This window comes from Sphingomonas sp. Leaf231 (assembly GCF_001421995.1).
In the GTDB taxonomy this organism is placed as follows: Bacteria; Pseudomonadota; Alphaproteobacteria; order Sphingomonadales; family Sphingomonadaceae; genus Sphingomonas.
This window is the reverse complement of record NZ_LMLS01000002.1, coordinates 55,005-110,562: the sequence shown is the minus strand read 5'-3', so window position 1 is coordinate 110,562 and position 55,558 is coordinate 55,005. Positions and strand designations below refer to the sequence as shown.

Annotated in this window: 57 protein-coding genes and 1 riboswitch (2 of these 58 only partly in view); of the genes, 25 read left to right on the top strand and 32 right to left on the bottom strand. The window is 68.8% G+C overall.

Annotated elements, in window-relative coordinates:
* Positions 1-110, top strand: partial view of a lycopene beta-cyclase CrtY gene (gene crtY / locus ASE95_RS06745; protein ID WP_056633656.1) — the 3' end only. It extends 1,048 nt beyond the left edge of the window; only the last 110 of its 1,158 coding nucleotides appear in the window; the start codon falls outside the window, past its left edge; it ends in the stop codon at positions 108-110.
* Positions 107-1,579 carry a phytoene desaturase gene (locus ASE95_RS06740; protein ID WP_056633653.1) on the top strand — a complete coding sequence of 491 codons (1,473 nt, stop codon included), beginning with the start codon at positions 107-109 and terminating at the stop codon, positions 1,577-1,579. Before crtY ends, ASE95_RS06740 begins: the two co-directional genes overlap by 4 nt.
* A gap of 52 nt (positions 1,580-1,631) precedes the next feature.
* On the opposite strand, the gene ASE95_RS18240 is transcribed toward ASE95_RS06740, so the two are convergent.
* A complete protein-coding gene (locus tag ASE95_RS18240; protein ID WP_056633651.1) occupies positions 1,632-2,642 on the bottom strand; it encodes a hypothetical protein in 1,011 nt (336 codons plus the stop codon).
* Between the two features lie 78 nt (positions 2,643-2,720).
* Between ASE95_RS18240 and ASE95_RS06730 the strand changes: the two genes are divergently transcribed.
* The 4 genes from ASE95_RS06730 to ASE95_RS06715 are packed head-to-tail and all read left to right on the top strand — an operon-like array spanning position 2,721 to position 3,739.
* Positions 2,721-3,020 (top strand): type II toxin-antitoxin system Phd/YefM family antitoxin, encoded by a 300-nt coding sequence (locus tag ASE95_RS06730; RefSeq protein ID WP_056633648.1) that lies wholly within the window; start codon positions 2,721-2,723, stop codon positions 3,018-3,020.
* Positions 2,968-3,228 (top strand): Txe/YoeB family addiction module toxin, encoded by a 261-nt coding sequence (locus ASE95_RS06725; protein ID WP_056633642.1) that lies wholly within the window; start codon positions 2,968-2,970, stop codon positions 3,226-3,228. The genes ASE95_RS06730 and ASE95_RS06725 overlap by 53 nt, the downstream gene beginning before the upstream one ends.
* A gap of 42 nt (positions 3,229-3,270) precedes the next feature.
* A complete protein-coding gene (gene relB, locus ASE95_RS06720) occupies positions 3,271-3,489 on the top strand; it encodes a type II toxin-antitoxin system RelB family antitoxin (RefSeq protein WP_056633639.1) in 219 nt (72 codons plus the stop codon).
* A complete protein-coding gene (locus ASE95_RS06715; RefSeq protein ID WP_082449991.1) occupies positions 3,482-3,739 on the top strand; it encodes a type II toxin-antitoxin system RelE family toxin in 258 nt (85 codons plus the stop codon). The genes relB and ASE95_RS06715 overlap by 8 nt, the downstream gene beginning before the upstream one ends.
* A 199-nt stretch (positions 3,740-3,938) precedes the next feature.
* On the opposite strand, the gene thiC is transcribed toward ASE95_RS06715, so the two are convergent.
* The 3 genes from thiC to ASE95_RS06700 all read right to left on the bottom strand — a co-directional run bounded on the left by thiC (position 3,939) and on the right by ASE95_RS06700 (position 8,176).
* Entirely contained in the window at positions 3,939-5,786 is a 1,848-nt protein-coding gene (gene thiC, locus ASE95_RS06710; protein ID WP_056633633.1) for a phosphomethylpyrimidine synthase ThiC, read from the bottom strand.
* A gap of 36 nt (positions 5,787-5,822) precedes the next feature.
* A riboswitch (TPP riboswitch) is annotated at positions 5,823-5,933 on the bottom strand.
* A gap of 91 nt (positions 5,934-6,024) precedes the next feature.
* Positions 6,025-7,083, bottom strand: a complete 1,059-nt coding sequence (locus tag ASE95_RS06705) for a ferritin-like domain-containing protein (protein WP_056633630.1) — start codon at positions 7,081-7,083, stop codon at positions 6,025-6,027.
* 73 nt (positions 7,084-7,156) lie between these two features.
* On the bottom strand, positions 7,157-8,176 hold the full coding sequence (locus ASE95_RS06700) for a ferritin-like domain-containing protein (RefSeq protein ID WP_056633627.1): 1,020 nt from the start codon (positions 8,174-8,176) through the stop codon (positions 7,157-7,159).
* Positions 8,177-8,303: 127 nt separating this feature from the next.
* Between ASE95_RS06700 and ASE95_RS06695 the strand changes: the two genes are divergently transcribed.
* Both ASE95_RS06695 and ASE95_RS06690 read left to right on the top strand, forming a co-directional pair.
* Positions 8,304-8,879 carry a sigma-70 family RNA polymerase sigma factor gene (locus ASE95_RS06695; RefSeq protein ID WP_056635791.1) on the top strand — a complete coding sequence of 192 codons (576 nt, stop codon included), beginning with the start codon at positions 8,304-8,306 and terminating at the stop codon, positions 8,877-8,879.
* Positions 8,869-9,582, top strand: a complete 714-nt coding sequence (locus ASE95_RS06690) for an anti-sigma factor (RefSeq protein ID WP_056633624.1) — start codon at positions 8,869-8,871, stop codon at positions 9,580-9,582. Before ASE95_RS06695 ends, ASE95_RS06690 begins: the two co-directional genes overlap by 11 nt.
* Before the next feature lie 290 nt (positions 9,583-9,872).
* Here ASE95_RS06690 and ASE95_RS06685 read toward each other — a convergent pair whose 3' ends face one another.
* From ASE95_RS06685 to ASE95_RS06675, 3 genes are all read right to left on the bottom strand, one after another.
* The gene (locus tag ASE95_RS06685) at positions 9,873-10,754 is read right to left on the bottom strand and encodes a MipA/OmpV family protein (protein WP_056633622.1); all 882 of its coding nucleotides are present in this window, start codon (positions 10,752-10,754) and stop codon (positions 9,873-9,875) included.
* Between the two features lie 64 nt (positions 10,755-10,818).
* Positions 10,819-11,172, bottom strand: a complete 354-nt coding sequence (locus ASE95_RS06680) for a DUF2141 domain-containing protein (protein WP_235528223.1) — start codon at positions 11,170-11,172, stop codon at positions 10,819-10,821.
* Complete coding sequence (locus tag ASE95_RS06675) at positions 11,114-11,980, bottom strand: sterol desaturase family protein (RefSeq protein WP_056633618.1); 867 nt, start codon at positions 11,978-11,980, stop codon at positions 11,114-11,116. The genes ASE95_RS06680 and ASE95_RS06675 overlap by 59 nt, the downstream gene beginning before the upstream one ends.
* 45 nt (positions 11,981-12,025) lie before the next feature.
* Here ASE95_RS06675 and ASE95_RS06670 point away from each other — a divergent pair, with 45 nt between their 5' ends.
* Positions 12,026-12,835, top strand: a complete 810-nt coding sequence (locus tag ASE95_RS06670) for an inositol monophosphatase family protein (protein ID WP_056633615.1) — start codon at positions 12,026-12,028, stop codon at positions 12,833-12,835.
* On the opposite strand, the gene ASE95_RS06665 is transcribed toward ASE95_RS06670, so the two are convergent.
* Complete coding sequence (locus tag ASE95_RS06665; protein ID WP_056633612.1) at positions 12,829-14,436, bottom strand: glycoside hydrolase family 43 protein; 1,608 nt, start codon at positions 14,434-14,436, stop codon at positions 12,829-12,831. The two genes, ASE95_RS06670 and ASE95_RS06665, sit on opposite strands and share 7 nt — an antisense overlap.
* A gap of 258 nt (positions 14,437-14,694) precedes the next feature.
* Here ASE95_RS06665 and ASE95_RS06660 point away from each other — a divergent pair, with 258 nt between their 5' ends.
* The 4 genes from ASE95_RS06660 to ASE95_RS06645 all read left to right on the top strand — a co-directional run bounded on the left by ASE95_RS06660 (position 14,695) and on the right by ASE95_RS06645 (position 21,122).
* Positions 14,695-17,868 carry a TonB-dependent receptor gene (locus ASE95_RS06660; protein ID WP_082449990.1) on the top strand — a complete coding sequence of 1,058 codons (3,174 nt, stop codon included), beginning with the start codon at positions 14,695-14,697 and terminating at the stop codon, positions 17,866-17,868.
* Between the two features lie 73 nt (positions 17,869-17,941).
* Complete coding sequence (locus tag ASE95_RS06655; RefSeq protein WP_056633606.1) at positions 17,942-18,640, top strand: SapC family protein; 699 nt, start codon at positions 17,942-17,944, stop codon at positions 18,638-18,640.
* A gap of 8 nt (positions 18,641-18,648) precedes the next feature.
* Positions 18,649-19,662 carry a cupin-like domain-containing protein gene (locus ASE95_RS06650; protein WP_056635784.1) on the top strand — a complete coding sequence of 338 codons (1,014 nt, stop codon included), beginning with the start codon at positions 18,649-18,651 and terminating at the stop codon, positions 19,660-19,662.
* Positions 19,659-21,122: a tryptophan halogenase family protein gene (locus tag ASE95_RS06645; RefSeq protein ID WP_056633603.1), complete on the top strand. Its 1,464-nt coding sequence runs from the start codon at positions 19,659-19,661 to the stop codon at positions 21,120-21,122. Before ASE95_RS06650 ends, ASE95_RS06645 begins: the two co-directional genes overlap by 4 nt.
* 59 nt (positions 21,123-21,181) lie before the next feature.
* Here the strand turns inward: ASE95_RS06645 and ASE95_RS06640 are convergent, their stop codons facing one another.
* Positions 21,182-22,117, bottom strand: coding sequence for a phytoene/squalene synthase family protein (locus tag ASE95_RS06640; RefSeq protein ID WP_056633601.1), 936 nt, complete (start codon positions 22,115-22,117; stop codon positions 21,182-21,184).
* 42 nt (positions 22,118-22,159) lie between these two features.
* Positions 22,160-22,741 carry a TIGR00730 family Rossman fold protein gene (locus ASE95_RS06635; RefSeq protein ID WP_056633598.1) on the bottom strand — a complete coding sequence of 194 codons (582 nt, stop codon included), beginning with the start codon at positions 22,739-22,741 and terminating at the stop codon, positions 22,160-22,162.
* A 144-nt stretch (positions 22,742-22,885) separates the two neighbouring features.
* On the opposite strand from ASE95_RS06635, the gene ASE95_RS06630 reads away from it, so the two are divergent.
* Positions 22,886-23,296, top strand: coding sequence for a hypothetical protein (locus ASE95_RS06630; protein WP_082450064.1), 411 nt, complete (start codon positions 22,886-22,888; stop codon positions 23,294-23,296).
* Positions 23,297-23,298: 2 nt separating this feature from the next.
* Here ASE95_RS06630 and ung read toward each other — a convergent pair whose 3' ends face one another.
* From ung to sucC, 6 genes are all read right to left on the bottom strand, one after another.
* On the bottom strand, positions 23,299-24,009 hold the full coding sequence (gene ung, locus ASE95_RS06625) for a uracil-DNA glycosylase (RefSeq protein WP_056633592.1): 711 nt from the start codon (positions 24,007-24,009) through the stop codon (positions 23,299-23,301).
* Between the two features lie 35 nt (positions 24,010-24,044).
* Positions 24,045-24,329, bottom strand: coding sequence for an acylphosphatase (locus ASE95_RS06620; protein WP_056633589.1), 285 nt, complete (start codon positions 24,327-24,329; stop codon positions 24,045-24,047).
* The gene (locus tag ASE95_RS06615) at positions 24,329-24,982 is read right to left on the bottom strand and encodes a peptidylprolyl isomerase (protein ID WP_056635782.1); all 654 of its coding nucleotides are present in this window, start codon (positions 24,980-24,982) and stop codon (positions 24,329-24,331) included. The genes ASE95_RS06620 and ASE95_RS06615 overlap by 1 nt, the downstream gene beginning before the upstream one ends.
* A 319-nt stretch (positions 24,983-25,301) precedes the next feature.
* A complete protein-coding gene (locus tag ASE95_RS06610; RefSeq protein ID WP_056633585.1) occupies positions 25,302-26,231 on the bottom strand; it encodes an electron transfer flavoprotein subunit alpha/FixB family protein in 930 nt (309 codons plus the stop codon).
* A complete protein-coding gene (locus ASE95_RS06605) occupies positions 26,228-26,977 on the bottom strand; it encodes an electron transfer flavoprotein subunit beta/FixA family protein (RefSeq protein ID WP_056633582.1) in 750 nt (249 codons plus the stop codon). Before ASE95_RS06605 ends, ASE95_RS06610 begins: the two co-directional genes overlap by 4 nt.
* A 182-nt stretch (positions 26,978-27,159) precedes the next feature.
* The gene (sucC, locus tag ASE95_RS06600) at positions 27,160-28,359 is read right to left on the bottom strand and encodes an ADP-forming succinate--CoA ligase subunit beta (RefSeq protein ID WP_056633579.1); all 1,200 of its coding nucleotides are present in this window, start codon (positions 28,357-28,359) and stop codon (positions 27,160-27,162) included.
* A 152-nt stretch (positions 28,360-28,511) separates the two neighbouring features.
* On the opposite strand from sucC, the gene ASE95_RS06595 reads away from it, so the two are divergent.
* Positions 28,512-31,217, top strand: coding sequence for an ATP-dependent DNA helicase (locus ASE95_RS06595; protein ID WP_443025454.1), 2,706 nt, complete (start codon positions 28,512-28,514; stop codon positions 31,215-31,217).
* A 15-nt stretch (positions 31,218-31,232) separates the two neighbouring features.
* Positions 31,233-31,772, top strand: a complete 540-nt coding sequence (locus tag ASE95_RS06590; protein ID WP_056633576.1) for a SixA phosphatase family protein — start codon at positions 31,233-31,235, stop codon at positions 31,770-31,772.
* Positions 31,773-31,976: 204 nt separating this feature from the next.
* On the opposite strand, the gene ASE95_RS06585 is transcribed toward ASE95_RS06590, so the two are convergent.
* From ASE95_RS06585 to ASE95_RS06555, 7 genes are all read right to left on the bottom strand, one after another.
* A complete protein-coding gene (locus tag ASE95_RS06585; RefSeq protein WP_162234672.1) occupies positions 31,977-32,633 on the bottom strand; it encodes a GIN domain-containing protein in 657 nt (218 codons plus the stop codon).
* On the bottom strand, positions 32,621-33,331 hold the full coding sequence (locus ASE95_RS06580; RefSeq protein WP_082449988.1) for a head GIN domain-containing protein: 711 nt from the start codon (positions 33,329-33,331) through the stop codon (positions 32,621-32,623). The genes ASE95_RS06585 and ASE95_RS06580 overlap by 13 nt, the downstream gene beginning before the upstream one ends.
* Positions 33,332-33,443: 112 nt before the next feature.
* Positions 33,444-33,977 (bottom strand): CarD family transcriptional regulator, encoded by a 534-nt coding sequence (locus ASE95_RS06575; RefSeq protein WP_022684772.1) that lies wholly within the window; start codon positions 33,975-33,977, stop codon positions 33,444-33,446.
* A 196-nt stretch (positions 33,978-34,173) separates the two neighbouring features.
* Positions 34,174-35,163 carry a proline iminopeptidase-family hydrolase gene (locus tag ASE95_RS06570; RefSeq protein ID WP_235528222.1) on the bottom strand — a complete coding sequence of 330 codons (990 nt, stop codon included), beginning with the start codon at positions 35,161-35,163 and terminating at the stop codon, positions 34,174-34,176.
* Positions 35,164-35,168: 5 nt separating this feature from the next.
* On the bottom strand, positions 35,169-35,510 hold the full coding sequence (gene fdxA / locus ASE95_RS06565) for a ferredoxin FdxA (RefSeq protein WP_056633569.1): 342 nt from the start codon (positions 35,508-35,510) through the stop codon (positions 35,169-35,171).
* Positions 35,511-35,523: 13 nt separating this feature from the next.
* Positions 35,524-35,865, bottom strand: a complete 342-nt coding sequence (locus tag ASE95_RS06560) for an RNA-binding S4 domain-containing protein (RefSeq protein ID WP_443025439.1) — start codon at positions 35,863-35,865, stop codon at positions 35,524-35,526.
* Positions 35,862-38,342, bottom strand: coding sequence for a helicase-related protein (locus ASE95_RS06555; protein ID WP_056633564.1), 2,481 nt, complete (start codon positions 38,340-38,342; stop codon positions 35,862-35,864). The genes ASE95_RS06560 and ASE95_RS06555 overlap by 4 nt, the downstream gene beginning before the upstream one ends.
* Positions 38,343-38,548: 206 nt before the next feature.
* Here ASE95_RS06555 and ASE95_RS06550 point away from each other — a divergent pair, with 206 nt between their 5' ends.
* Positions 38,549-40,006 (top strand): M23 family metallopeptidase, encoded by a 1,458-nt coding sequence (locus ASE95_RS06550; protein WP_156347921.1) that lies wholly within the window; start codon positions 38,549-38,551, stop codon positions 40,004-40,006.
* A gap of 40 nt (positions 40,007-40,046) precedes the next feature.
* On the top strand, positions 40,047-40,454 hold the full coding sequence (locus ASE95_RS06545) for a DUF1489 family protein (RefSeq protein WP_056633558.1): 408 nt from the start codon (positions 40,047-40,049) through the stop codon (positions 40,452-40,454).
* 71 nt (positions 40,455-40,525) lie between these two features.
* On the opposite strand, the gene ASE95_RS06540 is transcribed toward ASE95_RS06545, so the two are convergent.
* Positions 40,526-41,467: a prephenate/arogenate dehydrogenase family protein gene (locus ASE95_RS06540; protein WP_056633555.1), complete on the bottom strand. Its 942-nt coding sequence runs from the start codon at positions 41,465-41,467 to the stop codon at positions 40,526-40,528.
* Entirely contained in the window at positions 41,467-42,564 is a 1,098-nt protein-coding gene (gene hisC, locus ASE95_RS06535; protein WP_056633552.1) for a histidinol-phosphate transaminase, read from the bottom strand. Before hisC ends, ASE95_RS06540 begins: the two co-directional genes overlap by 1 nt.
* 257 nt (positions 42,565-42,821) lie before the next feature.
* On the opposite strand from hisC, the gene ASE95_RS06530 reads away from it, so the two are divergent.
* The 6 genes from ASE95_RS06530 to ASE95_RS06505 all read left to right on the top strand — a co-directional run bounded on the left by ASE95_RS06530 (position 42,822) and on the right by ASE95_RS06505 (position 47,731).
* Positions 42,822-43,349 (top strand): TadE/TadG family type IV pilus assembly protein, encoded by a 528-nt coding sequence (locus ASE95_RS06530; RefSeq protein WP_056635767.1) that lies wholly within the window; start codon positions 42,822-42,824, stop codon positions 43,347-43,349.
* Entirely contained in the window at positions 43,346-43,957 is a 612-nt protein-coding gene (locus ASE95_RS06525) for a TadE/TadG family type IV pilus assembly protein (RefSeq protein ID WP_056633549.1), read from the top strand. The genes ASE95_RS06530 and ASE95_RS06525 overlap by 4 nt, the downstream gene beginning before the upstream one ends.
* A 1-nt stretch (position 43,958) precedes the next feature.
* Complete coding sequence (locus tag ASE95_RS06520; protein ID WP_056633546.1) at positions 43,959-45,497, top strand: TadE/TadG family type IV pilus assembly protein; 1,539 nt, start codon at positions 43,959-43,961, stop codon at positions 45,495-45,497.
* 73 nt (positions 45,498-45,570) lie between these two features.
* Positions 45,571-46,701 (top strand): homoserine O-acetyltransferase MetX, encoded by a 1,131-nt coding sequence (metX, locus tag ASE95_RS06515; RefSeq protein ID WP_056633543.1) that lies wholly within the window; start codon positions 45,571-45,573, stop codon positions 46,699-46,701.
* Positions 46,698-47,291: a methionine biosynthesis protein MetW gene (gene metW / locus ASE95_RS06510; RefSeq protein WP_056633540.1), complete on the top strand. Its 594-nt coding sequence runs from the start codon at positions 46,698-46,700 to the stop codon at positions 47,289-47,291. Before metX ends, metW begins: the two co-directional genes overlap by 4 nt.
* Positions 47,292-47,332: 41 nt before the next feature.
* The gene (locus ASE95_RS06505) at positions 47,333-47,731 is read left to right on the top strand and encodes a response regulator (RefSeq protein WP_056633538.1); all 399 of its coding nucleotides are present in this window, start codon (positions 47,333-47,335) and stop codon (positions 47,729-47,731) included.
* On the opposite strand, the gene ASE95_RS06500 is transcribed toward ASE95_RS06505, so the two are convergent.
* The 7 genes from ASE95_RS06500 to ASE95_RS06470 form a co-directional block, all read right to left on the bottom strand.
* Positions 47,709-49,265, bottom strand: a complete 1,557-nt coding sequence (locus ASE95_RS06500; protein WP_056633536.1) for a PAS domain-containing protein — start codon at positions 49,263-49,265, stop codon at positions 47,709-47,711. The two genes, ASE95_RS06505 and ASE95_RS06500, sit on opposite strands and share 23 nt — an antisense overlap.
* Positions 49,266-49,859 carry a single-stranded DNA-binding protein gene (gene ssb / locus ASE95_RS06495; RefSeq protein ID WP_056633533.1) on the bottom strand — a complete coding sequence of 198 codons (594 nt, stop codon included), beginning with the start codon at positions 49,857-49,859 and terminating at the stop codon, positions 49,266-49,268. It abuts the gene before it with no gap.
* Between the two features lie 99 nt (positions 49,860-49,958).
* Complete coding sequence (gene feoB, locus ASE95_RS06490; RefSeq protein ID WP_056633530.1) at positions 49,959-51,809, bottom strand: ferrous iron transporter B; 1,851 nt, start codon at positions 51,807-51,809, stop codon at positions 49,959-49,961.
* A gap of 22 nt (positions 51,810-51,831) precedes the next feature.
* A complete protein-coding gene (locus tag ASE95_RS06485) occupies positions 51,832-52,095 on the bottom strand; it encodes a FeoA family protein (RefSeq protein WP_022684791.1) in 264 nt (87 codons plus the stop codon).
* Positions 52,096-52,144: 49 nt separating this feature from the next.
* Positions 52,145-52,798, bottom strand: a complete 654-nt coding sequence (locus tag ASE95_RS06480) for a COQ9 family protein (RefSeq protein ID WP_056633527.1) — start codon at positions 52,796-52,798, stop codon at positions 52,145-52,147.
* Positions 52,795-53,718 (bottom strand): DMT family transporter, encoded by a 924-nt coding sequence (locus ASE95_RS06475; RefSeq protein WP_056633524.1) that lies wholly within the window; start codon positions 53,716-53,718, stop codon positions 52,795-52,797. The genes ASE95_RS06480 and ASE95_RS06475 overlap by 4 nt, the downstream gene beginning before the upstream one ends.
* 60 nt (positions 53,719-53,778) lie before the next feature.
* On the bottom strand, positions 53,779-54,351 hold the full coding sequence (locus tag ASE95_RS06470) for a TlpA family protein disulfide reductase (RefSeq protein WP_056633521.1): 573 nt from the start codon (positions 54,349-54,351) through the stop codon (positions 53,779-53,781).
* 16 nt (positions 54,352-54,367) lie between these two features.
* Here ASE95_RS06470 and argH point away from each other — a divergent pair, with 16 nt between their 5' ends.
* A protein-coding gene (argH, locus tag ASE95_RS06465; RefSeq protein ID WP_056635765.1) for an argininosuccinate lyase crosses the window boundary here: on the top strand, positions 54,368-55,558 show its 5' portion. Its footprint extends 168 nt past the window's final position; only the first 1,191 of its 1,359 coding nucleotides appear in the window; the start codon lies at positions 54,368-54,370; its stop codon lies off the right edge, out of view.

The window sequence follows — 55,558 nt, the reverse complement described above, 5'->3', positions numbered from 1 at the left end:
CGCGCTTCTATGCCGCGCATTCGACGACGCTCGACAAATTGCGGGTGCTGAGCGGCAAACCGCCGGTGCCGGTCGGTCGGGCGATCGCCGCGCTGGGCGGCCGCGCATGACCCGGCGCGCAGTGGTCGTCGGTGCCGGGTTCGGCGGGCTGGCGCTGGCGATCCGGCTGCAATCGGCGGGCGTGGCGACGACGATCGTCGAGTCGCGCGACAAGCCCGGCGGCCGCGCCTATTTCTGGCAGCAAGACGGCTTCACCTTCGATGCCGGGCCGACCGTCATCACCGATCCGGCGTGCCTGGAGGAATTGTGGTCGCTGTCCGGCCAGCGGATGGCGGACGACGTCACGCTGGACCCGGTCCAGCCGTTCTATCGCCTGAACTGGCCGGACGGGACGAATTTCGACTATACCAACGACGACGCGCTGCTCCGGTCGGAGATCAACAAGCTGAACCCCGCCGACGTCGCGGGCTATGGCAAGTTCCTGGAATATGCCGCCGGCGTCTACCACGAGGGCTATGAGAAGCTGGGCACGGTCGCCTTCCTCGACTTCGCGTCGATGATCAAGGCGGCGCCGGCGCTGGCCAAATACCAGGCGTGGCGGTCGGTGTATTCGATCGTGTCGAAGTTCGTGACCGACGAGCGGCTGCGGCAGGCATTGTCGTTCCACACCCTGCTGGTCGGTGGCAACCCGATGACGACCAGCGCGATCTATGCCCTGATCCACAAGCTGGAGCGCGATGGCGGCGTGTGGTTCGCGCGCGGCGGGACCAACCGGCTGGTGGCCGGGATGGTCGCGCTGTTCGAACGGCTGGGCGGTACGCTGCGGCTGTCGGACCCGGTGACACGGATCGAGACGCTGGGCGACCGGGTGACCGCGGTGGAGACCGCCAGCGGGTGGCGCGAGCCGGTCGACATGGTCGCGGCCAACGCCGACATCATGCACGTATACCGCGACCTGCTGCCCGAATCGGGCGCGGCGCGGCGCACCGCGGCGCGGCTGGAGCGGAAGCGATACTCGCCGTCGCTGTTCGTCGTTCACTTCGGCGTGAAGGGCACGTGGCCGGGCATCCCGCATCACATGATCCTGTTCGGACCGCGCTATAAGGGCCTGCTCGACGACATCTACGAACACGGCGTGCTGAGCGAGGATTTCTCGCTGTACCTCCATCATCCGACCGTCACCGACCCCAGCCTGGCGCCGGAGGGAGATTCGACCTTCTACGTGCTCGCCCCCGTGCCGCACACGGGCAAGTTCACCGGCGACTGGGACACGGTGCGCCCGATCCTGGAGAAGCGCATCCTCGACGAGGTCGGGCGGCGGCTGATCCCGGACATCCACGACCGGATCGTCACCAAGTTCAGCTATGCGCCGACCGATTTCGCGCATGACCTGAACGCGCATCTGGGCAGCGCCTTCTCGCTGGAGCCGATCCTGACGCAGAGCGCCTATTTCCGCGTCCACAATCGCGACGATGCCATCCCGAACCTGTTCTTCGTCGGCGCGGGCACCCACCCCGGCGCGGGCATCCCGGGCGTGGTGGGCAGCGCGAAGGCGACGGCGGCGCTGATGCTGAGCTGAACCCGCCGACCCGCGCGTGGGCGGGGGAGCGCCGCAGAAGCGCGACCCCGACTCACGCGGAGGCCGGTGGTTCGATCGGAGGCATCCGGCGCGTCGACCCGTCCGCTGCGTGAGCGGCGGCGGCGGTGTCGCAGTGCCGACCGGGTATCCGCGCTCGATCGGGAGCGTGGACGGGGGTGTAGACTTGGGCTTGGGCGGGGCCGGGGGCGTGGAAGTTGACAAACTTCACGCCACACCCGCCGTGGCCATCGCGTCGGACCGGCTGCTCGGCGGGCGGACAGGCGGCGGGATCGAAGGGCTGGTCGCCATGTTGCCGATCGTCATCGCCCGAGCCGTCGTCGCCACGGCCATCGTCGGCAGCGTCCAGTTCGTGGTCATCCCGGTCGCTGTCGTCGCGGCCTTCGTCGTCGCGGTCTTCGTCGTCCCGGTCACCGTCGTCCGCATCGTCGTCGTCCGGATCGTCGTCGTCTTGTTCGAAGCCGTACTCCCCGGCGACGGCATCCGCTTCGAACGCGTCATCGTTGTCGAGCCAGTCGGCATCGCGTTGTGGCGGAACCTCGCCGCTGGCCAGCCATGCCGCATCCTCCATCACGCCGCGTAGCGCACGCCCGAGCCGCTGCGCCTTATCGCCGCCGGCGTGGTGCGGCGTGCGGTCGCGCCAGGCACCATAGCGGCAGGGATCGCGGTAGCGGAGCAGGAACATGGTGAGCTTCTCGTCATAGCGACGGCGCTCGCCGATCTGTTCGCCCTTGTAGAAGATCGGGGTGGCGGTGCCATGCAGCGCCCGGCCGAGCGCCGCGTCGGCGAGCCGCGAGATGCCGTGATCGAGCGCGAGATCCCATGCCTGACGGAAGCTGTATGCGCCGGGATGGCGGCGCAGCGCATAGGCCGCCTCACGCGACATGCCGACGTGCCGCGCCGCCTCCTCGACGCAGGCGGTGGCGGCGAGCGCCTCGATAAAGGCGACCTGCCGTGTCGGTGTCCAGCCATCGTGGCGCGGCCGAAGCCGGGCGGGGGTGAAAACGGGGGCGGAGCCGGCGGGCCTGGGTGTGCGGTCGGTCATGCCGGGGAGGGAGGCATAAGTTGGAGGATGTAGGACAGCGGCGTCGACATGTGACAACCTTCTGTCCATCTTCAGGCCATGGAAGCCGTCAGCTGTTCCGAAGCGCGCGAGAACCTGAAATCGATGATCGACGAGGTCGTCGCCGACCGTGCGCCGCTGGCGATCACGCGCCAGCGTGGCGAGGGTGCGGTGCTGGTTTCCGCAAGCGAATGGGCGTCGATCGAGGAAACGCTGTACCTGCTGCGCCCGCCGAAGAATGCCGAACGGCTGCTGGAGGTCGTGCGCGGGTTCGGGGCGGGCGAAGAGGGCTGCCCTTTCCGTCAAGGTGACGTTCTGGCCGGCGGCGTGGGAAGATTATCGTCGCTGGCAGGAACATGACGCAAAGCTGACCGACAAGGCCGATGCGTTGATCGACGGATGGCGGCGACATCCTTTCAAGGGGACCGGCAAGCCCGAGCCACCGGGCGGGAACCCGACCGGCTGGTGGTCGCGGCGGATCAGTTATGAGCACCGGTTGGTCTATCGGATCGCCGGAAGTGGTGCCGGGCAGGTGTTGCAGGTCGCCCAATGCCGCTATCATTATTGAGCAGCATGGCGCGGTGCTATATTGATATAGCAGGAGGTGACGATGCTGGCACTTAGACTAAGCGGTGAAGCAGAACGACGGTTGCAGGCGCTTGCCGAGCGCACCGGGCGAACCAAGACTTTCTACGCGTGCGCGGCGATTGATGCCTATCTTGACGATATAGAGGATTTCTATCTCGCCGAGGAGCGGAACAAGCAAATCCTGGCAGAAGATGCTATTCCTCTCAATGCGTTGAAGGCCAAGCTTGGCCTGGATGATTGAGCTTGTCCCTGCCGCAGCGAGCGAGGTGACCGCGCTTGGGCCGCAGGTCGCTACGCAGATCGTGCGAGCGCTCGAAGAACGGATCGCTGCCAGCGACGATCCGCGCAGCCGGGGCGCCATGCTGGCCGGCGAGCATGAAGGCTATCGGCAATGGCGCATCGGCGACCATCGCGTGGTCGGACGGATCGAGGAGGAGCGGGTGACCGTGCTGATCGTGCGCATGGCGCATCGGCGCGAGGTCTACCGGTAAGCGGCTCCCGACCTGCGCCGCCACCGATTCACGAAGCCCGGGCGATTCTCGCCGTGTCCCCGGGATAGTCGATGCCCGAGCGCTGCGCCGGCCCTTGCGGCGATAAAGGTTCCGATCCCCGACCGGGCGGGCGGATGCCCATGTGGCGGCCCGGCGATCCCGTGGCCGGCGAAGGGCCACCGGGATCGCCGGAATCACCTCACTCCGCGGCCGGCAGATATACCTCGCCGCCCTTTTCGCGGAACCGCTCGCTCATCCGCGCCATGCCCGCCTCTGCCTCTTCGGCCGCGACGAACGTTTCCACCGGCGCGTTCTGCTTCGCCGCGAAGTCGCGGACTTCCTGCGTGATCTTCATCGAGCAGAACTTCGGCCCGCACATCGAGCAGAAATGCGCGGTCTTGGCGCCTTCTGCAGGAAGCGTCTGGTCGTGATACGATTCTGCCGTGTCGGGATCGAGCGACAGGTTGAACTGGTCGCGCCAGCGGAATTCGAAGCGGGCGCGGCTGAGCGCGTCGTCGCGCATCTTCGCCGCCGGGTGACCCTTGGCGAGATCGGCGGCGTGGGCGGCCAGCTTGTAGGTGACGACGCCGACCTTCACGTCGTCACGGTCGGGCAGGCCCAGATGCTCCTTGGGGGTGACGTAGCAGAGCATCGCGGTGCCGTACCAACCGATCATCGCCGCGCCGATGCCGCTGGTGATGTGGTCGTAACCGGGCGCGATGTCGGTGGTGAGCGGCCCGAGCGTGTAGAACGGCGCTTCGCCGCACGCCTCCAGCTGCTTTTCCATGTTCTGCTTGATCTTGTGCATCGGCACGTGGCCGGGGCCTTCGATCATGACCTGCACGTCCTGCGCCCAGGCGCGGTGGGTCAGCTCGCCCAGCGTATAAAGTTCGGCGAACTGCGCCTCGTCATTGGCGTCGGCGATGCTGCCGGGCCGCAAGCCGTCGCCGAGCGAATAGGCGATGTCATATGCCTTCATGATCTCTGTGATTTCGTCGAAACGTTCGTAGAGGAACGATTCCCGGTGATGGCTGAGGCACCATTTGGCCATGATGCTGCCGCCGCGCGAGACGATGCCGGTGACGCGCCTGGCGGTCATCGGGATATAGGGCAGGCGGACGCCGGCGTGGATCGTGAAGTAATCGACGCCCTGTTCGGCCTGTTCGATCAACGTGTCGCGGAAGATCTCCCACGTCAGTTCCTCGGCGATGCCGCCGACCTTTTCCAGCGCCTGATAGATCGGCACCGTGCCGATCGGCACCGGGGAGTTGCGGATGATCCATTCGCGGGTGTCGTGGATGTTGCGGCCGGTCGAGAGGTCCATGACCGTATCCGCGCCCCAACGGATCGACCAGACCAGCTTGTCGACCTCCGCCGCGACGTTGCTGGCGACCGCGCTGTTGCCGATGTTGGCGTTGATCTTCACCAGGAAGTTGCGGCCGATCGCCATCGGTTCGGATTCGGGATGGTTGATGTTGTTGGGGATGATCGCGCGGCCGCGCGCGATTTCGTCGCGGACGAACTCCGGCGTGACGAAATCCGGGATCTCCGCGCCGAAGCTCTCGCCGTCGCGGACGTATTCGCGGAGCATTTCGCGTCCGAGATTCTCGCGCGTGGCGACATATTCCATCTCCGGCGTGATGATGCCGCGCCGGGCGTAATGCATCTGGCTGACGTTCGCGCCGGCCTTTGCGCGCAATGGGCGGCGGTTGACGTTGGGGAACGGCTGCACGCCGCCGGAACGGTCTGGCCCGAGCTGTCCATTGTCCTCCGGCCGAAGCTCGCGCGCATCATACGCCTCGACATCGCCGCGCGCCATGATCCAGTCGCGACGCAGTGGCGACAGGCCGGCCATGATGTCGATCCGCGCCGTGGGATCGGTGTAGGGGCCGGACGTGTCGTAGACGTTGAGCGGCGGTTCCCCGCACGACGGATCGAGGTCGATCGCGCGCATCGCCACGCCCAGCGGACCGACGTGGATCTTGCGGGAGCCGCGGATCGCGCCGGTGGTGACGCCGATTTCGGTACGGGCGGGAACGTCGGCCATGGGTCTTCTCTCCTTTACGGGAGGAAGACGGATGTCCAGGGACGCCGCTCCACTCCCTACGCCGGTGTCAACCGGATCAGGTTCTGCGGGTCGAGAGCTGCGGCCCTCCTCTCAACCGCGGCATCGGCGGTCCCCCGGGGAAGCCGTCGGTATAGGCGCATGCCGCGGTGCCACCAACAGAAAAAGGGCGCCGCGCCCGATCGTGCGCGACGCCCCTTTCGGCCGAATGTCGGCCCGGTTAGATCGGGGTGGAGAACGCGCCGCTGGTGCGCAGCGCCGCGATCGAATTGTTGGTGCCCGCCGGGAAGAACCCGCCGCTGAGCCCGGCGGTGTTGCGGAGGTAGACGATGTTATGGACCTGCGCCGACGTACGGCTGAACGCGATGCCGTTGGCGTCGGTGGGGACGAGGTTGGCGTCGCCCGTGCCATCGGCATTGGCCGAGATGCCCTGATCCAGATCCTGACGGTTGGTCGCGGTGGCGGTGGGCGTACCGTCCAGCGAGTCGCGCGCGTCGGAGATCTTGTTGGCCGCCACGCGTGCGGTGGTGCCGCGACGGTAGAGCTCGGTACGGATCAGGCCGGCGTGATATGCCTCCGCCGCCAGAATGCCGGCCGCCGCCTCCAGATACACCGCGCTGGTGATGAGCGGCGATGCGCCCTTGTAGGCGTTCACGCCGACATCCTCGAACAGGAAGGCGGCGAGCAGGAAGCTGTCGTCGTTCTCATACGGATCGAACGTGCCGGTGGTGGCGTCGACCAGCCCGGCCGCGCGTGCCGCCGCGGTGAAGGCGCCAGTGGCCCCGCCGTCGATGTTGAGCGCGGGCTGCGCGATCACCAGCGACGGGTTGGCGGCGGTGATGACCGCGCGCAACGCGTTGACGTGCGCGATCTCGTCCGCCGCGATTTCGCGTGCGTAGCTGGCGATGATCGGGTCGCGGAATTCGACGCGCCGCCCGCCGGAGACGTCGCCGCGCGTGCCGACCGCACCGGTCAGGCTGGCATCGGGAAGGCGACGCCCGAACGCCGCCATCGAGTAGAATTGCGCTTCGAGATATTCGAGGTTCAGCGCCAGTTGCAGCACGCCGATGTCGGTCGCCACCCCGGTGGCGGTCGGCGTGGGCGTGGGAGACGGCGTCGGCGCGGGATCGTCGTCGTCATCGTCGCCGCCGCACGCGGAAAGCAGCGCGAGGCCGCCGACCGCGGCGGTGCCGGCACCGGCGAGCTTGAGGAAGCGGCGACGCTCGGCACGGCGTGCATCCGCCAGTTCGAGCGCGGCGAAAATCGAGTCCTTGATCATGGCATCATTCCCTTATGCGGGGCTGTTGGAACGCAGGCGGTGACGGGCGAGGGGCGATGTGCCCCCGCACGCGTCAGGCGGATGCCGCGCTCGTCTTGATGTTGCCGTTGACCCCGGCCGGGAAGAAGCCACCGCTGCTGACCGCCGCCGCGTTGAGGTAGACGATGTTGAGCACCTGCCCCGGCGAACGGCTGAAGGCGATGCCGTTCTCGTTCAGGGGCACGATGTTCGAAGCGTTGCCGTCGGCCGTGCTGGTCGCCGCGACGCCCTGATCGTCGTTCGGGGCGATGCCGCGAACCGCATCGACCGTCGGACGGCCATCGAGCGCATCGCGCGCGCGGGAGATCGCGGCGGTCGCCTCGATCAGCTGCGATGCCGGCGTCTCGATACCCTTGCGATACAGCACGCTGCGGACGATCGCGGCGTGATAGGCCTCGACCGCCAGGATGCCGGCTGCGGCTTCGAGGTAGATCTTGTTGTTGATGAGCGCGGGGGCCGCGCCCTTGTAGGCGGTGACGCCCACGTCCTCGAAGATGTACGCCCCGAGCAGGAACGATTCGGCCGACGCATAGGGATCGAAGCTCTCCCCATCCTTGACCAGCCCCGCGGCGCGCGCCGCGGTGCTGAACGCGCCGCCCGGCGCGATGCCCAGATCCATCGCGGGCTGCGCCAGCCGCGTATTGTCGGTGAACTGGCTGCGCAGGAAGCGGACGTGCGCCAGTTCGTCCTGGTAGATTTCCTTGGCATAGGCCGCGACGAGCGGATCCCTGAAGTCCACCGCGCGCCCGCCGGTGGCCGCACCCGCGGTGCCGATCGCGCCGCTGGTGTCCGCGGTGGCGAGCGCCGAACCGGTCACCGCGAAGGCGTAGAAATTGGCTTCGAGATATTCCAGGTTCAGCGCGAAGTTCAGCACGTCCGCCTCGGTGAAGACCGCGGTCGGCGTGGGGGAAGGCGTGGTTTGCGCGCGCGCGGTGCCCGCCAGTGCGGCGGCTCCGGCGGCGGCGCCCAATGCCCCGGTGAAGAAGGCGCGGCGTGAATCGCGGCGACGCACACGTGCATCGAGCGTTTCGATCAGCTGCTCGCTATCCGTCATGGCAGGCTCATCCCTCATGTTTGTTTTCGCGCCGACCACTGGCATAACCCGGCAGCAAGCGTGGCAGATACGGCGGTATAACGAGAAGGATGCGCGGATTGGCGAATATTCTTTGCGGCATGAACGGATGACCGTCGCCGATACAGATCGCGACGAGGCGCGGGCGGCGCTGGTCCGGGCATTGCTCCACACCGCGCTGGAGGATCGCGCCGCGTTCCGGCAACTTTATGCGATGACCTCCGCGAAGCTGTTCGGCATCTGCCTGCGTATCTGCGGCGAGCGGCAGGCGGCGGAGGATGTGTTGCAGGACGTCTATGTCCAGGTGTGGCGGCGCGCGGGCGCGTTCGAGCCGGGGCGGGCCAGCCCGATCACCTGGCTGGCGACGATCGCGCGCAACCGGGCGCTCGACTGGCGGCGCGCGCACGCTCGCGCACCGTTCGCGGGCGGGGCGGCGATGCCCGAGATCGCCGATCCCGCGACCGGTGCGGAACAGGGATTGCTGGACGCGGACGAGGGAGCGCGGCTGCGCGCCTGTCTGGAACAGCTGGAGGTGCGGCAGCGCCACGCGATCCGCACCGCTTTCTATGAGGGCGTGACCTATGCCGAACTGGCGCTGCGCGAGGCGGTGCCGCTGGCGACGATGAAGAGCATGGTGCGCCGCGCCCTGATCCGCTTGCGGGGGTGCCTGTCCGATGACGCCTGACGATCGTGCGCTCGCCGCCGAGCTGGTGCTCGGGTTGCTCGACGACAGCGAGCATGCCGCCGCCCGCGCACGGCTGCTTTCCGATCGCGGCTTCGCGGTGGAGGTCGCTTACTGGCAGGCGTGGCTGATGCCGCTGGCGCACGACGTGCGCGACGAAGCGCCGCCCGCGTCGCTGGAGCCGAAAATCATGGCCGCGATCGACGGCGGCGTGCCGGGCGCTGCACGGCGCGGGCGCTGGCGCGCGCTGGCGTTCGCGGCGGCGGCGCTGGCGGCGGCGGTGGTCGCGTTGCTGCTGGGGCCGCTGCACGCGCCTTCACCCGTGCCGCCGCCCACGCCGGCGACGATGACGAGCGCGCCGTTGCTGGCGGCGCTGGCGGTACCGGACGGTCAGCAGGCGGCGGGACGTATCGCGTTGGCGGCGGTGGTCGAACCGGAGGCGGGGGTGGTGCGCGTGTCGGCGATCGGCGCGCTGCCGTCGCGGCGCGATGCCGAGCTATGGGCGATCGGCGCCGATAGCGTCGCTCCGGTATCGCTGGGGCTGCTGGCCGCGAACGGATCGACGCGCGTCGTGGTGCCGGCGGCGGCGCGGCGCCTGTTGCGTGCGGGCACGACGCTGGCGGTGTCGGTCGAGCCGGTCGGGGGATCGCGCACCGGCGCGCCGACCGGGCCGGTGGTGGCGGCAGGGGCGATCGCCGCCGGGTGAGTGGCAGGCCGCTGACGGAGGGAAGCGGCCGGCGATGGTGTGCCCGCGATGCCGTTGGGGCAGGCGGGTCCATGGCGCGTCGGGGTCGGGCGGTACGCGTCTTTTCAAGGTGTGATGCCGGGACGTTCGAGCGACCGGCGCGCTTCGGCTCTCGCCCGGGTGGATATACGGCCGGGTCGCCGTTGTCCGTTATCGACCCGTCGCCGCAGAGACGCGGCGTCGGACGGGGCGGTGCCCCGCCGGCCGGTCCCGGAGGCGTCCCCGCCCGTTTGCGGGACCGCCTGCTGCGACTAGAACGTGTAACCGACGCCCAGGGCGGCCAGCCACTGGTTGCGCGAACCGGCAAGCGATACGACGGGCGTGTCGCCGAAATCGTTCAGCATCTTCTTGTAGGTGATGCCGCCGATCGCCTTCCAGCCCTTCAGCAGGTTGCCGGTCAGCGAGTAGGTGCCGGCGATGCCCGCGGTCCAATGCTTCCACCCGCCGCGCGTGCGGAACTGCGGCAGGCCGCTGGCCAGCGACTGTGCGGCATCGACATCGAAATAGGTGCGCGCGAAGCCGCGATCGACGCGCTCCGCAGACGCGAACAGCCCGACACCCGCCTTCAGGCTGAGCGGCGTGAAGTAATTGACCGATGGCGACCAGATGCCGCTCTTGTGCACGCCGCCGATGTCGTGGCGGTAGCTGAGCGAGGCGGAAAGCTTGTCATACGGGCTGGTGAGGACGCCGGTCTTGCCGAGGCCGACATAGCCGCCCAGTTCGAACGCGGTGTCGCGCTCGCCCAGCGCGCGGACGCGACGATCGTCGATCGCCTTGTTGTTGGTGCGGTTGAAGTTGATGACGCCGACCGGACCGGCCTGCACGTCCCAGGTCGGGCCGCCGGCGTTCGGGATCAGGTCCACGGAAGCGCGGTTGCCGATGATCTGGAACGCGAAATTGTGGAACGATCCGATCGCCGCCGGGCCGGGAACGAGGCGGTAATCGTCCGACCCCTCGTAATCCGGGAGGTAGGCGGCGGCGATCGCGACGGTGGCGGTGTCGCCGACCAGCGCCGGATCGGGAGTCGGATTGGGCTCCGCAGGCACCGACGCGGTCTGCGCCAAAGCCGGAAGAGCAACGAGAGTGAGCGCGGCAACGACGGTCGAACGAAGCGCGGTGCGGGTGACGGACACGTAGATTCCCCTTTGATACGGGCGTGCAACCGTCTGGCGGCTGTTTCGCTCCGTCTCCGGGGGATCAGAGCATGTAACGCATCTTCACCTGTTGCTCTTCGGCATCACTGGCGAGCGTGAAGCGCGCCGAGTCGAAACGCGGCGGGCCGAACCGGATCGCGGGATTGCGCGAGAAGCCGAATCCTTCCTTGGGGATGCCGGCGAACGTGTCCAGTTTGGCATTGCCGTTCTCGTCGTGGATCACCGCCACGGCATAGGCACCGCGCGGCAGGGCGGCGAACCGCACGCTGTGCTGCCCGGCGGGCACCGACCGCTTCACCGCGTCGCCATCGTCGACGCAGCGGGGGAAATTGGCCGGATCAGCGGTGAGGCAGATGCGGATCATCCCCTTGGCCGAGCGCAGGTTGGCGATGTCCACGTCCAGCGACCCCACCGGCGCCGCGCCGATCAACGGCACCGCCAGCAACGCCAGCGCCACCGCGCCCAGCCGCTTGCGCATGGGCGCGCGCGAAGTCGCCGAGCCCGGCGTCGGTGCCGCACAGACGGTCCCAGAAACGAAAGTAGAGGCCATAGTTACATCCATAGCGTTCGTGGTGCCGCTGGTGATGGCTGGCCGTTATCAACCAGTTGCCCAACTTTCCGCCCCACATGAACCGCGGGAAGATCTCCCAGCCCATGTGGTTGGTGACCCCCATAACCGTCATGATCGTCAGCACCATCCCCAGTGCGGCGACATGGATCGGAATCACGAGCACCAGTAGCGGAATGGCCACAGCACCGGTCAGTGCCTCGATCGGGTGGAAGGCCATCGCCGCCCATGCCGTCGGCGGGCGGCTGGCATGATGGACGGCATGCGCCATGCGGAACACGCGCGGGCGGTGCATCCAGCGATGCGTCCAATAGAACCACGTATCGTGCGCGACGAGGTACAGCAGCACCGACGCCGGCAGGTACCACAGCGGAAAAGCGTGGACGTCCGAGTAGATGCGCGTCCAGCCGCGGTTCTGCCAGCCCCATGCGAGGATGCCGGCGGGCACGCCGTAGATGAAGGCGGAGGCGAGGCTCCACATGATCTCGCGGCGGATCTGCGGGTCCAGCCCGGCGTAAAGCTGCGGATGGCGCAGCCGGGTGGCGAGCGCGAACCCGCCGCTGGCGGCGAGGTAGCGGACCCCGACGATGACGCTCATCGCCAGCGCGGACAACAGGATAGCGATCGCGACGGACATATAATGCCTTCTAGCGCACCGGCGCGGCGGGCGATAGGCAGGGGCATGCCCGTCCGACCCGCCGACATCGCGCTCGCCCACCGCCTCGCCGACGCCGCCGGCGCGGTGATCCGCCCGTATTTCCGCCAGCCCGCCGGTTTGGAAATGAAGGCCGACCGCTCCCCCGTGACCCGCGCCGACCGCGAGGCGGAGGCGGCGATGCGCCGGCTGCTCGATGCCGAATGCCCCGGCGACGGCGTGGTCGGCGAGGAACATGGCGTGAAGGACGGCGTGACCGGGCGGCAATGGGTGCTGGACCCGATCGACGGCACGCGCAGCTTCACCGCCGGCCGCGCGATCTTCGGCACGCTGATCGCGCTGGTCGAGGATGGCTGGCCGGTGCTGGGGATCATCGACCAGCCGGTGCAGCGCGAACGCTGGACCGGGGTGGCGGGACGCCCGACGCTGCTGAACGACGTGCCCGCGCGGACACGGACCTGCGCCGCGCTGGACGGGGCGATCATCGCCACGACCAGCCCGCATCTGTTCGAGGACGCGGACGTGCCGCACTTCATGGCGCTGGTCACCGCGGCCAGCGGCGGTGCGCCACGGCAGGGGCCGGTCTATGGCGGCGATTGCTACAATTACGGGCTGCTGGCGAGCGGCCACCTGGATATCGTCTGCGAATCGGGGCTGCAATTGTATGATTTCGCGGCACTCGCGCCGATCGTCGAGGGTGCTGGCGGGCGGATGTGCGACTGGAACGGCGATCCGCTGACCGCCGCCAGCGCCGGCCACGTGCTGGCGATCGGCGACCCGGCGCGCACCGACGACGTGCTGGAGGCGCTACGCAACGCCCACGCGCACGATCACTGAGGAGCGGAGTTCGCGGCGGGGGGCGGGGCGAAGGCGGACAGCGTAAAGCGATCGATGTCGATCCAGCCGCCGGCCCGTGTCGCGGGATTGTAGCAGGACAGGGCGAATTGCACGCCCTGGAACGTGCCCGTCCGCCAGTCGAACACCAGCGGCACATCGCCGCCGAGCGGCGTGAAGCGACGGCCGTCCTCGCTATAGGACAACGTGGCGAACCCGGCGGGGAAGTCCATGTCGGTGCGCAGCCACAATCGATGCGCCTTTACCGGTCGCCCCGGCTCCCGCACCTCGACGTGCGGACCGTCGGCGCGATCCTCCGTCACGCGCATCGTCAGGGTGCGGCGGCCGGCTTGTCCCCCGACCACCGACAGTTGCGCGGCGAACTTCCCGAACGTGCCGAAGCCGCAGACGTCGCCGGGGCGCAGGCCGCGCGTGTCGACCACCACCTCCCCGCGGGCGCGCGGTGCCTGGCCCTTCTGCAACAAGGTGTTGCGTGCCCACCATAATTGATCGCCCGGCGCGGCGTGGAGGCGCAGCCAGCCGGGACGCCGGGTCAGCGACCAGCGGCGATCGAGCGGATCGTGGTTCCACTGCCATTGGCGGCCCAGCACCGGCGTGCCGAACTCGTCCGACGCAGGCGGCGCGCGCAGAGCCGCACCCGGGATCGGCTTTCGCGCGACATCCGGAACCCGCCCGGGTGCGTCGGGGGTGCCCCACACCGGCCAGTCGTCCCGCCAGAACACCGGGCTGATGTTGGTCACGCGCCCGATCGCGCCGGCATCGCGCATGACGAATCCGTACCAGCCGCCGCCCGGCAGATCGACCAGCGCCCCCTGATGCCCGCCGGTGGTATCGTCGATCTGCGCCCGCGTTTCCCACGGCCCGGCCAGTGCGCGCGCCCGCGAGACGGTGAGCGCGAGCCGGCCGGGGATGGCATTGAAGAGATAGTAGAAACCGGCGCGCTTGATGATCTTCGATCCCTCCGCGCCCTTGTTGTAATGGATGACGCGCGACGCGGTGATCCGCGCGACGCCGCGATCGAGGGTGTGGAGCGTGATCGTCCCGTCGCTGCCGATCGACGTGGCCAGATAGGCGGTGCCGTCGTCGTCGAAGAACAGCGCCGGATCGAAGGCGGCACGATCCAGCGTGACGTACGTCCACGGGCCCTTCGGATCGCGCGCGCGGTAGACGCGGGTGTGCTGCCCGACCGGCGTCACAGCGACGTAGAAGGTTCCGTCGCGATACCGCAGGCTGGGGGCGTAGATGCCGTGGCGGTACGATCCGCCGTGCCGGGCGTCGAACGGCGGCTCTCCGTCGAGCCGCGGGATCAGATGCGACACGATGTCCCAATTCACCAGATCGCGCGAGTGAAGCAGCGTGAGTCCGGGAACGTTGGCGAAGGTGGTGCTGGCGAAATAGAAGTCCGCGCCGACGCGGATGATGTCCGGATCCGGGTAGTCCGCGTTGAGCGGGGGATTGGCGTAAGTGCCGTCGCCCCGGTCGCTTTGCCATACCTGCGCCGACGCGGCGGCGGTCACGCCCGTGAGCGCCGTGACGGCGATGTGGACCAGGCGTCGCAGCGGCGGGATCGTCAAAGGCTGCATCGGTGAATTCCCCACAAACGATTTCACGTAACGTCGTGAATTGACTGGCTCCGCGCGCCCGTGAAACAACATGGCACCCCTGAAAGATACTGTGGCCGTACTGCCACACCGTCGCGCAACAAGATGTAAAATCGCGGGAAAGCGCCGGGATATGCGACCATGACGCGATTGACAGTGCCGATGCCGCCGGTAGCGATAACAGCAATAAAGTCAGAAACTTGAAGACAACGGCGACATGCCGTGCCGCAGGAGGGGTTGATGAAGGGAAGTCAAGTCATGGGCGTGCTCGCACGCTCGTCGTCGGTCTGGGCGCTGGCGGTTGCCGCAGCGGTACCGGGCCTTGCCGCCGCGCAGACGGGAGGCGCCACCGCCACCGAAAGCCCGACCAACGCGCAGCCGGCCGATGCCGGCGCACCGCAGGCCGATACGGCGAGCGCGGACGACATCGTCGTCACCGGCGTTCGCGCCAGCCTTGACCGTGCGATCGCGATCAAGCGCGAATCCGCGGGCGTCGTCGACGCGATCAGCGCCGAGGACATCGGCAAGTTCCCCGACACCAACCTCGCGGAATCGTTGCAGCGCATCACCGGCGTGTCGATCAACCGCGTGAACGGCGAAGGTTCGCAGGTGTCGGTGCGCGGCTTCTCCGGCGGGTTCAATCTCGTCACGATCAACGGCCGGCAGCTGCCCGCCACCAACATCGATACCAGCGGCGGCAATTTGTTCGCGCGCGGCGCGGGGCGTTCGTTCGATTTCCAGAACATCGCGTCGGAAGGCGTCAGCGGGCTGGAGGTCTACAAGACCGGGCGCGCGGCGGTGCCGTCGGGTGGCATCGGCGCAGCGATCAACATCAGCACGCGCAAGCCGCTGGATTCGCGTGAAGGCGGCGTGACCGGATCGATCGGCGGCAAGGCGCTGTACGACACGTCGGTGGAAAAGTCGGAGGACTCCAAGCACCGTGTCACTCCCGAACTGTCGGGGCTGCTGAACTATGCCAACGAAGCCGGCACGTTCGGTGCCGCAGTGTTCGGCAGCTACCAGCTGCGGTATTCGGCGTCGGCGCAGTCGAACCCGAATTACTGGAACGTCATCCCGACCGCGGACTTCTTCAATCCCGGCACCTTCATCAACACGCAGACGGTGATCCAGAACCGCCCGACCGCGCCATACGTGCTGGTGCCCAACGACAGCCGCTACCAATTCTCCGAAAACCGTCGTGAGCGCATCAACTTCCAGGGCGTGTTGCAATTCAAGCCGACCGACACGCTGGAATTCACCGTCGACAGCCTGTTCGCGCAGAACCGCCTGCGCGAGCAGCGCAGCGAGCAGACGAACTGGTTCAACCGGCCGTTCAGCGAAGTCCGTTTCGACGACAACCCCAACATGGCGACCGCGACGTTCCTGCGCGATTACCTGCCGACCAGCCCGAAGGACGAAGGCTTCGAGCAGCAGCAGGCCGCCACCAAGGCACGGCTGGGGTCGGTCGGCCTGAATGCGAAGTGGGAGTTCATCCCCAACGTCACGTTGACGGTCGACGGGCATCACTCGGTGTCGACGTCGTCGCCCGACAATCCCAACGGCAGCACCGCGACGACGGTGGCGCTGGGCGCGCCGGTGATCCAGGGTCATTCGCTCGATTTCAGCACCGGCTTCCCGCAGCAGGCGCAGTCGATCAACGATTGCTATCGGGCCGATCCGACCGCTGCGCCCAAGGGCAATTGCAACGGCGTGCTGGATATCGGCGATCTGGGTTCGGCCCCGGCGCGCACGATCATCTCGCGCCAGACGCAGCGGATCGACCAGATCCAGGCGCGACTGGGCTGGGACCTGGGCGGCGGCAGCCGCGTCGACGCCGGCTTCAACTATACCGATTCCAAGATGCGGTCGACGCAGACCCAGACCCAGCAGACGCTGGGCGACTGGGGCCTGCAGAACCCAGGGATCATCCAGCAACTGGCGCCCGAGCTGGTCCAGCAATATTGCCTGACCTGCAAGTTCGACCATTTCGACCCGGCTTCGACGGGATCGTCGCTGATCGCGTTCCGCGGCAATGCGATCGACCTCTACAATGTGCTGAGCCCCTATTACTCCGGGCTGGGTTCGCCCCCCGCCCCGTCGGCCCCGGCGGACGATACCGTGCGCGAGAATATCTGGGCGGTGTTCGGCCAGTTCACGTGGAACGGCGAGGTTGCCGGCAAGCCCGCGAACCTGGTGATCGGCGCGCGCTACGAGCAGACGCGCGTCCGGTCGGACGCGTTGCAGACCTATAACAACATCGTCTGGACCGCCGACAACGACTTCCGCGGCGATTCGAGCGGCATCTTCGAAGCGCGACGGCAGCGCGGCAATTACGAGAACCTGCTGCCGGCGGTCGATTTCAGCATCGAGCCGATCACCAACGTAAAGGCGCGCGTGTCGTTCAGCCGCACGCTGGCCCGCCCCGATTACGGCAATCTGTTCGCGACCGAATCCGCAGGGGCACCGGGCCGTCCAACCGCGCTTGGCGGGATTCCGACCGGCAGCAAGGGCAACGCGAACCTGTTGCCGCTGCTGTCGGACAATTTCGACGTGTCGCTGGAATGGTATTACAAGCCGTCCAGCTTCGTTTCGATCGGCTTCTTCGACAAGCGCGTCGCCAACTTCCTGGGCACCGGCATCGTCAACCAGAACCTGTTCGGGTTGCGCGATCCCAGCTCGGGCGCGGCGGGTTCGCGATCGGGCACCGCGGCGGCGTTCCTGCGCACCAACGGCTACGACCAGAGCGACGTCAACCTGTTCACCTATACCGCGTTGCTGGTGCAGAACGGCGGCAATCAGGCCGCGGCGACGACGCAGTTCAACGCCAATTACGTCGCCGGGCGCGGGCTTCAGCAGACGTTCGTCGACACCATCCTGTCGCAGGTCGACGTGTCCGCCGACCCGAACGACCCGCTGTTCAACTTCTCCGTCTCGCAGCCGATCAACAATCGCGAGGGGAAGATCCACGGCTTCGAACTGGCGTGGACGAACTTCTTCGGGAACACCGGTTTCGGCTTCGCCGGGTCGTTCACCAAGGTCAGCGGGGACGTGAACGTCGATCCCTATGCCGATCCGACGGTGAACATCTTCGCGCTGACCGGGCTGGGCAACAGCGCGAATGCCACCGCGATCTACGACAAGAACGGCATTTCGGCCCGCGTGGCGTACAATTGGCGCGACAAATACCTGGCGGCGACCAACCAGGGCGGCAACCGCAACCCGTTGTTCGTGGCCCCGTTCGGAACGCTGGACGTCAACGTCAGCTATGACGTGAACGACCGGATCGCGGTGACGCTGGAAGGAATCAACCTGACCAGCGAGAGCGTGCAGACCTATGGCCGCACGAAGCGGAACCTGGTGTTCGCACAGGAGCTGAAGCCGCGCATCCTGCTGGGCGCGCGCTACCGCTTCTGACCGGCGCGACGATCCGGTAGACAGTGGAGGGCCATCGCTTGCGGTGGCCCTTTGCGTTTGGAAGAATGATCCGATGACCTTCGTCCCGCTCGACAATGTCGATCATGCCGCGCTGACCGTCGTCGTCCGCGCCGGTGCCGCGTTCGGCGATCATGCCAATCTGCTGCCGATCATGCCCGCCGAGTTCGAGGAGGCGCAACGCGACCTGCCGATCGTGTTCCGGCGCGGCGACGCCGGCATTCGCGCCTTCGTGCTGCTGGGGCTGGACCGCGGCGAGAACCTGTTCGTCGAGGGCGATCGCTGGACGACCCGCTACGTACCGGCGGTGCAGCGGCGTGGACCGTTCGCGCTGGCGATGTCGGCGCGTGGCGAGGAGGTGGTGCAGGTCGACCTGGACGATCCGCGGGTCGGTGCGGCGGGCGGGTTGCCGCTGTTCCGCGACCATGGCGGCGATGCGCCGTATCTGGAGCATGTCACCGCCGCGTTGCGCGTGCTGCGCGACGGGGAGGCGAGCGCGGGAGCGATCCACGCCGATCTGGCGGCGGCGGGGCTGCTGCGGGACGTGACGCTGCGCATCGATCTGGGCGATGCCGGCGGGTATGAGATCAGCGACGTGATGACGATCGATCAGGCGGCGCTGGCCGCGCTGTCGGGTGAGGTGCTGGGGCGGCTGCACGGCAACGGGCTGCTGCGCGCCGCGACGATGGCGGCGGCATCGCTGGGCAATATCGAGCGGCTGATCGAACTGAAATCGCTGCGGGTGGCAGGGTGAGCGCCGCGATCACCGACGTGCGGGTGCGCGAGATCGCCGCGGACGATCCGACGGCGCGCGATCTTGCCGCGCTGGTCGCGGGCGGGCAGCCGGTGGTGGTGCGCGGACTGGTCGCCGGCTGGCCGCTGGTGGCGGCGGGGCAAGCGGGGCCGCAGGCGGCTGTGGATTACCTGCTGCGCTTCTATAACGGGCGGCCGGGCGCAGGATATACGGCGGCGGCGGATCGTGGCGGGCGCTATTTCTACGACGAGACGCTGACCCGGCTCGACTTCGATGCCGAGCGCGTGGCGCTGGACGATTATCTGGCGCGGATGCTCGCCGCGACCGGGGAGGATGGCGCGCCGTCCTTCTATATCGGCTCGACCGACCTCGACCAGTTCTTCCCCGGCCTCACCACGGCGAACCCGCTGGCGCGCGCCGATGCTGCGCGCGTGTTGCGCAGCATCTGGATCGGCACGCGCACGACCGCGCAGGCGCATTACGACATGGCGAACAACATCGCCTGCTGCGCGGTCGGCCGGCGGCGGTTCACGTTGTTCCCGCCCGATCAGGTCGCGCATCTCTATCCCGGCCCCCTGGAGCCGACGCCCGGCGGGCAAGTGGTGTCGCTGGTCGATTTCCGTGCGCCCGACCTGGCGCGCTTCCCCGATTTCGTAAAGGCGGTGGCGGCGGCGCAGGTGGCCGAACTGGGGCCGGGGGATGCGGTGGTCTATCCCGCGCTGTGGTGGCACCATGTCGAGGCGCTGGACGCGTTCAACGTGCTGGTGAATTACTGGTGGAACGACGCGCCGGCCTTCATGGACACGCCGATGAACACACTGCTCCACGCGCTGCTGAGCCTGCGCGACCGGCCGGCGGCGGAGAAGGACGCCTGGCGCGCGATGTTCGATTATTACGTGTTCGGTGAGGCCGGGCGGGCGGCGGCGCATCTGCCGGTTGCGGCGCGCGGCCCGCTCGCCCCGCTGGATGAGGTGGCCGCGCGGCGGTTGCGCGCCGAATTGTTGAGGAAGCTGAACCGATGACGGCTGTGCGGCGGGTGGTGATCGCGGGCGGTGGCACCGCGGGGTGGCTGGCGGCGGCGATGCTGACCAAGCAACTCGGCGCGATGGTGGCGGTGACGCTGGTCGAATCGGAGGAGATCGGCACGGTCGGCGTCGGCGAATCGACCATTCCCACGGTACGCGCCTTCCACGAGCTGATCGGGGTGGACGAGCGCGACTTCGTGCGGGCGACCGGGGCCAGTTACAAGCTGGGCATTTCGTTCGAGGGATGGACGCGCCCGGACGAACATTATCTCCATTCGTTCGGGAAGCTGGGGCAATCGACGTGGATGGCCGACTTCCACCATTTCTGGCTGGAGGCGCGCGCGCAGGGGCGGGCGGGCGAACTGGGCACCTATTGCGTCGAGCATGAAGCGGCGCGCGCGGAGCGGTTCGCGGGCGGCGCGGAGGCGGGGCTGAACTACGCCTATCACTTCGATGCGGCGCGTTATGCCCGATATCTCCGTGAGCGGTGCGAGGCGGACGGGCTGCGCCGTATCGAGGGGAAGATCGCGCGCGTCGAACGCGATGGCGATAGCGGCGGCATCGCCGCGCTGGTGATGGAGGACGGGACGCGCGTCGAGGGCGACCTGTTCCTCGATTGCACCGGGTTCCGGGCGCTGTTGATCGGGGAGACGCTGGACGTCGGTTATGAGGATTGGGGGCAGTGGCTGGCCACCGACCGCGCGATCGCGGTGCAGACCACCGCCACCGCGCCGGCGGTGCCGTACACGCGCGCGATCGCGCATGAAGCGGGATGGCAGTGGCGCATCCCGCTGCAACACCGCGTCGGCAACGGCATCGTCTATGCCAGCGCCTATCTGTCCGACGACGAGGCGCGCGCGCGCTTGCTGGGCAACGTGGCGGGCGAGACGTTGATCGAGCCGCGCGTGATCCGGTTCCGCACCGGGCGGCGGGTGAAGGCGTGGGAGCGGAACTGCATCGCATTGTCGCTGGCGGGCGGATTCGTCGAGCCGCTGGAATCGACCAGCATCCACCTGATCATGATCGCGCTGACGCGGCTGTTGCAGCTATTCCCGTTCGACGGGGTGAGCGCGGCGGCGGCGGCGCGCTTCAACGACATGGCACGGCGCGAGATCGAGGGCGTGCGCGACTTCATCATCCTGCACTACACGCTGAACCAACGCGACGAGCCGTTCTGGCAACGGATGCGCGACATGCCGCTGCCCGACACGCTGGTCGAACGGATCGCGCTGTTCCGGGAGAGCGCGCAGGCGTTTCAGGCGAGCGACGAATTGTTCACCGTCACATCGTGGGTGCAGGTGATGCTGGGGCAGAAGCTGGAACCGGCCGGGCATAACCGGGTGGCGCGGATGATGCCGCCGGGACGATTGGAACAGACGCTGGCGCATCTCGCGGGGCAGGTGACCGGCGCGGTGCGCGGGTTGCCGCTGCATCAGGCGTATCTCGACCAGGTGTGACGCCGCCGCGCGCCGCTACGTGCGGGGTGCCAGCGCGGGATGTGCCAGCACGGGAGGGGTCAGCGCGGGCGGGTCCAGAGGCGGGTGTCGCGCGGGGTGTCGGGTAGCAGGTGACGCCGCGCCGCCTGTATGCCCGCCCGTGCGATCCAGCCGAGCTTCGCCGACTTCGATGTGGTGACCCGGTTATCCCAGGCGTGGATGCCGCGCGCCGCCACGGCGCGGGCGATGTCGCCGTAGATCCCCGCCGCCGCCAGCACCGCCCAGGCGGAGCGGAACGACAGCGCCTTCGTGCCGATCCGCGCGCTATCCTCGTGCGATTGCGCGCGCGTCGCCAGCCGGCGGGCGAGCACCGCCAGCCGTTCGCGGAACGGCGGCTTCATGTGCTGGCCGGGCGGCATGTCCATTTCGACCAGCCAGTCGTCGGGCAGGTAACAGCGCGCGACCCGATCATCCTCCTCGATGTCGCGGGCGATATTGGCGAGCTGGAAAGCGAGACCGAGATCGCAGGCGCGGTCGAGCGTCGCGTCGTCGTCGGGCGACACCCCCATCACCACCGCCATCAGGCAGCCGACAGCACCCGCGACATGGTAGCAGTAACGATACAGATCGTTCTCGCTGCGGGGATGCCAGTCGTCGGCGTCGAGCTGAAAGCCGTCGATCACGTCATGGACGAAGCGGCGCGGCAGCCCGGTTTCGCGCGCGACGACGCCCAGTGCGTCGAACGCGGGGTCGCCGGTCGGCTGGCCATCGAGCGCGGCGTCGCTGAGCGCGCGGACCCGCGCGACCCGTTCGCGTGCGTCGGTGACGAGGGTACGGCCATGGCCGTGATCCTGCCCGTCGACCAGATCGTCGCATGCGCGGCACCAGGCGTAGAGCAGCCACGCGCGTTCGCGCACCACCGGCGCAAACAGCTTCGAGGCGGCGGCGAAGCTTTTTGACCCGCGCGCGATCGAGGCACGCGCGGTTTCGACCAGCGCCGCGCGATCCTGGGTCACGGCTGCGCCCCTTTACGGGGCGCCGGCCGAACGGTCGCCGTCTTACAAATCGGACGCGGCCATGCGCACGATCGGCTGGGTCGGCACGTGCGCGGCCATGCGATCCAGCAGGACGTCGAGCGTATCGGCGACGATCAGGAGGTCGCGGTGCTGCGCGCGCAGGAAGCCGACCTCGCCCATCTTCTCCCAAAAGGCGACGATCGCATCGTAATAACCGCGCGCGTTGAGCAAGCCGACCGGATCGGCGTGGTAGCCGAGCTGTGCCCAGCTGAGCGCCTCCCACAATTCGTCCATCGTACCGGTGCCGCCGGGCAATGTGACGAAACCGTCGGCAAGGTCGGTGAACAGCTGCTTGCGCTGGTGCATGCCCGTGACGACGTGAAGTTCGGTCAGGCCGCGATGCGCGACCTCCGCATCGACCAGCGCCTGCGGGATGACGCCGATCACCTCGCCGCCCGCCGCCAGCGCCGCGTCGGCGATCGCACCCATCAGCCCGAGCCGCCCGCCGCCGTAGACGACACCGATGCCGCGCGTGGCAAGCGCATGCCCGACCTCCCGCGCGAGATCGATGTAGAAGGGGTCGGCGGGCGTGGCGGAGCCGCAGTAGATGGCAAGGCGCTTCATGGACGCAGCGCTACGGGATCGGCGCGGGCGGAGCAACCGTCGCGGAGCGCCGCCCGCCGCCCCGCCCCGAATTGCCCGCGCCCCGCGCGCCGTCCCGCCCGGGGCGAATTGACGCGCGCGGCGGGCGCGGTCCATGAAGCGCGGATGGGGCGAGCGGCGGAGCAAAGCGCGCAGCGGCGCAGCCTGATCCTGCGGGTGATCTACGCTTTGTGCCTGCTGGGTGCGACCGCCAACCATTGGGCGATCCTGCTCCAGCACGGGCTATATTGGGATTATGGCGGCTTTCCCGTCGCGACCGCGATCTTCTGGACGTCGCTCTCGTTCCTCGACCCCGCCGCCGTCGTCCTGCTGTTCGCGCGCCCGAACGCCGGTGTCGCGGCGACGATCGCGATCATCGTGACCGACGTGATCCACAATCTGTGGATCGAGGCGCGCTACTTTCCGCCGCTGCTGCGAACGCTGGTGCAAGCGCCGGGGGTGATGGCGCAGATCGCCTTCATGCTCTTCGTGCTCGCCACGGCATCGCGGGCGTGGGGATCGGAGCGCCTTGCTTAGCCTCAGGCCGGAGCCAGCGGCGGGACGCTCCAGTCGATCCGTCTGCGTCCGTGCGCTTCGAGGAAGGCGTTGGCCTTGCTGAAATGACCCGAGCCGAACCAGCCCTTGTACGCCGACAGCGGCGAGGGGTGGGGAGCGGTGAGGATCAGGTGGCGATCGTCGCCCCCCTGTCGCACCAGCGCCGCCTTCGCCTGCGCGTGGCTGCCCCATAGCATGAACACGGTCGGAGCGGCGTCGGCTACGACCGCGCGGATGATCGCGTCGGTCAGCCGTTCCCAGCCGCGCCCGCGATGCGCGGCGGCGCGCCCCTCCGCCACGGTCAGCACGGTGTTGAGCAGCAATACCCCCTGCCGCGCCCATGATTCGAGAAAGCCGTTCGTGGGTGGGGCGATGCCGCAGTCGCTGGCGAGTTCGCGGTAGATGTTGGCGAGGCTGGGCGGCGGTTTGACGCCGGGGCGCACCGAGAAGCACAGGCCGTGCGCCTGTCCGGCACCATGATACGGGTCCTGCCCGAGGATCACGGCGCGCACCGCCGGCAGCGGCGTGAGTTCCAGCGCGCGGAAACGATCGGCGGCGGGCGGGAAGATGCGCGTGCCCGCGGCCTCTTCCGCGGCGAGGAAGCGGTGCAGCGCGGCCATGGCGTCACCGGAAAGGTCGGCGGCGAGCGCGGCGCGCCAGCTCGGGTCGATCGCTTGCAGGTCGGGCGCGGGCATGGCCTCACCTGTCATCGCGCGGGCGGTGGCGCAAGTCAGGCAGTGGCGCGGCGCACGAACCCGGCCAGTGGTTCGCTGTTCGGTTCGGCGGGCGCATCGCCGACCGCGACGTCGGCGACGCGCGCGGCGGGCGGGCCGCGGCGCGCATAGGTGGTGATGGTTTTCATTGCATCGGGGGTGCCCTCCACCACCGCCTCGACGCTGCCGTCGGTGCGGTTGCGGACCCAGCCGGCAAGATCGAGCGCGCGGGCCTGCGCGGCGAAGCCGTCACGATAGCCGACGCCCTGCACACGGCCGGTGATGGAAAGGTGCCGGCGCATCACCCGTCGCGGCGATGTTCGAGCAGCCACGGACGCGGACGCCCGGTCGGCGCGGGCTTGCCATCGAGGCGGACCGCGCGGGTGACGATCACCGGGCGCAGCATCAGCGTGCCGTTCATCTGCTGCCCGGTCGGCTCGGCCAGGATGCGCTTCACGGTCTTCTGCCCGGCGACCACGCGTCCGAAGGCGGCATAGCCGGGGTCGCGCGCGCTCCAGTCCATATAGGCGGCGGGGCCGACCGTGATGAAGAAATTGCCGTTGGCCGATCCCGGCGGCCCCTTGCGCGCCATCGATACGGTCATGTCGAGGTGGCGGATGCCGGTCTGCTTCGTGGATTCGTGCGGGATCGTATCGAGGAACCGCCGCGCGTCGGTGCGGATGCCCGACTGGATGAAGCCGGTGCCGGGTGCCTTCCTGCTGCGCGCGGTACGATAGAAGCTGACCCCGTCGAAGCGGCCATCGTCGACGTAGCGCAGGAAATTGGCGGTGGTGAGCGGCGCATGGCGCCGGTCGAGCGCGAGGACGATCGGGCCGTCTGCGGTCTCGAAGCGCACGCGCACCCACCCCGGCGTCGGACGATCGGCGCGTTGCGCGGCGGCGGGAAACACGGTGAGCGCGACAATGGCGGCGAGCAGAAGGTGGGGGGAGCGCATGGGCAGCGGTGTACGGATCGCCCGCGACGATCGCAACGTGGTCAGATCCCCGGCGCGGACGGCAGTCATGATGGGGAGGAATCCTGCACGGCGGTCATGTAAGATCAATCCATGCTCGCCATGGCGGGTGTCGTGACGCGCTTCGGCGTGTGCTGGTCCGGCGATGAATCGCCTCGCGATGCCGTCATGACGGTTGGCGCCGTGTTCCCTCGTCTTTCGCGACCACGGCGTGGGAGGGCACCCCACGCCGTGGTGGATGCGTGCGGCGGGGAAGGGGCGGCGGGCAGCTTCGCCTTGCTGGCTGCCCGCCTTGCGCCCGTCAGAGCTTCCCGGTCAGCTCCGGGACGATCTTGAACAGGTCGCCGACCAGTCCGAGGTCCGCCACCTGGAAGATCGGCGCATCCTCGTCCTTGTTGATTGCGATGATCGTCTTGCTGTCCTTCATGCCGGCGAGGTGCTGGATCGCGCCGGAGATGCCGACCGCCACATAGACCTCGGGGGCGACGATCTTGCCGGTCTGGCCGACCTGATAGTCGTTGGGGACATAGCCTGCGTCGACCGCCGCGCGGCTGGCACCGACGCCCGCGCCCAGCTTGTCGGCGAGCGGCTCGATCAGTTCGTGGAACTTCTCCCCCGAGCCGAGCGCGCGGCCACCCGACACGATCACGCGGGCGCTGGTCAGCTCGGGCCGGGTCAGCGCGGCGATCTCCTGCCCGACGAAGGTCGAAAGGCCGGCGTCGCCGGTCGTGGCGACCGCCTCGATCGTGCCCGAGCCACCTTCCGGCGCAGCCTTTTCGAAGGCGGTGCCGCGCACGGTGATGACCATCCGCGCATCCGACGTCTTCACCGTGGCGATCGCGTTGCCGGCGTAGATCGGGCGGGTGAACGTGTTCTCGCCCTCCACCGACAGGATGTCGCTGATCTGCATGACGTCCAGCAGCGCGGCGACGCGCGGGGCGACCGCCTTGCCGGTGGTGGTGGCGGGCACGACGAAGGCGTCGTGGTGGCCCATCAGTTCGACGACCAGCGGCGCGACGTTCTCGGCCAGTTGATGCGCATAGGCGGCGTCGTCGGCAACATGGACCTTGCCCACGCCGGCGATCCTGGCCGCCGCCTCCGCCACCGCGCCGACCTCCTGGCCGGCGACCAGCAGGTGAACCTCGCCCAGCTTCGCCGCAGCGGTCACCGCGGAAAGCGTGGCGTCACGGACGGCCTGGCCGTCGTGCTCGACCCAAACGAGCGTCTTCACTTGGCAATCCCCATCGACTTGAGCTTGTTGACCAGTTCATCGACGTCGGCGACCTTGACCCCCGCCTGCCGCTTGGCCGGTTCGGCGACGCTGACGATGGTCAGACGCGGCGTCACATCGACGCCGAGGTCGGCCGCGGTCTTCGTCACCAGCGGCTTCGACTTGGCCTTCATGATGTTGGGCAGCGACGCGTAGCGCGGTTCGTTGAGGCGCAGGTCGGTGGTGACGATCGCGGGCAGTTTGAACGTGTCGGTCTCCAGCCCGCCATCGATCTCGCGCGTCACGGTGACCGCGTCGGCCGCCAGTTCAACCTTCGATGCGAACGTGCCCTGGCCCCAGCCGAGCAATCCGGCGAGCATCTGCCCGGTCTGGTTGTTGTCGTCGTCGATCGCCTGCTTGCCGAGGATCACCAGCTGCGGCTGTTCCTCCTCGACGATCTTCGCCAGCAGCTTTGCGACCCCCAGCGGCTCGACCTTCGTGTCGGACGTGACGAGGATCGCGCGATCGGCCCCCATCGCCAGGGCGGTGCGCAGCGTGTCCTGCGCCTTGGGCTCGCCGATCGAAACCACGACGATCTCGGTCACGACGCCCTTTTCCTTCAGGCGGATCGCTTCCTCGACCGCGATCTCGTCGAAGGGGTTCATGCTCATCTTGACGTTGGCGAGGTCGACGCCCGACCCGTCCGCCTTCACGCGGGGCTTCACATTATAGTCAAGCACGCGCTTGACGGGCACCAAGACCTTCATCGAGGCTCCTTCCGGATGGGGTTCTTCACAGACGTTCTCCGGGGCGGATGTGGCTGTTCCGCGTGTGTTTCGCAAGTCGGGTACGGCGTACGGGCCATGTCGTAGCGTCACCGGACGCGAAAACGGGCCGGTACGCTTTCGCGCCCGGCCCGCTTCGACGAATCACCGATCCGGCAGGAAGGTCAGGCGACCTTCTTGACCTCGGCCACGATCTTCTTCGCGGCGTCGCCCAGATCGTTGGCGGGAACGATCGCGAGGCCCGAGGTCGACAGGATTTCCTTGCCCTTGTCGACGTTCGTGCCCTCGAGCCGGACGACCAGCGGCACCGACAGGTTCACTTCCTTCGCCGCGGCGACGATGCCCTCGGCGATGATGTCGCACTTCATGATCCCGCCGAAGATGTTGACGAGAATGCCCTTCACCGCGGGATCGGCGAGGATGATCTTGAACGCCGCCGTCACCTTCTCCTTCGAAGCGCCGCCGCCGACGTCGAGGAAGTTGGCCGGGAACATCCCGTTCAGCTTGATGATGTCCATCGTCGCCATGGCGAGGCCGGCACCGTTGACCATGCAGCCGATGTCGCCGTCCAGCTTGATATAGGCCAGGTCGTACTTCGACGCTTCCAGCTCGGCGGCATCCTCCTCGGTCTCGTCGCGCAGCTCGGCGAGATCCTTGTGGCGGAACATCGCATTGCCGTCGAACGCCACCTTGGCGTCGAGCACCATCAGCTTGCCGTCCTCGGTCACCGCCAGCGGGTTGATCTCGATCTGCTCGGCATCGGTGCCGAGGAACGCGTCGTACAGCTTCGACGCGACATGCGCCGCCTGCTTGGCGAGATCGCCGCTCAGCTGCAGCGCGCCGGCGATGGCGCGGCCGTGGTGCGGCTGATAACCGGTCGCGGGATCGACGTCGATCGACAGGATCTTCTCGGGCGTGTCATGCGCCACGGTCTCGATATCCATGCCGCCCTCGGTCGAGGCGACGAACGAGATGCGGCCGGTCGCGCGGTTGACGAGCAGCGCGAGGTAAAATTCCTTGGCGATGTCGACGCCGTCGGTCACGTACAGGCGGTTGACCTGCTTGCCGGCCTCTCCGGTCTGGATCGTCACCAGCGTGTTGCCGAGCATCTCGGTCGCGGCGTGGCGCACCTCTTCCTCGGTCTTCGCCAGGCGGACGCCGCCCTTGCTGCCTTCGGCCAGTTCGGTGAACTTGCCCTTGCCGCGGCCGCCGGCGTGGATCTGTGCCTTCACGACATAGAGCGGTCCGGGCAACTTCTTCGATGCGGCGACCGCTTCATCCACGCTCATCGCGGCAAAGCCGGCCGGTACGGGCACGCCGAATTTCGCGAGCAGTTCCTTGGCCTGATATTCGTGGATGTTCACGGGGGCTCTCCCAGGTACAGCGATAAAATCGCTCCAGCCTAAAGCACAGCGGGTCGCGCGAATCCACCCTTTATCGTCGCGCAATTGCGAACCATGTGCAATAGGTGGTTGTCGTTGCCAGAACGTTCCCGTTGCGGCATGTCGATCCGGTGATCCGGTTGCCCCATCCCGCGTTGCACGCCAGCCATTCCGGCATCTGGGTGGCGCATGACGGTGAGACGCGCGCCGTGTCGCGCGGCGAGGCGATCCGGCTGGCGGCGGACACGCCGGTGATCCTGCTGAACGCGCCATTGATCGGGCAACGGCTGGGTTATGCCGATCTGTCGGGGCTCGACCTCCTGGAATTGTTCGCGTTCCTGCACCCGGCGCGGTTCATGGTGCCGACGCCAAAGGGCGTGGCGGATGCATGTGGGCTGGCACCGCCCGAGCGCGACGATGCGGTCGCGGGGTTCCTGCGCGATGCCGCCGAGCGAATGCTGGCGGCGACCGCGGGCGAGTGGCCGGAGCGCGAGGGGGCGTGGACCGCCGCGCAGTCGCTGACGCGGGCACGCTGGGCCTGGGCGCCGATCGTGGCGGCGCAGACGCCAAAACCGGCGCAGAACGAACGCTGGCTGTTCGCGCGGCTGCCCGAATGGGAGGAGGCCGCGCCGCGGCCCGCACCACGCAGCATCACGCTGGACGACAAGGCGGTGCTCGACCGGCTCGATCGGCTGACCGGCGCGAATGCGGAGCCGCGCGCCGGACAGCGCGCCTATGCCGCGGCGGCCAGCGCCGCCTTCGCACCGCGCGTGGCGCGCGACACGCCCAATATGGTGCTGGCGGAGGCGGGGACCGGCATCGGCAAGACGCTGGGCTATCTCGCCCCGGCCAGCCTGTGGGCGGAACAGGCGGGCGGCGCGGTGTGGGTGTCGACCTATACCAAGGCGCTGCAACGCCAATTGGGACACGAGACGCGCCGGCTCCATCCGGACCGCGCGCTGCGCAAGGCCAGGGTGGTGACGCGCAAGGGCCGCGAGAATTACCTGTGCCTGCTCAATCTGGAAGACGCCTTGCAGGGCGGGTTTGCAGGGCGAGCGGCGATCCTGGCGCATCTGGTCGCACGCTGGGCGGCCTATACCGACGACGGCGACATGATCGGTGGCGACCTGCCGGGCTGGCTGGTCGCCTTGTTCCGGCGCAACGGCACCACCGCGCTGACCGACCGGCGCGGCGAGTGCGTGTATGCGGGGTGTCCGCATTACCGGAAGTGCTTCATCGAGCGCGCGGCGCGTTCCTCCGCCGAAGCCGATCTGGTCATCGCCAACCACGCGCTGGTGATGGTCAACGCCGCACGCGGGCGCGAATTGTCGACGCGGCCCACCCGCTACGTCTTCGACGAGGGACATCACCTGTTCGACGCCGCCGACGCGATGTTCGGCACCGCGCTGACCGGAGCGGAGGCGATCGAACTGCGGCGCTGGATCGTCGGGCCGGAAGGCACGTCGCGCGGGCGGCGGCGCGGGTTGCAGGCGCGACTGTCCGACGTGGCCAGTTACGACGAACAGGGCGGGCGGGCGGTGACCGACATCGTCGGCGCGGCGCAGGCGCTGGCATCCGACGGGTGGCTGGCGCGGGTGGCGGAAGGCCAGCCGTTCGGCGCGATCGAGGCGTTGCTGGGGGCGGTGCGCGGGCTGGCCTATGCGCGTGCCGAGGAGCGCGGCGCCGACGCGGGCTACGGGCTGGAAACCGAACTGGCGGAGCCGTCGCCCGAACTGATCGAGGCGGCGGCACCCGCCGCGCACGCGCTGGACGCGCTGGTGCGGCCGATGGTGGCGCTGGGCAAGCGGCTGGAGGCGGTGCTGGCGGAGGGGCCGGACTGGCTGGACGGACCGGCACGCGCGCGGGTGGAGGGGGCGATCGCCTCGCTCGGCTGGCGCGCGGAGACGGTGGCGGGGTGGCTGGCGCTGCTGGCGCGGATCGGCGGACCGGCGGACCCGCGTTTCGTCGACTGGCTGGCGGTCGACCGGGTCGAGGGGCGCGAGTATGACATGGGGCTGCACCGTCGCTGGCTGGACCCGACGCTGCCGTTCGCCGAGACGGTGCTGAAGGGCGCGCACGGCGCGCTGGTCACGTCCGCGACGCTGACCGGCGGGGGCGACTGGGACACCGCGGAGGCACGGGTGGGTGCGCCGCACCTGACCCGCGCGCCGGGGCGGTTCCAGGTGCAAAGCCCGTTCGATTATGCGGCGCGCGCGGAGGTGGTGATCGTCACCGACGTGAAGCGCGGCGACATCCCCGCACTCGCCAACGCCTATGCCCGGCTGGTGGAGGCGAGCGCGGGCGGGGCGCTGGGGCTGTTCACCGCGATCCGGCGGTTGCGCGCGGTGCATGCGCGCGTCGCCGACCGTCTGGCGCGCGCCGGGCTGCCGCTCCACGCACAGCATGTCGATCCGGTCGATACCGGCACGCTGGTCGACATCTTCCGCGATGATCCGCACGCCAGCCTGTTCGGCACCGACGCGCTGCGCGACGGGGTGGACGTGCCCGGCCATTCGCTGCGGCTGGTGGTGATGGAGGGCGTGCCGTGGCCCAAGCCGACCGTGCTCCACGCCGCGCGGCGGCTGGCGGGGGGCGGCAGCGCGTATGACGACCGGATCGTGCGCGCGCGGCTGGCGCAGGCGTTCGGGCGGTTGATCCGGCGCGACAGCGATGCGGGGCTGTTCGTGCTGTTGTCGGCGGCGATGCCGTCGCGGTTGCTCGACGCGTTTCCGCCGGGCGTGCCGGTGACGCGCGTGCCGCTGGACGAGGCGGTCGAAAGGGTCCGGCGGCGGCTATCCACGGGCACGAACATCGGGCATGACGCGCCCCTCGATGCCTGACGGAGATGCTGGCCGGTGAAGACGCTGACGCTGCTGCGCCATGCCAAATCTGGCTGGGACGATCCGGTAGCGCGCGATTACGACCGGCCGCTGAACCTCAAGGGCCGGCGTGCGGCGGCGGCAATGGGGCGGCACGTGCAATCGCTGGGGCTGGACTTCGACCGCGTGATCGCGTCGCCGGCGGCGCGCGTGCAGGAAACGGTGACGGAGGTCGAGGGTGGACTGGCGCGTGCCTTGTCGCCGGAATGGGACCGCCGGCTGTACCTCGCCTCCGCGGCGACCTTGCTGGACGTGGTCCATGAAACCGGCGGCGACACCCGCTCGCTGCTGCTGATCGGGCACAATCCCGGGCTGGAAGAGCTGACGATGTTGCTGGTCCCCGACGATGCGGGCGGCCTGCGGGAGGCGGTGGCGCAGAAATACCCCACGGCGACGCTGGCGGAAATGACGTTCGATACCGACGACTGGCGCGACGTCGCGACAGGACGCGCGACCCTGCGCCGCTTCATCCGCCCGCGCGACGTCGACCCGACACTGGGACCGGACGCCGACTGAGCAAGGGCGTCCAGGGGGCGTTCAGCGGCTGCGTTGCCGGCGGAAATGACGTTCGTAACCTACGGCTGGCGCGGTTTCGGCGGCAGGGGGCAACCTTGCGCCGTTTCATCAGGCTTTGCAGTGTCGCGCCGCCATTTGGGCCGGACGCGAACCGGGCGAGGGCGTTTCGGGGACGCCGAACGGTCGTTCAGCGCGACCGCATCGTCAGCAGCGCACCGTGTCACGCTTCGTCGCGCGGATCGTGCATTGCGGGCGGCCGGCGACCACGACCTGGGCATCGGGGCCGGCGGTGACCTGCGCGGTGCTGCGCGCGGCGGTGCGGACGATGATGTCACCGGCGGCCTGAACGGCGACGCGATCGGCGGACAGGCGGGTCGTGTCGATCGTGCCGGGTCCGTTGCCGGCGAGCCGCACCTCCGCGGCGCGGCCCGCGGCGGTGATCGTGCCTTCGCCCACGAGGGTCGCGGTGAAGGTATCGGCGTCGACCCGTGCGATCGTGACGTCGCCCGCGCCCGACACCGACACGCCGGCACGTCCGCCGCGCAGCGTGTCGACCGTGACGGAGGCGGGCGCGAACAGCGCGAGCGTGTCGAGCCGCGGCGTGGCGATGAAGAGCTCGGCGGTCGGGCTGCCCCGCGGCGCGCGGATCGTGAGCGTCGCGCCGTCGACGCGCAGGTCAAGCGCATCGAGCGTGGCACGGTTCGCGGCGGTGGCGCGTACGCCGTTGCCGCCGCCGGTCGTGACGTGCACCGTGACCGGCGCCTCGACCCGGAGGCGCTCGACGCTACCCACCGGCCAACGTCGTTCCGCCGCCTGCGCGGGGTGCGACAACAGCGCGGCGAGCGCGATCAGCCGCCGCATCGCACGTCGCCCGACCCCGCCTTCCGAACGCGGCATTGCGCGTCGCGGCCGAGATCGACATCGCCAGAGCCGACCGAGGAGACTTCGGCACCGCCCCTGACGGTGGCGCGGATATCGCCGGAGCCCACCGAACCGACCTCGGCCGTGCGCGCGACGAGTTGCGCCGCGTCGATGCTCCCCGATCCGGCGCTTCTTGCCGACAGACGTTCCGTCGTGCCGCGCGCCGCGACGGTCCCGGACCCGGTGATCCCGATCGACAGGGCCCGCGTCGCGACCTGCGCCAGGGTCATGTTCCCCGACCCCGCGATTCGCCCCTCGAAGCTGGGTCCGGTGACGCGATCGATCGTCATGTTTCCCGATCCGCCGATCGAGGCGCTGTCGATCGCCGGCAAGGTGACGAACACGCGCGCATGCCCCCGTCCGCCATCGGAGCGGCGGGAGATGGTGAGCGCCCCGCCGTCGCGCGTGATCTTCAGCCGGTCGAGGATGCGGGGATCGCCCTCCGCGCGCACCGCGTAATCGCCGCCGACCCGCACCACCACGTCGTCGCTGCCACCCAGCTTCACGGCCGAGAAATCGCGTGCGTCGAAGGTGCGGACGTTGCCGGTGCCGCGCGCCGGGATGCCGGCGTTCGTGTCAGCCGCGGCAACCCCGCACGCCATCAGCGGCAGCAGTGCCGCCAGAACCATCGTCCGCATCCTGCATCTCCCGTCGTGTATTGCCTGAATAATACACGCGGGCATCGCGCACAAACGAAAAGGGCGACCGTCGCCGGCCGCCCTTCCGCACGCAACAGGGATGGTGACCGCGTCAGGCGGGCACCTTGTCCTTGTTGTAGATCGCCGCCGCCTTGCGGAGGATGTCGAGGATCTTCTCCTGCGCGGCGGGTTCGTCGATTTGCTCCATCGCGGCGAGTTCGCGCGCCAGACGGCTGCACGCACCCTCGAAGATCTGCCGCTCGGAATAGCTCTGCTCGGGCTGGTCGTCGGCACGGAACAGGTCGCGGACCACCTCGGCGATCGACGCGAGGTCGCCCGAGTTGATCTTCGCCTCATATTCCTGGGCGCGGCGCGACCACATGGTGCGCTTCACCTTCGGCTTGCCCTTGAGCGTCTCCATCGCCTCACGCATCGTCTTGTCAGAGGACAGCTTGCGCATGCCCACGGACTCGGCCTTGTTCGTGGGCACGCGCAGCGTCATGCGCTCCTTTTCGAAACGCAGGACGTACAGCTCCAGCTGCATGCCGGCGATTTCCTGTTTCTGCAGCTCGATGACGCGCCCGACGCCGTGCTTGGGATAGACGACATAGTCGCCGACATCGAAATGCAGAGCCTTGGCAGCCATAGGTGGCCTTTCCAATGTTGTGACCCATAGGCACGATCCGTGACGCAAGCGTCGCGACGCGTCGGTTCGTGCGGGGGCGATAGGTTGGACGTCTCCGGCGGACACTAAGAAAGTGCCCGTGCCGGTCGTCTATATACAATCCACCAGAAAATTTCCAGCCTGTTTGGGGCAGTGACGTTGCCGGGCTGGAACTTTTTTACAATGCGGGCGTGTCGTGACGGCGCAGCCACCCGCGCAGCACGCCCACCGTCTCGACCGGGCGGTCAGACAATGTGCCGTGCGCCGCGCCGGGGATGACGGCGAGTTCGGCACCGCCGGGCACGCGGGCGGCGAAATCCAGCGCCGTTGCCGGCCGCGCCTCGTCATGCTGGCCGACCATGAACAAGGTGCGGCGCGCATCCAGCCTCGCCAGCAGCGGCGTGCCGTCATAGTCCCGCAGGCTGCCGGTCGCGACGAACTCGCTCCTGCCCCACATCGCCTCGTAAAGCCGCTGATTCGAGCCGCGATTGCCGGGCATGGCCGCCGCCGCGCGCATCGCCGCCGTGGCATCCTCGCGGCGGTTGTAATGGCGATAGAAGACCTGGGTCGCCCCATCGCAGACCGCTGCCGCGGGAGGCGCCTTCCCCTCGCACGCGGTCAGTGCGTCGCGGGTCGCCCGGGGCAATGCGGCGCGCAGCGCGTCGGCATCCGCCAGCCACGCACGGGTCGAGATCAACGGCCCGCCGAGCACCACGCTGGCCAGATCGGCGGGACGCCGCGCCGCATATTCAAGCGCGATCGTGCCACCCCAGCTGATGCCGCAAATGTGCCAGCGCGGGACACCCAGCCCGCGTCGGACCGCGTCCAGTTCGTCGACGAACCGCGCGACCGTCCAGTTCGCGGGATCCTGCGGCCAGTCCGAACGCCCGCTGTCGAGCTGATCGTAGAGAATCACCGCACGCTCGTCGGCCAGTGCCAGCGCGTCGAGCATCCCGATATGCGTGCCGCCCGGTCCGCCGTGGATCATCACCACCGGCGCGCGCGGGCCGTTCAGGTCGCCGTTCACGCGGACATACACGCGCCCGCCCTGCACCGGCAGCATCGCCTTCTGCGACGGCGGCGGATAGGCGGCGGTGCGCGCGACGGATGGTCGGGCGATAAACGCCGCCGCGCCCGCGCCCAGCAGCGTGCGCCGCGACAGGCGCACCCGCGTCAGTCGCCCTTGCCGGGTTCGGGCGAGAAGAACTTGTCGTATTTGGCCTCCACGCCCTTCATCTCGTCGGCGTCGGGCGGGGTCTGGTCCATCTTGCGTGTTACGTTGGGCCATTGCGCGGAGAAGGTGTTGTTCAGCTCCAGCCATTGCTCCAGCCCGCTTTCGGTATCGGGCAGAATCGCCTCGGCCGGGCATTCCGGCTCGCACACCCCGCAATCGATGCATTCCGACGGGTTGATGACGAGCATGTTCTCGCCCTCGTAGAAGCAGTCGACCGGACATACTTCCACGCAGTCCATGTACTTGCAGCGGATGCAGGCGTCGGTGACGACATAGGTCATGGTCGGCTATTCCTTACTTCTCGGGCGCCGCTTTCGCGCCGGTCGATGCGCGCGTCAACGCTTCTGGTACAGAATCCGGCGCGGACAATGCCAGTTCCTGGTAGCACGCCTGCGCCTCGTGCGCGGGGCCGCGACGCGCCGGCAACCCCTCTACGCGCAGGACGCGCACTCTCCCGCCGTGGAAGAAGGTGAGGATATTGCCGACGCGCACCGGCGCGTGGGCGCGGTCGATCGCGCGTCCGTCGAGCCGCAAATGCCCGTTGCAGGCCAGCGCCTGCGCAATCCCCCGCGTCTTGGCCAGCCGTGCGAACCACAGGAAACAGTCGAGCCGCATCGTGTCGCCGCCAGCGGTCATCGCCCGACCAGCCCGGCAAGTGCGGCAAAGGCATTGCCGGGATCGGGAGCGGCCGCGCGCGCGCGCGCGCGCCCCCGCCAGACGTAATGCGGCGTCTCGCCGGGGACCGATGCCGGACGGAAGCCGAGTTCGGCCATCAGCCGCGCCACCGTCGCCGCCTCCAGTCCGATCGAGACCGCCAGCGCCGGATCGGGGGCGAACGGTGCGCGGCCGCTCGCGCCGCGCGCGTCGTGTGCGGCGCGGGCGACTCGCTCGACCAGATCGATGCGCACCGCCTGCCCGCCGAGCGGACGGAAACCCATCAGCGGCAGCGCCCCCGGTGCGCCGCGCGGCAAAGTGGTGGCGCCCGCCCGCGGCATCGGCAGCAGCGGCGCGCCGTTGGCGGCCAGCAGCGCGCGCCGCCATCCTTGTGCAGCGGGCTTGAGCAGGCGCGCGTCGAACAGGTCGAGCGCGCCGATCGTCACATGATGCCGCCGCAGCCACTGGCGCTGGCCCGCGGACAATGCCTCGATCGCGTCGCGCAGCGGCAGGCGTTCGGCAAAGCCCGCACCCGCCTCGAGCGCGGACGCGATGCTGCGCAGCAGCGGTCCGGCATCGGCGGCGCGGCTGGCCTCCGCAAGCGCCGCCACCGACGGCAGCGTGCGCGCGATCGTATCGGTGGTCCAGCGGCGCAACCGCTCGATCACGCGGGCGCGTAGCGCGGCGTCGAGACAGTCGAGCGCGCCGTCGAGAACGACGTGCGGGCGCGCCAGCGACGTGCCGCGCGCCAGCCGCGCGACGGCCAGCCCGTCGACCGCGAGTGCGCCGTCGTCGATCAGCGCAAGCTGCGCATCCTGGCTGGCGATCAACGCCTCGGCACGGCGGCGACGCTCGCCCGTCAGCCGTCTCTCGGCGGTGGCGAGCAACAGGCGCTTGTCGGAGGCGCGTGCATCGGGGGCGACGACGAAGCGGAAGCCGTCGAGCCGGCCGATGGCATGGGTGTCGATCGTCACTTCGCCCTGCGCGTCGATCTCGACCGGCAACGCGCCGACCCCGCCGCCGATCTTGCGCGCGAGCGCGGTGGTGCGTTTGTCGACGAACCGCTGGGTCAGCCCGGCGTGGAGTGCATCGGACAGCCGCTCCTCGATCGCCAGCGTGCGCGCGGCCCAGGTCTGCGGGTCGGCAAGCCAGTCCGGGCGCTGCGCGATATAGGCCCAGCTACGGATCGCGGCGATGCGCCCGGCGATCGTTTCGACATCGCCCTCGGTCCGGTCGAGGCGCGCGACCTCGTCGGCGAACCATTGGTGGGGGATATGACCCTGGGCGAGATAGCCGAACACGCGCCCGACGAAGCGCGCGTGCGGATCGAGGCCCAGCTTGGCGAAATCGGGGATGCCGCACGCCGCCCACAACCGTGCGACATTGCCGCGCGCCCGGTCACGCACGCCGGGTTCCTCGGCAAGGCGCTTCAGGATCTTGAGGTCGAGCGCTTCGGGCGCGGCACGCAGGCGTTCGTCGTCCGGACGCTCCGCCAGGCTGGCGACCAGCGCGTCGATGCTCGACAGGTCGGGGGTGCCGTTGCGCCAGTAGAGCCAGTCCAAACGGGGAAAGCGATGCCCCTCGATCGCGGCGACCTCCTCGGGCTCGAACGCGTCCGGACCTTCCTCGGTCAGCGCGCCGAACGTGCCGTCACGCTGGTGCCGCCCGGCGCGCCCGGCGATCTGCGCCATCTCGGCCACGCGCAGACGGCGGCGTTGCTGACCGTCGAACTTGTGCAGCCCGGCGAAGGCGACATGCCCGACGTCGAGATTCAGGCCCATCCCGATCGCGTCGGTGGCGACGAGATAGTCGACCTCGCCTGCCTGGAACATCTGCACCTGCGCGTTGCGGGTACGCGGCGACAGCGCGCCCATCACCACCGCGGCGCCACCGCGCAGGCGCCGCAGCATCTCGGCGGTGGCGTAGACTTCCTCGGCGGAGAAGGCGACGATCGCGGAGCGGCGCGGAAGGCGGGAGAGTTTCTTCGCGCCGACATAGCTGAGCGTCGAAAAGCGCGGCCGCTCGACGATCTCGATGCCGGGCACCAGCGCGCGCAGCACCGGGCGCAGCGAATCGGAGCCGAGGATCATCGTCTCCTCCCGCCCGCGCGCGCGCAGGATCCGGTCGGTGAAGACGTGGCCGCGTTCGCGATCGCTGCCCAGCTGGGCCTCGTCCAGCGCGACGAACGCGACGTCGCGTTGCAGCGGCATGCTCTCTGCTGTGCACAGGAACCAGCGTGCGTCTTTCGGCACGATGCGTTCCTCGCCGGTGATCAGCGCGACGCGATCCGCGCCCTTGATCGCGACCACACGGTCATAGACCTCCCGCGCGAGCAACCGCAGCGGGAAGCCGATCATCCCACTGGAATGCGCGCACATCCGCTCGATCGCGAGATGGGTCTTGCCGGTGTTGGTCGGACCCAGCACGGCCGTAACGCGGGGTCGGTCGATAGCCACCATGACGCACCTTACATCGGGTGCGCGGGGCAGGGTTGCAATCGTCGCATATCAACCCGCTCCACTTCGCCGCCGGACATGAACGCTCTGCCGCAGCGCCGCGGTCCACGGCGCGCGCTTAATTTGACTTTAGCGAATGCGCTTCACAACGCTGCGGCAGAAGCTGCATCGGCAGCGGGTTTTCATCGGAGGCGGACGCCAGCGTGTTCATGCGCGAGCATCAGGGGCTGGAATGGGCGGGCGCCGCAGCGGGTGCGCGCGTCCCCGGCCGCGTGCTGGTGCCACTGGCCGAACGCGGGATGGTCGACCGCTGGCGCATCGCCGCGGCGCACACCGACTGGGTGCCCGATCTGGGCCGCGATATCGGCAGCCGCACGTGGTGGCGCGGACTGGCGACCTGCACCGCTTTGTGCGCGGCCGCGATATATTCCGCGCCGGGCTGGCCGCCGATCCTGGGTGCCGGCGCGCCGGTGATGACCGAGGCGGCGTTCGAGGAGGCGCGGACGCAGTCGTTCGCGCCGTTGGCGCTGGGCGCGACCACCGGGCGACGGATGGCCGCCGGCGCGCTGGTCCGCCCGCTGCGTGAAACGCCCGAGCGCCCGCAGATCGATCTGACCGCCGCGCTGGCGGATGGCGACACCCTGTCCGGCACCTTGCAACGTGCGGGCGTAGGCGGACGGGAAGCCGCGCGGGTCGCATCGCTGGTCGGCGGGGCGTCGGTGCGTCCCGGCACGATACTGTCGCTGACGCTGGGACGGCGACCGACGAAGTTCCAGCCGCGTCCTTTGGAAAAGCTCGATTTCCGCGCCGCTTTCGACCTGAACCTGACGGTGCTGCGCGCGGGCGAGGAGTTGACGCTGGTGCGCCGTCCGATCGCGATCGACCGCAGTCCGCTGCACGTCCGCGGCATCGTGGGGGCCAGCCTGTACCGCTCGGCGCGCGCCGCCGGGGTGCCGGCGCGGGTGGTGGAGCAATATCTGAAGGCGCTGGGCGCCCATATGCCGATCGAGCGGATCGACGCGGGCGACACGTTCGATATCGTCGCCGACCAGCAGCGCGCCGCGACCGGCGAGGTCGAGGTCGGGCAGCTGCAATATGCCGCGCTCGATCAGGGGCGCCGGGCAGTGACGCTGGTGCGCTGGGGCGACCGCGACGGTGCTGGGGGCGAGTTGATGGACCCCGGCGGGCAGGTCGAGCGGCGCGGCACGATGGGCATGCCGGTGGCGGGGCGCGTCACCTCCACGTTCGGGATGCGGATGCACCCGCTGCTCGGCTTCATGCGGATGCACAAGGGCACCGATATCGGCGCACCTTATGGCAGCCCGATCTATGCCGCGATGGACGGGGTGGTGCAGTTCGCGGGTCGGTCGGGCGGCTATGGCAATTTCATCAAGCTGGCGCATGCCGGCGGGCTCGCCAGCGGCTATGGCCATATGAGCCGGTTCGCGGTGCGGCCCGGCACGCGCGTCGAGCGGGGGGAAGTGATCGGCTATGTCGGCTCCACCGGCATTTCGACCGGCCCGCACCTGCATTGGGAAGTGTGGCAGAACGGCCGGCCGGTGAACCCGCGCTCGATTGCGATGAGCAGCGTGCAGGCGCTGCCCGCCGCGACGATCCGGGCGATGAAGGCGAAGATCGCGCAACTGGCGGCAACGCCGCTGCGTTGATCTTGCGGGCGGTGCGAGGCCGACCCACATCGCTGTTTCCATGCCGCTTCATCTCACCAAGGTCGCGTTCGGCGCGGCGAGCGTCGACCTGCTTGCCGAACGATTGCGCGCGCGCGCGGCCGACGGGCCGGTGTTCCTGACCACACGCTATCTGCCCAAGCGCCACGAGGAGGTGGCGGGGCAGGGATCGTTGTTCTGGATCATCAAGCACCAGCTGGTCGCCCGTTCGCCGATCCTGGCGTTCGGCGATGCGGAGGGCGGGCGCGTCGCGATCCACATCGACCCGGAACTGCGGCTGGTGCTGGCGCAGCCGCGACGCGCGCATCAGGGCTGGCGCTATCTGGAGGCCGCCGACGCGCCGGGCGATCTGGGCGGCGATGCGGCGGATGGACTGGCGGCGATGCCGGCGGAGTTGCTGGGCAAGTTGAACGGGCTGGCGCTGATCTGATCGCGGTCGCATCGTAGCGGCCACCGCCGGACCTGCAACATGCCGCTACGCCCGCGCCGACGAACGGGTGTTCAATCGTGCTTGCGGCCGAAATCGGCGGCGGCATCGTCCTGTCCCTGATCGACGATCGAGCGGCGGATGGCGCGGGTGCGGGCAAACCGATCGTGCAGCGCGTCGCCGTCGTCCCAGCGGATCGCACGCTGCAACTGGCTGAGATCCTCGCTGAAGCGTTGCAGCATTTCGAGCACCGCTTCCTTGTTCGACAGGAACACGTCGCGCCACATCACCGGATCCGATGCGGCGATGCGCGTGAAATCGCGGAAGCCGCCGGCGGAGAATTTGATGACCTCCGACTGGGTGACCTGTTGCAGGTCGTCGGCGGTGCCGACGATCGTATAGGCGATCAGGTGCGGCAGATGGCTGGTCACCGCCAGGACGAGGTCGTGGTGATCGGGGGCCATCCGCTCGACATCGGCACCGAGCAGCCGCCAGAACGATTCGACCCGCACCGTCGCGGCCTCGTCGCTGTCGGGCAGCGGGGTGACGATGCACCAGCGACCACGGAACAACGTCGCGAAGCCCGCTTCCGGCCCGCTCTGTTCGGTGCCCGCGACCGGATGCGCGGGGACGATGCGCGCGGGGGGCAGCACCGCGGCCAGCGCCTGCGCGACGGACGCCTTGCAGCTGCCGACGTCGCTGACGATCGCATCGGCGGGCAGCGCGGTGGCGATCTGCGCCGCGACCACGCCCATCGCGCCGACCGGCACGCACAGGATCACCAGATCGGCGTCGGCGACCGCGGCGGCGGCATCGTCGGCGACATCGTCGAGCAGGTCGATGCGGCGCGCGACATCGCGCACGCCGGCGTCGGCATCATGCCCGGTCAGGCGGACGGCAGGCATCCGGTCGCGCACCGCGCGCGCGATCGACGAGCCGATCAGCCCCAGGCCGATGATCGCGACCCGGCCGAAAGGAAGCGACGATCCGCCGTACGCCGGTGACGTCGGCAGCATCAGGCGACCCGCTCGACCTCGGCACGCAGCACGTCGACCACCGCGCGCATTTCCTCCTCGGTGCCGATCGTGATGCGCAGCGCCTGCGGCAGGCCCTGCCCGGGCAGCCAGCGCGTCGCGTAGCCCGCGGTCATCAGTGCCTTGTACGCGACCTCGCCGGTCAGCGCGCCTTCGAACAGGACGAGGACGAAATTGGCCTTGGACGGCACCGCGCGCAGGCCGGACAGGGCATCGACCTGATCGGAGAACCACCCGCGCCAGCGCCGATTGTGTTCGCGGCTGCGCGCGACGAACGCATCGTCGGTCAATGCGGCGACGGCGGCGGCTTGCGCCCCGATGCTGAAGGCGAACGGCGCGCGGATGCGGTGCATCGCCGCAATGATCTCCGGCGAGGCATAGCCCCAGCCGACGCGTTCGGAAGCCAGCCCGAAGATCTTCGAGAAGGTACGCGTGACCAGCACGTTGGGGGCGGTGCGCGCCAGTTCCAGTCCGCCGTCGTCGTCGGCGGGATCGAGATATTCGGTATAGGCCTGATCGAGCACCAGCAGCACCGACGCGGGCAGCCCGGCGTGGAGCCGTGCGATCTCTTCCCGCGTCGAATACGTGCCGGTCGGGTTGTTGGGATTGGCCACGAACACCACGCGCGTCCGGTCGGTCACGGCGGCGAGGATCGCGTCGACATCGGTCGCATAGTCGCGGTCGGCGACCACCACCGGCGTCGCGCCGACCCGGCGGGTCGCGATCTCGTACACCGCAAAGCCGTAGCGGACGTGGATGATCTCGTCCCCCGGCCCGGCGAAGGTGCCGGCGGCCAGGTGCAGCACCTCGTCCGATCCGGTGCCATAGACCAGCCGGTCGGCCTCCACCCCGTAATGCACGGCCAGCGCGGCGCGCAGGTCGGCCGCGCCGGCGTCCGGGTAGCGTTCCAGATGGTCGGCGGCATCGCGATAGGCGGCGCGGGCGGCCTCCGGCGTGCCGAACGGATTTTCATTCGACGACAGCTTGGCGACCTTGCGGCCATCCTCGCTGGTGGCGCGGCCCGGAACGTAGGGGGCGATGCCCATGATCCAGGGCTTGGGTGCGGGGGCGTTCGTCATGGCCGGAACGGGTAGCGGGTGCACGCCGCGGGGGAAAGGGGGCGGATGAGCGTCGGCCGCGGGCGTGGACGCCGCCGCAGCGTAGGGCGCGACGCACCGGCCGGTGGTGCATCGGTGCGATTGCCGGCACGCGACCGCCCATGCCGGCCGGAGTTCCCCCCGAAAAGTCGCGATTATGAGATTCTTAGGGATCCGGCGCTATCGCATCGTCCTCGTCGTACAGCGTCTCGCCGTCGACGGGGGGATCGGCAATGCGGATGGCAGGACTGGCGAATGCGCTGCGCCGCGACCAGCGCGGTGCGACGATCATCGAGTTCGCGCTGGTGGCGCTGCCGTTCATCGTCCTGATCCTCGCGACGATCCAGACCGGATTCGTCTTTTTCGCGCAACAGGCGCTGGAGACGACCGCAGAGCAAACCGCGCGTCAGCTGATGACGGGCAGTGCGCAGAAAACCGGGATGACCCAGGCGCAGTTCAAGACCATCGCGTGCGGCAACCTGCCGGCGTTCATGTCCTGCGCGAAGATGATGGTGGACGTCCAGTCCGCGACGAAGTTCGCCGACGTCGACACCAACGCGCTGGTGCTCACCTACGACCAGAACAGCCAGGTAACGAATACGTGGCAGTTCGCGCCGGGCGGCCCGGGCAGCGTCGTCGTGATGCGGCTTTTGTATCTGTTGCCCGTCGTCGGTGGCCCGTTGGGGTTCGATCTGGCGACGACCACCGGGGGACGCCGCGTGCTGGTGTCGACGTTCGTCTTCAAGTCGGAGCCGTACGCATCATGATCGCGCATCGTTGCCGCTGGATCGCCACCGTGCGGCGTCTGGCCCGTGACCGGCGGGGCGTGGGCGCGCTCGAATTCGCGATCATCGCGCCGGTGATGCTGTTGCTCTACCTTGGCGGCGTGCAGTTGATGGACGCCGCGTCCGCCTATCGCAAGGTGGCCATCTCGGTCCGGTCGCTGGCCGACCTGTCGACCCAGAACGAGCAGGTCACCCCGGCCGAGGTCATCGCCATCCTGAACGGCGCGCGGCAGGTGATGACCCCCTATTCGACCGCGAATTCGTCCATGTCGATCGTCGCGATCGACATCAATGCGACCGGCAATCCGTCGATCACCTGGGTGTGCGTGAAGGCGGAGGCGGCATCGTGCGGCCCGAGCTATGCGGGGTTGAACGTTTCCACCGTGCCGATCCCGGCGGCGTTGCGCGTGCCCAATACCACCCTGCTCTACAGCACGCTGACCCTTCGGTACGTGCCGGTGGCGGGCGGTTCGATCATCGGCACGATTCCGATGAAGGATTATCTTTTCATGAGTCCACGGCGCTCGCCGTCGGTGTGCCTCAACACCGGTACGCCCAGTGCGCCGACCTGCGTCGGAAAGTCAGTCTGACATGATCCCTGTCCTACGTTTCCCGTTCGGCCGGCTGGCGCGCGATACGCGTGGCGGCGTCATGATCCTGTTCGCGTTCGCGCTGGTGCCGATGATCTTCGTGACCGGCATGACGATCGATTACACGCGGGCCGCCCGTTTGCGCACGAAGCTGAACGCCGTCGCCGATGCCGCCGCGCTCGCCGCGGTGACGCAGCCGATGATGAACCTGACCAACGATGCGCAGGTGCGTGCCGCGGCGGAGGCGATGTTCAACGCGCAGGCGACCGGGCTGGACGGCCTGACCACCCCGCCCGTCATCTCCGTAACCATCACGCATCCCGAAGGCCCGACGTCGCGCGCGGTGGCGGTGAAATACGACGCGGCATCCAGGAACGTGTTCGGCGGCGTGCTGAACCTGCGCAGCATCGCGGTCGGCGGTGCGTCGACCGCCACGGCAACGGCGGCGCCGAACGTCGACTTCTACCTGGCGCTCGACACCTCACCATCGATGGGTCTGGCGACGACCACTTCGGGCATGGCGACCATGGATACCGCGCTTGGTTGCACCTTTGCCTGCCACAGCAACATGATCGAGATAAATACTTCCAGCTTCCCCAGGCTGGTCGTCGACAATACGGCGTTCGGCATCATCAAGGGCAATTACGGTTACAAGTGGGTAAACGGATACGCCGCCCAGATCATCGACGCTAAAGGCACCTACATCTATTTGAACAAACGGGCGAACGTGCCGACCAAATGCAATAGCGGCGGTGCAGACATCTGCGTCTATAACAGCGACGGATCGTTCGTTGACAGTTACTGGTACGCGCAGAACCGCGGCATCCGCATGCGCGTCACCGACCAGCGATCGGCCGTTCAGGATTTGATGACGCTGGCGCGGCAATATGCCGAACAGAACAAGCGTCGTTATCATGCGTCGCTCCACACCTTCAATCACGAGACGAACTTCAACACGCTGGTCGCGATGCCGCAACCGACCGACAGTTCGAACCTGTCGGCGGTGGCGGCGGCGGCAGCCGGGGTGGAACTGGTCACCGTCAACGACCGGGCCGGCATGGGGCGGGCGCCGAACGGCAAAAGCGGATACGAGTGGCAATTCACCAGCTTCAAGACCGTGCTCGAAAAGATGGGGACCATCATGCCGGCGGTCGGCGGGGACGGATCGGACCAGCCCGGCGACACGCCGCAGGCGATGCTGTTCCTCGTCACCGACGGGATGAGCGACGAGGACATTCGCGACAATTACGGGCGCACGCGCACGGCGATGCGGGATCAGCAGGTCGCGCAGTGCAACGCGATCAAGGCCCGCAAGATCAAGCTGGCGATCCTCTATACCGAATATACCGTCGCCTCGATCAAGGACGACGAGCCATATCAGCGCGGGCTGGCCGAAAAGGCGATCCCGAACATCGCGCCGCAATTGCAGAAATGCGCCTCGCCCGGACTGCTGTACACGGTGAAGACCGACGAGAGCATGTCGGCGGCGTTGCAGGCGCTGTTCGCCAAGGCGATGGTCAGCGCGCGGCTGACGCGCTGATCGCGCCGCGCGCGCGGGGCGTTCGCTCGCGTCTCGACACCCGGGCCGGCGGCGGGGTAAGGGCGGTGGCTCGATGCTCATCACGCCTTCCTCGCACGATCAGCGGTTCGGCCTGTCGCGGCGGATCGTGCTGCCGGGGCCGCTCAGGCTCGACGGCGGCGCGCTGCTCGCGCCGGTCGCGATCGCCTATGAAACCTATGGCACGCTCGCGCCCGACGGCGGCAATGCGATGCTGGTGTGCCATGCGCTGACCGGCGACCAGCATCTGGCCAGCGCGCACCCGCGCACCGGCAAGCCGGGGTGGTGGCAACGGATGGTCGGGCCGGGCAAGCCGATCGACACCGACCGCTATTTCGTGATCTGCGCCAACGTGCTGGGATCGTGCATGGGCACATCGGGGCCGGCGAGCGACGATCCCGCCACCGGGCGCCCCTATGCGATGGCGTTCCCGGTCATCACGATCCGCGACATGGTGCGCGCACAGGCCTTGCTGCTCGATCATCTGGGGGTGGCGCGGCTGGCGGCCGTGGTCGGCGGATCGATGGGCGGGATGCAGGCGCTCAGCTGGGCGGCGACCTTTCCCGAACGCGTGGCGAAATGCGTGGTGATCGCGTCGACCGCGCGGCATTCGGCGCAGAACATCGCCTTCCACGAGGTCGGGCGGCAGGCGGTGATGGCCGATCCCAACTGGCGCGGTGGCGATTATTACGACGGCGACGCCCCGGCGGCCGGGCTGGCGGTGGCGCGGATGGCGGCGCACATCACCTATCTGTCGGAGGCGGGGCTGACCGAGAAGTTCGGGCGGCGGTTGCAGGCGCGCGAACAGAAGTCGTTCGGGTTCGACGCCGATTTCCAGGTCGAAAGCTACCTGCGGCATCAGGGGCTGGCGTTCACCGACCGTTTCGACGCGAACAGTTATCTCTATATCACCCGCGCGCTGGATTATTTCGATCTGGCCGAGGAACATGGCGGCTTGCTGGCCAATGCGTTCCGCGGCGGCGGCACGCGCTTCTGCCTGGTCAGCTTCGACACCGACTGGTTGTATCCGACCTCCGAATCGCGGGCGATCGTCCATGCGTTGATGGCGGCGGGCGCGCCGGCCAGCTTCGTCGAACTGTCCAGTCCGTTCGGGCATGATGCGTTCCTGCTCGATTCACCCGAGCTGGACCGGGTGATGCATGGCTTCCTGAGCGCGGCGGCATGAGCCTGCGCCCCGATCTGGCGATCATCGCCGCGCATGTGCCCGCCGGCGCGCGCGCGCTGGACGTCGGCTGCGGCGACGGCGAGTTGATGGCGGCGCTGCGCGACGATGCGCGCGCCGACGTGCGCGGGCTGGAGATCGACCCGGCGAACGTCGCTGCGGCGGTCGGGCGCGGCCTGTCGGTGATCCAGGGCGATGCCGACACCGATCTGGCCGGCTATCCCGACCAGAGTTTCGACTATGCGATCCTGAGCCAGACATTGCAGACCGCGCGCGCGCCGGACCGGGTGCTGGACGAGTTGCTGCGGATCGGGCGTTCCGCGTTCGTCAGTTTCCCGAACTTTGCGCATTGGCGGGTGCGGCTGTCGTTGCTGTGGGGCGGGCGCATGCCGGTGACGCGGCTGTTGCCCGAACGCTGGTACGATACGCCCAACATCCACCATCTGACGATCGACGATTTTCGGGCGCACCTGGTCGAGCGCCGGGTGATCGTGGAGGGGGCATGGTTCCTGTCGGGCGACAAGCGCACCGGCGGTGCGGCGGCCAATATGTTCGCCGAACATGCGGTATTTCTGCTGCGGCGGGAACTATGATGTTTGACTTCGGTTAAGCTGCCCGTGGACGGGCTTCTTACATGAACCAGACGGCATTGATCGTCGAAGATGAAATCTTCGTCGCGCTCGACCTCGAGCGTATTCTGGAAGATGCCGGGTACAAGGTCGCTGCCATCGCGGCGGATGCGCCTTCCGCGCTGCAAGCGGCACCCGGGTGCGGCTTCGCCTTCATCGACGTCAATTTGCGCGACGGCCCGACCGGTCCCGAGATCGCGGAACGGATCGCGCGCGAATATGGTGTAAAGGTGGTGTTCGTCACCGCCAATCCCGGACAGATCACCAATCGCGATGCCGCGCTGGGCTATGTTCGCAAGCCGTTCAACGAGGAAGCGATTCTGGCGGCGGCGCATATCGCCGCGCCACTCGACGTCGTCCGCGGCGAAAACATCGATTTCGTCAGGTGGCCGGCGATCGGCTGAACGCCGATCGGGGTACGCGAACCTCGACCTCAAGCCCCGCACTTGCCCATGTCCGCGCCACTGCGCCGCCGAGTTGGCGTGCCGCGCTCATTTCGATCAGCTGCGATCCAAACCCTTCGCGGTCGGGTGCGCCATCGAGGCGTGGACCACCGCGTTCGCACCAGTGCAGCATGATGTCGTCGCCCGCCTGGCTGACGGTGGTGGTCACCGTACCGCCCGCTTGGGATAGCGCGCCGTATTTGCTCGCGTTGGTCGCCAGCTCGTGGAAGATCAACGCCAGCGGGGTGGCGGCGCGATCGTCGACCGCGACATCGTCGCCGTCGATCGTGAACCGCTCACCGCTGCGCGCCTGATACGGGCTGAACAATTCCTCCAGCAGGCCGTGCAGGCTGTCCTGCCGCAGCACCGGCCGCGATTGATCGCTGTGCGGGCGGACGAAATCGTGCGCGCGGCCCAGCGCCGTGATGCGCTGGCGCAATTCGCCCAGCAACGCCGCCATTTGCGGGTGCGTGCGTCCGGTGAGATGGACCAGCCCGGCGACGACCGAAAAGATGTTCTTGATGCGGTGGCTCAGCTCCTGGCTGACCATCTCGCGTTCTTCCATCGCCAGTTTCTGCGCATGGATATCGGTGCAGGTGCCGAACCATCGCGTGATCGCGCCCTCGGCATCGCGGATCGGCAAGGCGCGGCCCAGCACCCAGCGATAGGTGCCATCGTGGTGACGGAGGCGATATTCGATCTGATAGGGATCGCCATGCGCCAACGAGTGCCGCCACGCCGCCCACGCGCGGTCGCGATCGTCGGCATGGAAGACGTCGTTCCAGCCTTCTCCGTCGGTCGACCCTTCCGGGGTGCCGGTAAAGGCGTACCAGCGCGCGTTGTAATAATCGTGATAGCCGTCGGGCAGCGTCGACCACACCATCTGCGGCATGGTGTCGGCCAACGTGCGGAAGCGGGTTTCGCTATCCGCCGCGGCATGGCGCGCCCGTCGCTCCGACGCCCGCCGCGCCGCGTCCTCGCGGGTATCGCGCAGCCGGGCCAGCACATTGGCGGCGAGCACCGTCAGCCCCTCGCGCTGGAGCGCGGTCAGCCCCTCGGGATGCGGCACCGTGTCCAGCACGCACAGCGACCCCATCGGATAACCGTCGTGGGAGATCAGCGGGGCACCGGCGTAGAAACGCAGGTTCATCTCGCCGGTGACCAGTGGATTGTCGGCGAAGCGCGGGTCGGCGGTCGCATCGTTGACGACCATCAACCCGCTGTCCCACATCGCATGGCCGCAGAACGATTGCTCGCGCGGCGGCTCCGGCCCGTCAGGCAGCCCGGTGCGGGCCAGGAAGGTCTGGTGGTCGGTATCCAGGATGCTGACGATCCCCACCGGCACCCCGCACAGATGCGCGGCGAAGTCGGTGATTTCGCGCAGCGCCGCCGCATTGTGGAGCGAGCCGAGATCATAGGCAGCCAGCACCCGCGATCTCTTGGCTTCGTCCAGCGCGTCGGCACAGATGAGCGGAGTTTGGCTGGGGGGCGTCATCTAGAACGGGACATCGTCGTCCAGGTCGTCCGCGAAACCGCCGCCATAGCTGCCGCCACGCGCGCCGCCCCCGGAACCGCCGCCCGAACCGCCAGCGCCCGAACCGCCGCCGCCGGCCGCGCCGCGCGCGCCGCCGGCGCTGCCGCCGCGCGATCCGCCACCGCCGTAACCGCCGCCGCCACCGAAGTCGTCGCCGCCCATGTCGTCACGCGGGCCGCCGCCACCACCGCCGGCCGCGCCACCCGGGCCGTCGAGCATCGTCAGCACCGAGTTGAAGCCTTGCAGCACGACCTCGGTCGAATAGCGATCCTGACCTTGCTGATCCTGCCACTTACGCGTCTGCAGCTGGCCCTCGATATAGACCTTGCTGCCCTTGCGCAGGAACCGCTCGGCGACGTTCGCCAAGCCTTCGTTGAAGATGGCGACCGAATGCCATTCGGTCTTTTCCTTCTTCTCGCCGCTGTTGCGGTCCTTCCACGATTCGGACGTCGCGATCCGCAGGTTGACGACCTTGCCGCCGTTCTGGAACGAGCGCGACTCGGGATCGCGCCCGAGATTGCCGACGAGAATGACCTTGTTGACGCTGCCTGCCATCGAAACCTCTATCTGGCCGGTCCATGCCGGCGACGGTGCGGCCCGGCTCCCCGATCGACGGCACGGGCCGGACGGGAAGCGGGCGGTGCGGCCCTTTAATCAAAGCCCGGCGAGCACCGCCAGCCAATACGTGATCCCCGCCATTACATAAGCTGTCACGAACAGATAGCCGAGCATGAACATCGGCCATTTCCAGCCATTCGTCTCACGCCGGGTCACCGCGATCGTGCTGATGCATTGCGGCGCGAACACGAACCACATCAGAAAGGCCAGCGCGGTGGGCAGCGACCAGCGCCCGCGCAGGTGATCGACCAGGCTTTTCGATCCGGCCGCATCCTCGGTATCGTCGATCGCATAGGCGGTGCCGATCGCTGCCACCGCCACCTCGCGCGCGGCCATCGCCGGGATCAGCGCGAGCGCGATGTCGTGATTGAAGCCGATCGGCCGCACCACGACCTCCAGCCCGCTCGCGATCCGTCCCGCGATCGAATATTCGACCTGGCTCTGCCCGCGCGGCGCCTGGGGGAAGCTGAGCAGCGCCCACAGCACGATCGTCGTCAGCGCGATCGTCGTGCCGGCGCGCTTCAGGAAGATCGCGGCGCGGCTCCACAGCCCGATCGCGACGTCACGCGGGCGGGGCAGCTGATATTTGGGCATTTCCATCATGAAGCCCGACGATTCGCCCTTCGTCACCGTGCGGCGTAGCAGCAGCGCGGCGACGAACGCCCCGACGATGCCCAACAGGTACAGCGCGAGCAGCACCAGTCCCTGCAAGCCGACGAACGGCACCACCTGCCGCGGCGGGATGAAGGCGCCGATGATGATCGTATAGACCGGCAGCCGCGCCGAGCAGGTCATCAGCGGCGCGATCAGGATCGTCGTCAGCCGGTCCTTTTCGTCGTCGATGGTGCGCGTCGCCATGATCCCCGGCACCGCGCACGCGAAGCTGGACAGCAACGGAATGAACGCGCGCCCCGACAGCCCGACGCCGGCCATCAACCGATCCATCAGGAAAGCGGCCCGGACCATATAGCCCGAGGCCTCCAGCACGAGGATGAAGAGGAACAGGATCAGGATCTGCGGCAGGAACACCACGACCGCGCCGACGCCGGCGATGACGCCATCGGTCAGCAGCGAGCGGAGGAACCCGTCGGGCATCACGCCCTTGATCGCGGTTTCCAGCGTGGCGAAGCCGTCCTCGATCCAGCCGATCGGCGCTTCCGACCAGCTGAACACCGCCTGGAACATCACGAACAGCAGCGCGACGAGCAGGATCGGGCCGAACACCGGGTGGAGCGCGACGCCATCCAGCGCGTGGTGCCAGCGGCGCGTCGGCGTCTCGCTGACGGTCGCGGCCTTCGACAGGTCGCGTGCGCGGCGTTGCAGCGTCCGAATGTCCTCGTCGGGCGCGGCGGCGACCGCGGCATCGGGTGCGATGCCGACGATCCCGGTCAGCGCGGCGCGCAGCACGTCGATGCCGCGCCGCCGCACCGCGACGGTCGGCACCACCGGCACGCCCAGTTCGCGCTCCAGCACCGCCGCGTCCAGCACCAGCCCGTCGCGCTCGGCCAGGTCGACCATGTTGAGCGCGACCACCACCGGCAGCCCCAGCGCGATCAGCTGCATCGCGAAGCGCAGGTGATTGTCGAGGTTGGCGGCGTCGAGCACCACGACCAGCACGTCGGGGCGGCGTTCGCCGGCCTGCGCGCCAATCAGCACGTCGCGCGTCACCCGCTCGTCAGGGGAAGAGGGATCGAGGCTGTAGGCGCCGGGCAGGTCGACCAGCTCGACCGGGCGGCCATCGTCCAGCACGAGCCGGCCGGAATGCCGCTCCACGGTGACGCCGGGATAATTGCCGACCTTCTGCCGCGCGCCGGTCAGCGCGTTGAACAGCGCGCTCTTGCCGGCATTGGGGTTGCCGACCATCGCGACCAGCGGGGGCATTTCCATCAGGATCGACGCGGCGAGCCGCTCACTCGGCCGGCAGCGGTTCGACCGAGACGCGGATCGCCCCGGCGACCGCGCGGCGCAGCGCCACCGTCATCCGCCCGATCCGGCATGCCACCGGTCCGCCGCCGATCTGCGCGCGGTGCAGCACCTGTACCGCGACCCCCGCGTCGAAGCCGAGTTCGCGCAGCCGCCGCGCTTCGGGCGTGGCGAGGCGGGACCAGTCGATGGTGTCGACGATGGCGGCCTGATGCCGCGGGAGCGTTTCGAGGCTGATGGGGAGGGTCACGACCGCCTGTATAATGGCGGTGCGATTGATTATCAATTAGCGATTGCCGTCACACCACCGGGTAGCGCAGCCGGCCGATGAACCGGCTGAGGCTGGGGCGGTGCTGCGTCCGCCGGGTGAATTGTGCCTTGGCCTTTTCGAACCGCATGATCCCGTCGATGCGCCGCGACAGGAATGCGCGGGTATCGGCCTGCCCCTCGCTGTCGTCATCGAGGAACACGGTGGTCGTCGCGGTGTAGACGGCCAGCAGCATCGCGCGCTTGGTGTAATGGTTATAGTCGGTGGCGGTGTCGCCGGCCAAACGCCACATCCGGTCCACGCTGCGCCAGCCGAGTCGCGCCGCGCGAGCGACGTTGTTCGGCAGCGCCAGCACCGCACGCGCCCTCCGCAACGCCTCGCGTTCGGGGGCCAGCACTGCCAGCCGCGCCTCGACCAGCGCGGTGATGCGCTGGCGGATCTTCAACGCCGCCAGTGCTTCGGGCGGAAGCGAACGCGCCATTTCCGCGTCGATATGCTCGAACCATGCAGCGATCATCGCCACCGCGCCATCGGCGAAGGCGAGTCGCGCCACGTCGGCGTCGATGCCCTCCAGTTCGGCGGCGAGATCGCGCGCGGCATCGCCCCAGCCGTCGAACGCGGCATTGGCGGCGATCGAAGGTGCGAGGCGGGCACGCACCTCGTCGAGCGTCAGGTCCTCGGTCATCGCATCTCCTCCGGCACGGGATTGGCGGGTGGCGGCTCCGTAGCACCGCCGCGCTTGCCGCGCACCAACACCAATGCCGCAGCGATCATCGCGATCCCCACGAAATCGGGCCCACCCAGCGCTTCGCCGAAATGCACCCAGCCGATCGTCGCCGCCACCGCCGGCTGGATCAGCAGCGCGAGGCCGATCACCAGCGGCGACAGCCGGCCCAGCGCGTAGATCATGCACCCTTGCCCAAGCAGCTGGCAGACCAGCGCCAGCGCGATCAACGGCGTCCAGTGCTGCGGCATGATCCGCTCGCCGAGGATCAGCGCGTAACCGAGCAGCGGCAGCAGCGCCGCCAGCGACGACAGCGCCAGCGCCGGCCAGGGGGCGAGCGCGCGCCGCACGTCCGACATCAGGATGAAATACAGCGCGTAAAGCACGCCCGCGACGACGCAGAGCAGGTCGCCCGCCAGGTGGCGCGGATCGAGCTGATAGGACCGCCCCATCAACAGCGCGGCCCCCGCGGCGGCGAGCAGCAGCGCGACGCCCTGCATCCGCGTCGGCCACGCCCGGGCGATCAGAAATCCCCACAGCGGAAACAGGAACGTCGCCGAATTGCCGAGCAACGTGGCGTTGGCCATCGTGGTGTGCAGGATGCCGAGGTGCCACGTGCCGAGGTCGGCGGCGAACGCGATGCCGGCAAGCGCGACGAACAGCCAGATGCGCGGGCTCGTCGCGCTTGCCGATCCCGCGCGCGGGATCGCGACCGCCGCGATGGCGAGCAGCGGTACGGCAAGCGCCATCCGCCAGAAGGCGGCGGCGACGGGCCCGGTATCGGCCAGCCGCACGAACAGCGGGCCGAAGGCGAGCGCGGCATTGGCGACGACCACCGCGACGAACGCGGCGGGGTTGCCCATGGTCGGGGTGCGGCTCATCGGGGTTCTCTAGAAGGGCGCCGCGCCGCTGTCATCGCGGCGGCTGGCGTTCCGCGCGACTTACGCCGCCTCGGCCAGCAGCTTCTTCGCCTCCGCCCCGGCCCAGTCCATGTCGCCGGTGACGCGCCAGATCTCCTTGCCGTCGGCACCGTAGAGGATCGTCGTCGGCAGGTTCGCGCCATAAGCGGTGCTGAGGCCCAGCTTGGCATCGAGATACGGGCGCAGATGCGCGAACTTGCGTTCGGCGAGGAAGGCGTTGGCCTTGGCCGGCTCCATGTCCTGACTGATCGCCAGCACCGGCATCCTGTCGCCCAGCGTCTGGGCGGCGGTGTCGAGCGTCGGCATCTCCTTCACGCACGGCGCACACCAGGTCGCCCACAGGTTCACCAGCACCGGCTTGCCCTTGAACGCCGCCAGCGTCGTCGCGGGGCCGCCGGCCACCGGGGTGAAGGAGACGTCGGGTGCATTCTCGCCCTTGTGGCTGCGATCGATCTTGTCGATCCTCGGTGCGGCGGTGGCGGGGACTTCGTCGCTGCTCGCGACCTCGGCTTGCCCGTTGGCCGGCGACGGCTTATCGCACGCGGCGAGCGCCAGCGCGCCCAGGAGACAGACGATCGCGACGCGGGATGCCATGAGCGGTTCCAACCAGATGTGGGGCGGGCGGTTCGCCGAAGGGCCAGCCGCCGTCATGCGCGAGATAAACGCCTCCATCCCCTTCGACAAGCGGATGTGGCGGCAGGATGTGGCCGGCAGCCGTGCGCATGTCGCGATGCTGGGCGCGCAGGGCATCGTCTCCGCCGGGGACGCCGCCGCGATCGGCGCCGGGCTGGAACAGGTCGCGCAGGGCTATGCCGATGGCGGCGTGCCCGACGATCTGGCGATGGAGGATATCCATATGCTGACCGAGGCGCGGCTTTCCGACGCGATCGGCGCGGCGGCCGGACGCCTCCACACCGCGCGCAGCCGCAACGACCAGGTCGCGACCGACTTCCGCCTGTGGGTGCGCGACGCCACCGATCAGGTGCTCGCCGCGCTCGCCGCGCTGGACGACGCGTTGCTGACGCGCGCCGAGGAACATGCCGGCAGCGTGATGCCGGGCTTCACGCACCTGCAATCGGCGCAGCCGGTGACGCTGGGCCACCATTTGATGGCCTATCACGAGATGGTCGCGCGCGACGTCAGTCGCTTCACCGACAACCGGGCGCGCGGCAATTTGTGCCCGCTGGGTGCCGCCGCGCTGGCGGGCACGGGCTTTCCGATCGACCGCGCCGCGACCGCCGCGGCGCTGGGGTTCGACGGGCCGACGCGCAACAGCCTCGATTCGGTCAGCGATCGCGACTTCGCGCTCGATTACCTGATGGCCGCCGCGCAATGTTCGCTGCACCTCAGCCGGCTGGCCGAGGAGTTCGTGCTGTGGGCGTCGCAGCCGTTCGGGTTCGTCTCCCTGTCGGACCAATGGTCGACCGGCAGCTCGATCATGCCGCAGAAGCGCAATCCCGACGCCGCCGAACTGGTGCGCGGGCATGCCGGGCGGATCACCGGGTGCCTCGTCAGCCTGATGGTGACGATGAAGGGGCTGCCGCTGGCCTATTCCAAGGACATGCAGGACGACAAGCCGCCGGTGTTCGAATGCCACGACCTGCTGGCGATCTCGATCGCGGCGATGACCGGCATGGTGGAGAGCGCGACGTTCCGCACCGACCGGATGCGTGGCCTGGCCGAAAGCGGCTACGCCACCGCCACCGATCTGGCCGACTGGCTGGTGCGTGAGGCCGACGTCCCGTTCCGCGAGGCGCATCATATCACCGGGCGCGCGGTGGCGCGCGCCGAGGCGCTGGGC

Excerpts from the sequence above, each read along its gene's own strand:
- ASE95_RS06740 (WP_056633653.1), top strand. The coding sequence starts at position 107 with ATGACCCGGCGCGCAGTGGTCGTCGGTGCCGGGTTCGGCGGGCTGGCG.
- ASE95_RS18240 (WP_056633651.1), bottom strand. The coding sequence starts at position 2,642 with ATGACCGACCGCACACCCAGGCCCGCCGGCTCCGCCCCCGTTTTCACC.
- ASE95_RS06730 (WP_056633648.1), top strand. The coding sequence starts at position 2,721 with ATGGAAGCCGTCAGCTGTTCCGAAGCGCGCGAGAACCTGAAATCGATG.
- relB (WP_056633639.1), top strand. The coding sequence starts at position 3,271 with ATGCTGGCACTTAGACTAAGCGGTGAAGCAGAACGACGGTTGCAGGCG.
- ASE95_RS06715 (WP_082449991.1), top strand. The coding sequence starts at position 3,482 with ATGATTGAGCTTGTCCCTGCCGCAGCGAGCGAGGTGACCGCGCTTGGG.
- thiC (WP_056633633.1), bottom strand. The coding sequence starts at position 5,786 with ATGGCCGACGTTCCCGCCCGTACCGAAATCGGCGTCACCACCGGCGCG.
- ASE95_RS06705 (WP_056633630.1), bottom strand. The coding sequence starts at position 7,083 with ATGATCAAGGACTCGATTTTCGCCGCGCTCGAACTGGCGGATGCACGC.
- ASE95_RS06700 (WP_056633627.1), bottom strand. The coding sequence starts at position 8,176 with ATGACGGATAGCGAGCAGCTGATCGAAACGCTCGATGCACGTGTGCGT.
- ASE95_RS06695 (WP_056635791.1), top strand. The coding sequence starts at position 8,304 with ATGACCGTCGCCGATACAGATCGCGACGAGGCGCGGGCGGCGCTGGTC.
- ASE95_RS06690 (WP_056633624.1), top strand. The coding sequence starts at position 8,869 with ATGACGCCTGACGATCGTGCGCTCGCCGCCGAGCTGGTGCTCGGGTTG.
- ASE95_RS06675 (WP_056633618.1), bottom strand. The coding sequence starts at position 11,980 with ATGTCCGTCGCGATCGCTATCCTGTTGTCCGCGCTGGCGATGAGCGTC.
- ASE95_RS06670 (WP_056633615.1), top strand. The coding sequence starts at position 12,026 with ATGCCCGTCCGACCCGCCGACATCGCGCTCGCCCACCGCCTCGCCGAC.
- ASE95_RS06665 (WP_056633612.1), bottom strand. The coding sequence starts at position 14,436 with ATGCAGCCTTTGACGATCCCGCCGCTGCGACGCCTGGTCCACATCGCC.
- ASE95_RS06660 (WP_082449990.1), top strand. The coding sequence starts at position 14,695 with ATGAAGGGAAGTCAAGTCATGGGCGTGCTCGCACGCTCGTCGTCGGTC.
- ASE95_RS06655 (WP_056633606.1), top strand. The coding sequence starts at position 17,942 with ATGACCTTCGTCCCGCTCGACAATGTCGATCATGCCGCGCTGACCGTC.
- ASE95_RS06645 (WP_056633603.1), top strand. The coding sequence starts at position 19,659 with ATGACGGCTGTGCGGCGGGTGGTGATCGCGGGCGGTGGCACCGCGGGG.
- ASE95_RS06635 (WP_056633598.1), bottom strand. The coding sequence starts at position 22,741 with ATGAAGCGCCTTGCCATCTACTGCGGCTCCGCCACGCCCGCCGACCCC.
- ASE95_RS06630 (WP_082450064.1), top strand. The coding sequence starts at position 22,886 with ATGGGGCGAGCGGCGGAGCAAAGCGCGCAGCGGCGCAGCCTGATCCTG.
- ung (WP_056633592.1), bottom strand. The coding sequence starts at position 24,009 with ATGCCCGCGCCCGACCTGCAAGCGATCGACCCGAGCTGGCGCGCCGCG.
- ASE95_RS06620 (WP_056633589.1), bottom strand. The coding sequence starts at position 24,329 with ATGCGCCGGCACCTTTCCATCACCGGCCGTGTGCAGGGCGTCGGCTAT.
- ASE95_RS06615 (WP_056635782.1), bottom strand. The coding sequence starts at position 24,982 with ATGCGCTCCCCCCACCTTCTGCTCGCCGCCATTGTCGCGCTCACCGTG.
- ASE95_RS06605 (WP_056633582.1), bottom strand. The coding sequence starts at position 26,977 with ATGAAGGTCTTGGTGCCCGTCAAGCGCGTGCTTGACTATAATGTGAAG.
- ASE95_RS06585 (WP_162234672.1), bottom strand. The coding sequence starts at position 32,633 with ATGCGGCGGCTGATCGCGCTCGCCGCGCTGTTGTCGCACCCCGCGCAG.
- ASE95_RS06580 (WP_082449988.1), bottom strand. The coding sequence starts at position 33,331 with ATGCGGACGATGGTTCTGGCGGCACTGCTGCCGCTGATGGCGTGCGGG.
- ASE95_RS06575 (WP_022684772.1), bottom strand. The coding sequence starts at position 33,977 with ATGGCTGCCAAGGCTCTGCATTTCGATGTCGGCGACTATGTCGTCTAT.
- fdxA (WP_056633569.1), bottom strand. The coding sequence starts at position 35,510 with ATGACCTATGTCGTCACCGACGCCTGCATCCGCTGCAAGTACATGGAC.
- ASE95_RS06560 (WP_443025439.1), bottom strand. The coding sequence starts at position 35,865 with ATGACCGCTGGCGGCGACACGATGCGGCTCGACTGTTTCCTGTGGTTC.
- ASE95_RS06555 (WP_056633564.1), bottom strand. The coding sequence starts at position 38,342 with ATGGTGGCTATCGACCGACCCCGCGTTACGGCCGTGCTGGGTCCGACC.
- ASE95_RS06550 (WP_156347921.1), top strand. The coding sequence starts at position 38,549 with ATGCGCGAGCATCAGGGGCTGGAATGGGCGGGCGCCGCAGCGGGTGCG.
- ASE95_RS06545 (WP_056633558.1), top strand. The coding sequence starts at position 40,047 with ATGCCGCTTCATCTCACCAAGGTCGCGTTCGGCGCGGCGAGCGTCGAC.
- ASE95_RS06540 (WP_056633555.1), bottom strand. The coding sequence starts at position 41,467 with ATGCTGCCGACGTCACCGGCGTACGGCGGATCGTCGCTTCCTTTCGGC.
- hisC (WP_056633552.1), bottom strand. The coding sequence starts at position 42,564 with ATGACGAACGCCCCCGCACCCAAGCCCTGGATCATGGGCATCGCCCCC.
- ASE95_RS06530 (WP_056635767.1), top strand. The coding sequence starts at position 42,822 with ATGGCAGGACTGGCGAATGCGCTGCGCCGCGACCAGCGCGGTGCGACG.
- ASE95_RS06525 (WP_056633549.1), top strand. The coding sequence starts at position 43,346 with ATGATCGCGCATCGTTGCCGCTGGATCGCCACCGTGCGGCGTCTGGCC.
- ASE95_RS06520 (WP_056633546.1), top strand. The coding sequence starts at position 43,959 with ATGATCCCTGTCCTACGTTTCCCGTTCGGCCGGCTGGCGCGCGATACG.
- metX (WP_056633543.1), top strand. The coding sequence starts at position 45,571 with ATGCTCATCACGCCTTCCTCGCACGATCAGCGGTTCGGCCTGTCGCGG.
- metW (WP_056633540.1), top strand. The coding sequence starts at position 46,698 with ATGAGCCTGCGCCCCGATCTGGCGATCATCGCCGCGCATGTGCCCGCC.
- ASE95_RS06505 (WP_056633538.1), top strand. The coding sequence starts at position 47,333 with ATGAACCAGACGGCATTGATCGTCGAAGATGAAATCTTCGTCGCGCTC.
- ASE95_RS06500 (WP_056633536.1), bottom strand. The coding sequence starts at position 49,265 with ATGACGCCCCCCAGCCAAACTCCGCTCATCTGTGCCGACGCGCTGGAC.
- ssb (WP_056633533.1), bottom strand. The coding sequence starts at position 49,859 with ATGGCAGGCAGCGTCAACAAGGTCATTCTCGTCGGCAATCTCGGGCGC.
- feoB (WP_056633530.1), bottom strand. The coding sequence starts at position 51,809 with ATGGAAATGCCCCCGCTGGTCGCGATGGTCGGCAACCCCAATGCCGGC.
- ASE95_RS06480 (WP_056633527.1), bottom strand. The coding sequence starts at position 52,798 with ATGACCGAGGACCTGACGCTCGACGAGGTGCGTGCCCGCCTCGCACCT.
- ASE95_RS06475 (WP_056633524.1), bottom strand. The coding sequence starts at position 53,718 with ATGAGCCGCACCCCGACCATGGGCAACCCCGCCGCGTTCGTCGCGGTG.
- ASE95_RS06470 (WP_056633521.1), bottom strand. The coding sequence starts at position 54,351 with ATGGCATCCCGCGTCGCGATCGTCTGTCTCCTGGGCGCGCTGGCGCTC.